Origin of the sequence: Pseudomonas sp. (genome assembly GCF_002796985.1) — a bacterium.
GTDB lineage: Bacteria > Pseudomonadota > Gammaproteobacteria > Pseudomonadales > Pseudomonadaceae > Pseudomonas.
This window is the reverse complement of record NZ_PEKX01000009.1, coordinates 223,717-279,602: the sequence shown is the minus strand read 5'-3', so window position 1 is coordinate 279,602 and position 55,886 is coordinate 223,717. Positions and strand designations below refer to the sequence as shown.

The following is a 55,886-nucleotide window of genomic DNA, read 5'->3' as shown; positions in this document are numbered from 1 at the left end:
CCCATGCCGATCAGCTGGTTGAACAGCTTGTGCAGGTCCTCGCAAAGCGCCACGTCGGCAGTCAGCAGGCTGTAGTCGGTGTACAGGCGGGCGTTACCGGCGTGGTAGTTGCCGGTGCCCAGGTGCGCGTAGCGGCGCAGCTCACCGTCCTCGCGCCGCAGGATCAGCATCATCTTGGCGTGGGTCTTGAAACCAACCACGCCGTAGATCACCACCGCACCGGCCTGCTGCAGACGGCTGGCCAGTTGCAGGTTGGATTCCTCGTCGAAGCGCGCGCGCAACTCGATCACAACGGTGACTTCCTTACCGTTGCGCGCGGCTTCCACCAGCGCGTCGACGATTTCGGAGTTGGCGCCCGAGCGATACAGCGTCTGCTTGATCGCCAGCACGCTGGGGTCCTTGGCGGCCTGGCGCAACAGGTCGACCACCGGGGTGAAGGATTCGAACGGGTGCATCAGCAGCACGTCGAGCTTGCCCAGCACGTTGAACAGGTTTTCCTTCTTCTGCAGCAGCTTCGGGATCACCGGCGTGAACGGCGGGTACTGCAGCTCCGGGTGGCTGGCCAGACCGGTGACGCTGAACAGGCGGGTCAGGTTCACCGGCCCGCTGACGCGATACAGCTCGGTCTCGGACAGGCCGAACTGCTTGAGCAGGTAGTTGGACAGCGGCACCGGGCAGGTGTCCACCACCTCCAGACGCACCGCATCGCCGTAGCGGCGCGAGAACAGTTCGCCGCGCAGCGCGCGTGCCAGGTCCTCGACATCCTCGGCGTCCACCGAAAGGTCGGCGTTACGGGTCAGGCGGAACTGATAGCAACCCTTCACCTTCATGCCGTGGAACAGGTCGTCGGCGTGGGCGTGGATCATCGACGACAGGAACACGTAGTTGTCACCGGGGCCGGCGACTTCTTCCGGCAGGCGGATGATCCGCGGCAGCGAGCGCGGCGCCGGGATGATCGCCAGGCCCGAGTCGCGACCGAAGGCGTCCAGGCCTTCGAGCTCGACCATGAAGTTCAGGCTCTTGTTCACCAGCAGCGGGAACGGGTGAGTCGGGTCGAGGCCGATGGGGGTGACGATCGGTGCGATCTCGTCGCGGAAGAAGCGACGGACCCAGGCCTTGATCTTCGGTGTCCAGTAGCGGCGGCGGATGAAGCGGATGTCGTGCTTGGCCAGCTCCGGCAACAGGATGTCGTTGAGGATGCTGTACTGGCGGCCGACCTGTTCGTGCACCTGCTCGCTGATGCGCGCCAGCGCCTGGTGCGGCAACAGGCCGTCGGCGCCGGCCTGTTCGCGGGCGAAGGTGATCTGCTTCTTCAGGCCGGCAACGCGGATCTCGAAGAACTCATCAAGGTTGCTGGAGAAGATCAGCAGGAACTTCAAGCGCTCCAGCAGCGGGTAGGACTCATCCAGCGCCTGCTCCAGCACGCGGATGTTGAACTGCAGCTGCGAGAGCTCGCGATGAATGTAGAGGGCACTGTCGTCCACGTTGATCGCCGGCGCCGCCGGCTCAACAGGCGCTGCCACCACCTCGGTGGCGTCCGCCACGACGACTTCGGTGATTTCAGCGGTGGTATCAGCTTCGATAACTTCGGTTTCGTTAATGCCTTCGGTATTCATCGCGAGTCTCTTCGGCGGGGTCAGCCCCCGCTTTTCATTCAATTATTGTGCCGCTTCAATTGTTGTGCCGCGCGCTTGGCGAAGTAGGTCAGGATGCCATCTGCGCCGGCGCGTTTGAAGGCCAGCAACGATTCGAGGATCACCGCCTCGCTGAGCCAGCCGTTGTTGATCGCGGCCATGTGCATCGCGTACTCGCCACTGACCTGATAGACAAAGGTCGGCGCGCGGAATTCGTCCTTGGCCCGGCGAACGATGTCGAGATACGGCATGCCCGGCTTGACCATGATCATGTCGGCACCTTCGGCGAGGTCCGCATAGATCTCGTGCAGCGCTTCATCGCTGTTGGCCGGGTCCATCTGGTAGGTGGCCTTGTTGCCCTTGCCCAGGTTGGCGGCGGAGCCGACGGCGTCGCGGAACGGGCCGTAGTAGGCGCTGGCGTACTTGGCCGAGTAGGCCATGATGCGCGTGTTGATGTGACCGGTGGACTCCAGGGCCTCGCGGATCGCGCCGATACGGCCGTCCATCATGTCCGAGGGAGCCACGACCTGGGCACCGGCTTCGGCGTGGGAAAGCGCCTGCTTGACCAGCACATCGACGGAAATGTCGTTCAGGACGTAGCCGTCCTCGTCGAGGATACCGTCCTGGCCGTGGCTGGTGAACGGGTCCAGCGCCACGTCGGTGATGATGCCCAGCTCCGGGAAGCGTTCGCGCAGGGCGCGGGTGGCGCGCTGGGCGATGCCGTCGGGATTGAAGGCTTCGGCGCCATCGAGGGACTTCTTCTCCAGTGGGGTCACCGGGAACAACGCCAGCGCGGGGATACCCAGCTCCACCAGCTCTTCGGCTTCCTTGAGCAGCAGGTCAATGGACATGCGTTCCACACCCGGCATCGAAGGCACCGCTTCACGCTGATTCTTGCCGTCGAGGACGAACACCGGAAGGATCAGGTCGTTGCTGGTCAGGACGTTTTCGCGTACCAGACGGCGGGAAAAATCGTCACGACGGTTGCGACGCAGTCGAGTGAAGGGGAAGGCACGATCGGCGGGAATGAAGCTCACGGCGTACTCCAGGGCCTGATGCAGCAGGCACAGTCTGACAGTTATAGCCCTGAATTATGACCGATTGGTAACAACCGGTAACAGTGACCCTTGGTCGCGGCATCCTGCCGCAGTGGCAAGCCGCCGCTCTGCGCCGAAACAGATTTGTTCCAGGTCAGTTGTGCGGACCGGGATACCTTCCCTGCGGGCGACAACCGAGTTAGGCTTCGCGTTCATTTCGCTGCGTTGCCTCGATAATGCTCCAACAATTCCTGCAGGATTTCGGCTACTTCGCGCTGTTTCTCGGCACGTTCTTCGAGGGTGAGACCATTTTGGTCCTGGCCGGCTTCCTGGCTTTCCGCGGTTATATGCAGCTGGAATACGTCATCGTGGTGGCCTTCTTCGGCAGCTACGCGGGTGACCAGCTCTGGTATTTCCTCGGCCGCCGCCATGGTCGCAAGCTGCTTGCGCGCAAACCGCGCTGGCAGAAAATGGGCGACAAGGCGCTGGAACATGTGCGCAAGCATCCCGACCTGTGGGTGCTCAGCTTCCGCTTCGTCTACGGCCTGCGCACCGTGATGCCGGTTGCCATCGGCCTGTCCGGCTACCCTCCGGTGCGTTACCTGCTGCTCAACGGCATTGGCGCCATCGTCTGGGCTTCGGCCCTGGGCAGCGCTGCCTATTACTTCGGCAGCGTGCTCGAAGGCGTGCTGGGCAACATCAAGAAGTACGAACTCATGGTCCTTGGCGGCCTCGTGGTGATCGGCCTGCTGTTCTGGCTGCACCGCCGCTTCAAGGCAACCAAGGCCGACTGATCAGGCCGCCTGCGGCAGGCGCTCGGCGCGCCGCAGGCCCAGCAAGCCAATCAGGCTGAGCAGCGAGTAGACCGCCAGCGCCCACGGCGCCCACGACGGCAATGTAATCCCGCCCCACAGCGCCAGAGCTGACACTGCCAGAACGTTCAGCGCCAATCGCAGCAGCTCCAGGCGCAGCGCCCAGGCGCGGCTCTCCAGCCAGCAGCCGATGGCGTAGAGCCCGAAGGCCATCCAGCTCCAACCGATCACCAGCGGCAGCACCCGCCAGCCCTCCCCGACGCCCAGCAACCAGGTACCGATCACCACGTAGGTGGCGAACTGCACGCCGGCATACCACTGGCGACCGCGAGTGAGCGGTACGTCAAACTTGCGGAAGGCCGCCAGGTCCGGCTTGGCCATCGGGTAGCGCTGGGCCACGTCCTCGGGGCGCCAGCCGGTGCGCATGAACCAGATGCGTAGCTTGTCCCAGGCACTGCCCGCGCGGCGCGCGTCGTTCCACAGGTGCGCGTAGACCTGCAGGTTGGCCCACAGCGGGTTCCAGCTGGCCAGCGGCACGGTCACGCCAAACACCACCGGCTCCTCGTCCAGCTCTTCCTGGAAGGTACCGAACAGACGGTCCCAGACGATGAACACGCCGCCGTAGTTGCGGTCCATGTAGACCGGGTTCTGCGCGTGATGCACGCGGTGGTTGGACGGGGTGATGAATACCCACTCGAACCAGCCCAGCTTGGGGATGTGCCGGGTATGCACCCAGAACTGGTAGAGCAGGTTCAGCGCGCCGACGGTGAGGAATACCAGCGGCGGCACCCCGACGATGGCCATCGGCAGGTAGAAGATCCAGCCGAAGATGAACCCGGTGCTGGTCTGTCGCAGCGCGGTGGAGAGGTTGTAGTCCTCACTCTGGTGATGCACCGAATGCGCGGCCCAGAGCACGTTGCGCTCATGACCCAGGCGGTGATTCCAGTAGTAGCAGAAGTCATAGAAGACAAAAGCGAACACCCAGACCCAGAGGCTCTGCGTGGACAACTCGAAAAGCGCCAGGTGCTGCCAGGCGATGGCATAGGTGAGCACCGCCAGGCCCTTGGTCAGCAGGCCGCTGGTGGTGGACAGCACACCGGCGCTGAGGCTGTTCAGCGCATCGCTCAGGCGATAGGTGCGCAGGCCGCGCCAGCGGTCGGCGAGCAGTTCGATGGCAATCAGCAGGAAAAAGAAGGGGACGGCGAAGAGGATGTAGTTCATGGCATGGCCGAGTCGTTATGCTTATGGGAAGGCCCAGATTCGTTGATCCTAGCCTCTACCTCCGCGCCGGCCCCGACCGCCGGCGACAAGCCGGGCGGCATATCGCGACACGCCCGACATCCTCGAACAGGAGCAGTCCATGCAGAAGAAAGTTGCCGTCATCCTCTCCGGCTGCGGCGTCTATGACGGCGCCGAGATCCACGAAAGCGTGATCACCTTGCTGCGCCTTTCCCAGCGCGGCGCCAAGGTGCAGTGCTTCGCCCCGAACATCGCCCAGCACCATGTGCTGAACCACCTCACCGGCGAGGAAATGGCCGAGAGCCGCAACGTGCTGGTGGAATCCGCGCGCATCGCCCGTGGCGACGTAAAGGATGTGCGTGAAGCCAAGGTGGAGGACTTCGACGCCCTGATCGTGCCCGGCGGCTTCGGCGCGGCGAAGAACCTCAGCGATTTCGCCTTCAAGGGCGACCAGTGCGAAGTGCAGCCGGACATGCTGGCCTTGGCCAAGGCCTTCGCCGCGGCGAAGAAGCCAGTCGGCCTGCTTTGCATCGCCCCGGCCATGGCCGCGCGCATCTATGGCGCCGGCGTGGAGTGCACCATCGGGACCGACGAGGGCACCGCCCAGGCGCTGACCAAGATGGGCGCCAAGCATGTCGATTGCACCGTCGAGGACATCGTCGAGGACAAGAATCACAAGCTGGTCACCACCCCGGCCTACATGCTCGCGCAGTCCATCGCCGAAGCCGCCAGTGGCATCAACAAGGCGGTGGACCGGGTGCTGGAGCTGGCCTGAGGATTCATCCCGCAGGAGCGGCCTCCGTCCGCGATGGTTTCCGGCGCGATGCGAACCTATCGCGGACGAAGTCCGCTCCTACGCTCAGCCCTCCTGAATGAAAACGCCCGGCAGTGCCGGGCGTTTTAGTTTCAGGGCTTGCGAGCTCCTGCCTCGCGCATGAGGCGCGTCAGCAGCCGGTCCAGGCTGTTGGCGAAGGCCTGGCGATCCTTGTCGCCGTAGGGCGCCTGCCCTCCTCCCACCTGGCCCTGCTCACGCAGGTCGGTGAACAGGTTGCGCACGGCCAGGCGCTCGCCCATGTTCTTCTCGTCGAACTCGCGACCACGCGGGTCCAGCGCATCGACACCCTTCTTCACCAGCCGGTCGGCCAGCGGCACGTCGCTGCAGATCACCAGGTCACCGGGCTCGGCCTGCTCGACCAGGTAATCGTCGGCAGCATCCATCCCGCTGGGCACCACCACCAGGCTGACACAGGCGAACGGCGGCTTGGCCACGGGCTGGCCGGCGACCATCACCACCTCCAGCTTGCGCTTCAAGGCGAACTTCGCCACCAGCTCCTTGGCCGCGCGCGGGCAGGCGTCGGCGTCGATCCAGATACGCATCGGGGGAAAACCTTCCTTCGAAAAGCACGACGGCCAGTATCGCACTGGCCGTCGTGTGTCGCTTGGCTATTGCCTCAAGACGAGGCGATCTCGGCGGCCTTGCGGCGCTCGGAGAAGTAGCTGCGTCCGTAGAGCACGGCCACCGCCACCAGCGCTACGACCTGGGCCGACAGCGAATAGGCGTCGGCCTTGATGCCAAGCCAGTCGAAGTCGAAGAACGGCACCGGACGGGTACCGATCACGCCAGCTTCCTGCAGGGCAACCACACCGTGGCCGGCGAAGACCACCGACAGGGCGCAGAGCAACGCGGCGTTGACGGTGAAGAACAGCTTCAGCGGCAGCTTTGCCGAGCCACGCAGGATCACGAAGGCGATGGCGATCAGGATCACCACGGCGGTGCCCGCACCGGCGATCACCGCGTTATGCCCGGCCGGGCCGGCCTGCAGCCAGAGGGTCTCGTAGAACAGGATGACCTCGAACAGCTCGCGGTAGACCGAGAAGAACGCCAGCACGGCGAAGCCGAAGCGGCCACCGCCGCCCACCAGGCTGCTGCGGATGTAGTCCTGCCAGGCGGCGGCGTGGCGACGGTCGTGCATCCACACGCCGAGCCAGAGCACCATGACGCAGGCGAACAGCGAGGTGAAGCCTTCCATCAGCTCGCGCTGGGCGCCGCCGATGTCGATGACGTAGGCCGCGACCGCCCAGGTGGCGAAGCCGGCGACGAAGGCCAGGCCCCAGCCGACGTGGACGCCGCGCACGGCCTTCTCCTGCCCGGTGTTGCGCAGGAAGGCGAGAATCGCGGCCAGCACCAGGATCGCTTCCACGCCTTCGCGCAGGAGGATCAGCAAGGCCGAGACGAAGCTGATGGAGAAGCTCAGCGAATCGCCGCTCAGGGCCTTGGCGGCGTCTGCCAGCTTGGCCTTCGCCAGCGCCAGCTGTTGCGCCACCTCGGCTTCCGGCAGGCCGTCACGCAGCGCCTGACGGTAGGCCATCAGCTGCTTCTCGGTGGCCTTGCGCAGGTCGGCGTCGACGTTGTCCAGCGAGCTTTCCACCAGCTCGAAGCCTTCCAGGTAGGCCGCAACGGACAGGTCGTAGGCCTGGTCGTGGTCGCCGGAGCGGTACACGGCGAAGCTCTTGTCCAGGGTCGCGCTGGTGTAGTCGATCTGCTGCGCCGGGCCACGGTGTTCCAGCGGCGGATGGGCGCGCAGGGCACGGAAGCTCTCGGCCGCTGCCTCGCCGTCACGCTCGGCGACATCGGCCGGGGTCTGGGTCGAGAGGGTCGCCAGCGGGTAGGCATGGGCCGTGTCGACCTTGGCCTGAGCGGCGCTGAGGCCGGCGATGTAGGACGCCAGATCCCAGCGCTGACGTTCGTCGAGCTGGTCGGCGAAGGCCGGCATGTCAGTGCCGGAAACGCCCAGGCCGATGACGTTGTGCAGGTCGTACAGGCTCAGGTGGTCGATGCGCGCACGGTTGGTCAGGTTGGCCGGCGGCGGCTCCAGGCCGATGCCCGCCGGACCGTCGCCCTTGCCGGCATCACCGTGGCAGATCGAGCACTGCTGGGCGTAGACCTCGGCGGCACGGGTCGGGTCGGGGGTAATCGCGGGGGTCTGCACCACCTGGTAGATATCGGCGACGCGCGCCTCCAGATGACGAGCCTGCTGGGCGACCTGCTGACCCGGATGGCGCTGCTCGATGGCCTGTTTGAGGCCGGCAGCTTCCGTCTCCAGGTCGGCGCGCTCGGAGCGGGCCGGCAAAGTGAGGATCAGCGCCTGCAGGTTACCGACGAACTCCAGCTGCTCGTTGTATTCGCTGTCATCCACGACCTTGCCGTCAGCGACGGTAGCGGGGTAGTCAGCCGCGAGATAGCTGAGCAGGTGAAGGGCTTGGGAGGGGTCGACAGCCGTGTCGGCTTGGGCTCCAAGGCTGAAAAGACCGACCAGCGGTAACAGCCAGACGCATAGTTTGGAGGGGCGCATACGGAAGGCAAATGAGAATGAAAGAGGTTAAATTGTCACCTCAGGTTTCCGTCTATGCAAGGAGAATGTCCCTCCGGGTTGCCTCCGAAGGGTCTGCAAGGACACTCCGGAGCCCTGGAAACCCGCTCAGGCCGGTGCGCGGCGCACGGTAGCGAGCAGCGCGGCGGCGCCCACGAACAGAGTCGCGAAGGTGCGATTCATCACCCGCTGCTGGCGCTGCGAACGCAGGGCACGCAGCACGCGCGCGGCCAGGCCGGTGTAGCCGGCCATGACGATCAGGTCCACGGTGATCATGGTCGCGCCCATGATCACGTACTGCATCGCCATGGGGCGGTGCGGATCGACGAACTGCGGCAGCACCGCGAGCATGAAGATCACCGCCTTGGGATTGCTGGCATTGACCAGGAAGCCGCGCAGTACCAGGGTCAGCGGCCGGCCGATGGGGCGCTCGCCGCTCGCCGCCATCACCTGCGGCGCAGCAGTCCACTGGCGGTACGCCAGGTAGACCAGATAGATCACACCGAACCACTTGATCGCGCTGAAGGCCACGGCGGAAGCCGAGAGCAGCGCGCCGACGCCGGCAGCGACGATGGCGATCTGCAGGGCCAGGCCGATCTGCAGGCCCAGGGCATTCCAGTAGCCGCGCCAGAAGCCGTATTGCAGCCCACAGGACATCGAGGCGATGGCCCCGGCGCCGGGCGACAGGCTGATCACCCAGCAGGCGATGAAGAAGGCAAACCAGGTGCTGGCGAGCATTGCGGACCTCACGGCGCCCGGACAGGCGCAATAATTTGTTACGGGCAGCCAGTGTGCCTCAGACGCACCGGCTCGCCCAGCCTGGCCGACGAAGGTCGAGTGAACCCTGTAGGAGCGAGCTTGCTCGCGAACAGAGACTCCCGGCGGCACTTGCGCTGGGCAGGACTAGGCGTCCCCCTCGGTCCTACGAAGAACCAACAAAAAGCCCGGCACATGGCCGGGCTTTTTCGTTTCACGACAGACCGATCAGCTCGGGATGTCCTTGCGCAGCTTCACCGGATCCTCGCCGCGCTTGCGCGCCAGGGCACCGCGCAGGCGAATGTTGATCGCCTCCACCGCCAGCGAGAAGGCCATGGCGAAGTAGACGTAGCCTTTGGGTACGTGGACTTCGAAAGCCTCGGCGATCAGCACGGTGCCGACCACGATGAGGAACGACAGTGCGAGCATCTTCAGCGAAGGGTGCTTCTCGATGAAGGCACTGATGGTGCCGGCCGACAGCATCATCACACCGACCGAGATAACGATGGCCGCGACCATCACGGGTACGTGCTGCACGAGGCCCACGGCGGTGATCACCGAGTCCAGGGAGAAGACGATGTCGATGATCGCGATCTGGATGATGATGCCCATGAAGCCGCGGGACTTGCCGCCCTGCTGCTCGCCCTCCTCCGCGCCTTCGAGGCTGTGGAAGATTTCCATGGTGCTCTTGAACAGCAGGAACAGGCCGCCGAAGAACAGGATCAGGTCGCGCCCGGAAATGCCGTGATCGAACACGGTGAACAGGTCGGCGGTCAGGCGCATCACCCAGGTGATCGACAGCAACAGCAGGATGCGCGTGCCCATCGCCAATGCCAGGCCGAAGAAGCGCGCCTTGGGCTGCTGGGCCACCGGCAGGCGGCTGACCAGAATCGAGATGAAGATGATGTTGTCGATGCCCAGTACGATTTCCAGGGCAGTCAGGGTCAGAAAGGCAACCCAGATTTCGGGGCTTGTGAGCCATTCCATAGTGAGGGACGTCCGTTAGGGGGTGGTGGGAAAATTCGGTCCGCGCCAGCGGCGGATGGCCTTCTGGAAGAACAGGTTGTTCGGCACCTGCAGCAGCGCGCCAGGGGTGCCGTCCTCGGCGACCTCTTCCAGGGTGGTGTAGAGCAGGTTGATCGCGATCACCCGGCCCTTTACGCCGGGCTTGTCGGCGGATTCGATGACTTCCACGCGATCGCCCAGGCGGAACGGTCCCATGGTGAAGATCATCAGCGCGCAGAACAGGTTGGAGAGCACGCTCCAGATGGCAAAGAAAGCCACCGCCGCAACGGCGGTGAAACCGGTCAGCGCGGCCCAGAGCACATCGGCGGAGACGCCCAGGCGCTCCAGCACCAGCATCACGGCCGAACCCATGATCAGCCAACGCAGACCGCCACGCAGCGGCAGCAGCAGTTCCGGCGGCATCGGGTAGCGCTCGCCGAGGCGGCTGATGGCGCGTGTCACGATGCGCTGCACCAGCCAGGCCAGCAGCAGGATGAGGATGATCTGCCCGCCACGCAGGAGCGGTTCGCTCCACGCCACCAGCAGGTTCACGTCACTCATCACTCACTGGCCTCGAGCTGACGCTGCAGCTCTTCGAGGGTTTCCAGCGCCATTAGCCAGGATTCTTCCAGCTCGCTTTCGCGGACCTTGAGGGTCGCCTGGCGGGCCAGCAGGTCGCGTAGTTCATCCTTGCGCGAGGCCTCGTAGAGCGCGCTGTCACCCAGGCGTTGCTCCAGCTCGGCGAGCTGTTCGTGGACCTTGTTCAGCTCCTTCTCCAGCTTGTCCGCCTCGCGCTTGTGCGGGGCGAGTTGCTGGCGCAGGGCGGCGGCGGCCTGGCGCTGGGCGCGCTTGTCGGTCTTGTCGCCGGCGGGTGTGGCGGTACTCGTCGGCGCCTGGCGCGAGCGGAAATCCACCAGCCAGCGGGCATAGTCGTCGAGGTCGCCGTCAAACTCCTGGATGCGCCCGTCAGCCACCAGCAGGAACTCGTCGGTGGTGCTCTTGAGCAGGTGACGATCGTGGGACACCACCACCACGGCGCCGGAGAATTCCTGCAGCGCCAGGGTCAGCGCCAGGCGCATTTCCAGGTCGAGGTGGTTGGTCGGTTCGTCGAGCAGCAGCAGGTTGGGCTTCTGCCAGGCAATCAGCGCCAGGGCCAGGCGCGCCTTCTCACCACCGGAGAAGTTCACCACCGGCTCATCGCAGCGCTCGCCGCGGAAGTCGAAGCCACCGAGGAAGTCGCGCAGGGTCTGCTCGCGCTCGGCCGGCGCGATGCGCGCCAGGTGCAACAGAGGGCTGGCCTTGGGGTCCAGAGAATCGAGCTGGTGCTGGGCGAAGTAGCCGATGGCAAGGTTCTCGCCCTGGGAAAGCTCGCCAGCCAGCAGCGACAGATCGCCGGACAGGGTCTTGATCAGGGTCGACTTGCCCGCACCGTTAGGGCCGAGCAGGCCGATGCGCGCGCCGGGCACCAGCTGCAACTTGACCTTCTCCAGCACGGTTTTCTCCCCATAGCCCAGGCGGGCTTCGGAGAGGTTGAGCAGCGGGCTGGAAATCTTGTCCGACTCGCGGAAGACGAAGTCGAACGGCGAATCGATGTGCGCCGGCGCCAGCTCTTCCAGGCGTTCCAGCGCCTTGATCCGGCTCTGCGCCTGGCGGGCCTTGGTGGCCTGGGCGCGGAAGCGGGCGATGTACTTTTCCATGTGCGCGCGCTGCGCCTGCTGCTTCTCGTACGCCTGCTGCTGCTGGGCGAGGCGTTCGGCGCGGGTACGCTCGAAGGCTGAGTAGCCACCGCGATACAGGGTCAGCTTGCGCTGATCGAGGTGAGCGATGTTGTCCACCACGGCATCGAGAAAATCGCGGTCGTGGGAGATCAGCAGCAGCGTGCCCGGGTAGCCCTTGAGCCACTCTTCCAACCAGAGGATGGCGTCGAGATCGAGGTGGTTGGTGGGTTCGTCGAGCAGCAGCAGTTCGGACGGGCACATCAGCGCCTGCGCGAGGTTCAGGCGCATCCGCCAGCCACCGGAGAAGTCGCCGACGCGACGGTCCATCTGCTCGGGCGTGAAGCCCAGGCCGGCCAGCAGCTTGCGCGCGCGGGCATCGGCGGTGTATCCGTCAGCACTGTCCAGCTCGCTGTGCAGGCGCGCCAGGGCAGTGCCGTCGTGGGCTTCTTCGGCCGCGACGAGGTCCGCCTGGATCTTGCGCAGGTGCACGTCGCCGTCGAGCACGTAGTCGACGGCGAGGCGGTCGAGAGTATCGACTTCCTGGCGCATGTGCGCGATGCGCCAGTCGGCGGGCAGGTAGCAGTCGCCGGCGTCCTGGCCGAGCTGGCCGCGCAGCAGGGCGAACAGGCTCGATTTGCCGGCGCCGTTGGCGCCGATCAGGCCGACTTTCTGTCCGGCGTGCAGGGTAAGTTCGGCACCTTCCAGCAAGCGCTGGGGGCCACGCTGTAGCGTAAGATTTTGTAGTCGAATCATGGCGGCGGAGTTTATCAGCTTCGCCTGGCAATCGCTGTGGGTGCTCTATGTCTGATGATGTCTGGTCGTATGCGCTGAAACTCTACGCCCGCCCTGGGGTTGAGGCGGCTTGCCTGTCGTTGCAGGACGGCGGTGCGGATGTCTGTCTGGTGCTGGCTTCGGCGTGGCTGGGCAGTGCTGGCGTGGCCTTCTCGCAGACACGGGTGAACCGGCTGGAAAGCACCGCGCGGGAATGGCGCGAAGAGGTGATAGCGCCGCTGCGCTCATTGCGTCAGCGCTGGCGGGAAGTGGCGAAGCGGGATACGGAGCTGGCGCCACTGCGCGAGCGGATCAAGCAGCTCGAACTGGAAGCGGAAAAGGTGCTGCTGGGGAGACTGGAGGCGGTGGCGCAGGATTGGCCACGGGGTGAAGCGGAGGACCTGGCACGCTGGCTGGAAGCCGCAGCAGGTGAAGCGGGCGGCTTGCGCCGCGATGCGCGGGAAACCCTGCGCACCGCGGCGAGCCTCTCCTGAGCCTTAAGAGGCGGAGGAGGTGCTGCTGGCCGGAGCGGCCGGTGCCGGAGTGGCGCTGGCAACCGGGGCAGCGGCCGGAGTGCTCGGCTGAGCAGCCGGTGCGCTCGGGGCAGCCGGAGCGGCCGGTTTGGCAGCGACGGCGGGCTTGGGCGCAGCCGGTTTGGCGGCCGGTTTTGCGGCAGGCTTGGCAGCGGCTTTCACAGCGGGTTTGGCAGCGGGNNGGCAGGTTTGGCAGCCGGCTTCGCAGCAGCTTTGGCAACCGGTTTGGCGGCGGCTTTCACGGCAGGCTTGGCAGCCGATTTGGCGGCAGCGACGGGCTTGGCGGCGGCAGGTTTGGCAGCGGGTTTGGCAACCGGTTTCGCAGCGGCTTTCGCAGCAGGCTTGGCGGCCGGTTTCGCAGCAGCTTTGGCAGCCGGTTTAGCGGCAGGCTTGGCTGCGGGTTTAGCTGCGGGTTTAGCTGCCGGCTTGGCGGCGGCGGTCTTCGCGGCGGGTTTGGCGGCAGGCTTCGCAGCAGCTTTCACAGCTGGTTTGGCAGCGGGTTTCGCGGCGGGCTTGGCAGCCGGTTTAGCGGCAGCGGCGGGCTTGGCGGCGGCAGGTTTGGCAGCCGGCTTCGCAGCAGCTTTGGCAACCGGTTTGGCGGCGGCTTTCACGGCGGGCTTGGCAGCGGGCTTAGCGGCTGGTTTTGCGGCAGCCCTGGCAACCGGTTTGGCAGCGGCAGCGACCGGCTTGCGGGTAGCGAGGGATTTGCCAGCGGCTTCCTTCACCTTGGTCACGCCCTGGGCGAGCTTCAGGCTCTCCTGCACATCGCGCTTGAGGTTGGCGATGTAGGCACGGGTTTCGGTCTGACGGGTCTTCAGCACATCCAGCACGCCATCGAGTTCAGCGATGCTCGACTTGGCCTTGGCCTGCGCCTTCGCCTTGCCGGCCTTGGTCGCGTCCTGCAGCTTGGTGCGCGCGTTATGCAGCTTCTCTTGCGCCTTGCCGCGTTGTTTCTCGAGCTTGGCGAGCAGCTTTTCGGAGTCGACGAGCGCCTGTTTGCAGGCACCTTCGAGGTGTTCGATCAGACTGTTGGACAACTGGTGCAGCAGGTGCAGAGGGGTAGTGACGGGTTTCTTGTTGGCCGACATGACGTGCCTCCTGGCGGACGTGGTTGCGCCCATACTAGCCCCGCTGATGGCCTCTCGCCAATGTCCCGATTGAGCTACAGGCCGCAGCAGGCATCGGCTTCAGAGGTTTTCAACAGTGCGCAAAGGCGTGCGTTTTCACTCACCCAGTGACGCTGCCGCGCGCACTTGGTTCCGTTGGCGCAAGCCGCATGACAGCGCAAACGCCCGTGGCGCGAGCGTTTGACGATGAAAAATAAATTTTCCCGGAAGATCGAAAACGCCCGTCGCAGAGCCTTTCGCGCGACACGCGGCAGTTCCGACGAAGGCAAACTGGCAGTCATTCGCGGCGCACCATCACGATGCGAGAATCGCGGTCACGACCCTGTAAAAATGCTCTTGCGAGCACGCCTTCGCAGTCACCATGGCGGTCCATTTTCAGCAGTGATTCATCACCCGAAAAAGACTCCGATAGCGCAGGTGCAAGCTGCCGAACGGCGCGAGTTTTTCCGCACTGGGCGCTCAATGTGCGCGGCTCGAAACACACGGACAGAGTCCGCTCCTACACGGAGTTGAAGCTTGGGTAGGAGCGGACTCTGTCCGCGATAGACATGAACGGCACGGACTCAATACAAAACAAAAACGGCGCGAGTGCTTGAGGCACTCGCGCCGTTTCCGGAGCTCCCTTCGCTCAGGCCGTGACGGCTTTCTGCTCGTGGGAGTTGTGCAGTACTTCGATCAGGCAGTCTTCCAGTTCGAAGCGCTCGTGCAGCTGCTGACGCAGGTTCTTCAGTTCGCTGGTCAGGCAAGTGCCTTCGCGGCAGTCGCCGTTGTCGCAGCGGTCGTTGAAGTTCAACGCGTTCGCCGTGATGGTCTCCAGGCGCGGGTAGATCTGCTTGGCAAGCTCCAGGCCGCGCGTATCGCCGAAGGCCTGCGCCTCGTTCATCAATTGTTCGTAAACTTCGAAGTGGCCCGCCGACACGTAGTCGAGCAGGAGCTGGCAGAAGTTCTGGAGGTTTTCGGCATTGGTCTTCGGCGCCTGGACACCCTCCAGAGAATCAAATGCTTGGACCAACTCATGACGATCCCGCAGCCAGCGGTCGACCAGTTGGTGTACGCCTCCCCAGCGCTCCTGGGCATTACGGCAGCTCTCGAGCATGTTGTCCTCACTTCCCTTTTCGCCGTCCCGGCCATGTCCGCCCCGGGACAATATTCTGTCGAATCTCGACTTCCGCGAGCTATGAAGCTGGTTCGGTGGCGGCTTTCCGACGGAGTGGAAAACCAGAGTATGCCCGCCCGTTATCGCCTTCAAGACACCGGCAACGGGAAAATTCATACGAGCGTTTAATCGACAGACCGCGACGCCTCTGGCCTGCGCCTCATCGGCGCAGACCATGGCGAATTGAGATGCGACCCTCAGCCGCGGCGGCGGAAGAACTGCACGATGGCGAACAGGGCGAAGCCGATGAAGGCCAGCAGGCTCCACTCCGGGATGCTCAGACCAAACAGAGTCCAGGACACCTCGGCGCAGTCGGCCGAACCGTGGAACATGGTCCAGATGATGTCGGCATAGGGCATGCTCTCCATCATGTATTCCAGCGGCGGCAGGCAGGACGGCAACTGGTCCGGCGGCAGGGTCTGCAGCCAGACCTGGCGGCCCGCGGTGCCGGCACCGGCCAGCGAGCAGAGCAGGATCAGGACCGAGTACACCCGTGGCGCACGGCCATGCAGCGCGGCGATCAGCGAGAACAGCCCCGCCCCGGCGAAGAAGATGCGCTGCAGGATGCACAGCGGGCAGGGTTCGAGCCCGACCATGTACTGCAGGTAGAAGCCGGTGCCGAGCATGGCGGCACAGGCAAGGAAGGCAAGGAAGAACAGGGAACGAGGGCTGGCCAGGTTCATGGCGGCTCCACTGAAAAGCGCTGTTGCACGAAAGGCCGCTACGGTAGAGGAAACACGACGATCAGTTCAAGGCGCGCGTCTAGACTGGCCATGGCACTCATCCGGGAATCCATGCCATGCGTCGTCATTTCCTGCTTTGCTCGCTGCTTTCCCTGACAACAGTACCAGCCATTGCCGCCACCGATCTCAGCCAGATCCATTTACCAGAAGGCTTCCACATCAGCTTGCTCACTGATCAGGTACCGGGCGCGCGAGCCATGGTCTGGGGTGACAAGGGCACACTATTCGTGGGCAGTCGCTCTACCGACAAGATCTACGCGGTGAAGCCCGACGGCCAGGTGAAGGTGCTCGCCGATGGCCTGCAGATGCCCGTCGGCGTGACCTTCCACAAAGGTGACCTGTATGTGTCGTCGATCAACCGCATCGTCGTGCTGCACGATATCGAGGCGCATCTGGACTCACCGCCCAAGGCCGAGGAGCTGCCGGCGCAGTTTCCGAAGGAGACAGCCCACGGCTGGAAATTCATTGCCTTCGGCCCGGACGACAAGCTCTATGTGCCAGTCGGGGCACCGTGCAATATCTGCCGCCCGGAGCGCGAGAAGTACGCCAACCTGCAACGTATGAACGCCGATGGCAGTGCGCGCGAAGTGGTCGCCTATGGCATCCGCAACACCGTCGGCTTCACCTGGCATCCGCAGACGAAGCAACTGTGGTTCACCGACAACGGGCGCGACATGCTCGGCGACGACAAGCCCGATGATGAGCTGAACAAGGTCAGCAAGGTGGGCGAGGACTTTGGCTTTCCCGACTGCCACCAGGGCGATATCGCCGACCCGGAAGAGGGCAATAAACCCTGCTCCGCGTTCACGCCTCCGGTCGCCAAGCTCGGCCCGCACGTGGCCGCGTTGGGGCTGCGTTTCTACACCGGCGAGCAGTTCCCCGCCGAGTACCGCGACAACTTGTTCATCGCCGAACATGGCTCGTGGAACCGCACGCAGAAGATCGGCTACCGCGTGGTGCGGGTCGAACTCAACGAAGACGGCACACTGAAACGCCAGAGCGTGTTTGCCGAAGGCTGGCTCGACAAGCATGGCGAGGTTCACGGGCGGCCGGCGGACGTGCTGGTGGCGCCGGACGGCTCGCTGCTGGTGAGCGACGACCAGAACGGTGCGATCTACCGAATCCGCTACGGCAAACCCTGAAAACCAGAACGGCGCCCTCAGGCGCCGTTTTCACAGACTGCGACGGGATCAGGCCCGCACTGCCACCGGCAACGAAGCCGGTGGAGCGAGCAGCCCCAGCCCTTCCTGGAATAGCTGGTTGCTGCGCTCCACTTCACCCAGTTGCGCCAGCAGGCGCGCCAGTTCGGCGCAGGTTTCCGCGCTGCGCTGGCGGGCCAGGCTGGCTTCCAGGTATTCGCGCGCCTTGCCCCACAGCTTGTTCTGCAGGCACAGGCGGCCCAGGGTCAGCAGCAGCTCGGCGTCGTCGCCATGCTGCTTCAGCCAGCCTTCGGCGGTCTTCAGCTGATGCGCGCCATCGCGACCACGGGCGCGGCCGTAGAGATTCACCAGACGGCTGTCGTAGCTCTCCTTGAGGGCCTTGCGCAGCACGTCCTCGGCCTCTTCCGGAGCCCCCAGGCGCAGCAGTTGCTCGGCGTAGGCGGCCACCAGCGGTGGCTGTGCGCGCAGGTTCGTGGGCACGTTCTGCCAGCGCTGGGTCAGCGGCTGCAGACTGCTTTCACCCTGGCCAATGCCCTGTTCGCCCGCCTCGCCCAGCGCAGCCATCCAGGTGCGGCGCTCCAGATCCGCCAGTTCGGCGTTCTGCAGCACGCGCTCCTTGCGCAGCTCGGGCAGCAGCACGCACAGCGCCTGCCATTCGTGGAGGCTGACGTAGAGCTGCTGGAGCAGACGCAGCACGGTCGGATGGCGCGGATGATCCTGGTGCAGCTTGTCCAACACCACGCGGGCGCGGGTGAAGTCGCCACGGTTGATCAGCAGTTGCGCGCGTGTCAGACCCACAGCCAGTTCAGCATTGGGCTCACGCTCCTGGGCGCGGTCCAGCAGTTCGTCGCTCTCCTCGATCTTGCCCAGTTCGTTAGCCGCGCGGGCGGCGCCCAGGTAATGCGGCAACGGACGTTCGCTCAGCTCGGCGGCGCGACGCAGGTGACGCAGCGCTTGCGCCCAGTGACCTTCAGCGAGATCGCGCTGGCCATGTTCCTCGGCCAGTTGCGAACGACGGTGACGGTTGAAGCGCGACCAGGGGTTCACCACGCGGCCGGAGACACCCAGCAGGCGCAGCACCAGGCGCACGACGAGGTAGATCACCCAGAACACCACCAGCAGCGCGAGGAAGGTCCACAGGCTGGATTCGTAGCGGAAGCTCTTGTAGGCGATCAGCACGTAGCCGGACTGTTCGGCGATGGCCAGCCCGATCAGAGTGGCCGCCAGGACCACGGCGAGGATCAGGACATAGACGCGGCTCATGGCTGGGCCCCCGCGTCCGGCGCCACCGCCTCCTGCTGCTGCACCGCGCTTTCGCGGCGCGACAGGTAGGCCTGCAGCGAGCTGAGGGCCGGGCCGAGGTCCGGCGTCTGCACGGTGACGGCCTGGCCGCTCAGTTCATCCAGACGCGCGACCAGCGCACGGCTGTCAGCCAGGTCGGCGTTGAAGAAGTCGGCGACGATCTGCCTGGCCTGCTTCAGCGCCTGCTCGTAGACGTCCTGTTTGCCGTTCAGCGCGGCCCACTGCGCCTGCTCCAGGGCGAGGCTCAGGGCGAGGCGCACGCGATCCAGTTGCTGGCCGGAGAGCAGCGGGCGGATGTCCTGCCCGGCGTTGAAATCGATGCGAACGTATTGCGAGACGCGATCCCACCACTCGCTCCAACGGTCGTTGCCGTCGCTCCAGGCGGTGTTCGGGCCGGTGCCGATTTCGGAGGGATTGAACGCCGGGCTCAGCGGTTGCAGCTGGGCAGCCTGGTCGCGCAGCGCGCCCAGTTGCAGGAACAGCCCGGTGCGGTCGGGGCGCGGCAGCGCGCGCAGCGCTTCGAGGCTCTTGGCCAACTGCGCGCGCGCTGCAAAGGCGCCCGGATCATTGTTCACGCGAAGAATGTCGTCCGCGCCCTGAACCAGCTCGGTGGCGCTGTCGATATCCTGTAGCGCCGAGAGCCGCAGCGCTGCCAGGCGCAACAGGTGTTCGGATTCGGCCAAGCGCCACTGCTGGCGCCCCTGCCCCAATACCTGCTTGACCTGCTTGGTCAGTTGCTGCTGGTCGCTCTGCAGCTCCACCACCAGGCGACGGCGCGCTTCAAGCTCATCGGCATTGGGCAGGGTATCCAGGCGCTTGTTCAGCTCGGCGTTGGCATTCTGCACGCCCTGCGCCTGGGCGCGGGCATCTTCCAGTTGCGCGGCGCGCTGCTGCTCGGCGCCCTTGAGCTGCTGGACCTGCCAGACGCCCCAGCCACCTGCGGCGAGGCCGGCGGCGCCGACCAGCAAGGCCAGCAGGGCGATGCCCGTACCGCTCTTGCGCGGGGCCGGCGCGGCGGCCGGGCTGGACGATGTCGGTGAAGTCTCTTGGGGAGTGACGGCTTCGCTCACAGATCCATCCTTCGCTCAGAAATTGTTCTAGTCGGCGCTTCTCAACGCTTCCATTAACGCCGCTGGGCTGGCGCCCCGGCAATCGATTACTTGCAGCGCACCCATCTCTCGCGCCTGCTCGGCCACTCGCGGGCTGGGCACGAATAACGGCATCGCTCGAACCTGCGGCCAATCCTCCGCCGCCAGCCGCCGCAGGTGCTCAAGCCCCTGCCCGCTACTGACCGCGATGGCGTTCAAACGCTCCCCCTGGATTCGCCGCAGCAATTCGCCCCGGGGGTAGCTCGGCATTTCGCGCCGGTAGAGTTCCAGATAGTCCACCGCCACGCCTTGGCCGCGCAGGCGCTCGGCGAGAAATTCTCGGCCACTCTCGCCGCGCATGATCAGCACCTTTGGATCATGTACCTGCAAAGCCTGCTCGAACTCCGGCAGGGCCAGCAGGGCTTCACTGTCGTCGCCTTCCTGCGGGCAGACCACATCCAGACCGTAGTCTTCGAGGATAGTCGCCGTGGCGGCGCCGACGGTGAACCAGCGCTGGGTCAGCGGCGGTTGCGGCCAGTAGCGGTCGAGCCGCTCCAGACCCAGGCGCGCCGCCGGCTTGCTGACCACGATAACCGCGCAGTAGCGGTCCAGGTCAAGAATCAGGCTGCGCTCGACGGGTGTCTCTTCGCGCGGCGTGATCGCCAGCAAGGGCAGGCAGTCGCCGTGGATGCCGTGCTCGGCGAGGGTGGCGGCGAGCGCCGCACAATCCTCTTCGGGACGGGTCAGCAGCAGCCGCCAGCGGCTCACGGGTGGCCGGCCTCGCCGTAGACCGCGCTGAGGATTTCCTCGGCGCCCTGGCTCAGCAGATCGTCGGCGACCTTCACGCCAAGGGTTTCGGCGTCGGCCAACGGGGCGCGCGCTTCGGCGCGCAGCAGCTGGGTGCCGTCAGGCTGACCAACCAGGCCACGCAGCCACAGTTGGTCGCCTTCGAGAATGGCGTAGCAGGCAATGGGCACCTGGCAGCCGCCATTCAGGCGCTTGTTCAGCGCGCGCTCGGCGGTGACGCGCAAAGCGGTCTCGCGGTGATGCAGCGGCTGCAGCAGTGTGTGGATTTCCGCATCGGCGGTACGGCATTCGATGCCCACCGCGCCCTGACCACCGGCCGGCAGGCTGGCTTCGACGCTGATGGAGGAGCGAATGCGGTCTTCGAAGCCGAGGCGGATGAGGCCGGCGGCGGCGAGGATGATGGCGTCGTACTCGCCGGCATCAAGCTTGGCCAGGCGGGTGTTGACGTTGCCGCGCAGGAAGCGGATCTGCAGGTCCGGGCGGCCGGCCAGCAGTTGGGCCTGGCGGCGCAGGCTGGAGGTGCCGACCACGCTGCCGGCAGGCAGGTCGTCGAGGCTGGCGTAGGTGTTGGAGACGAAGGCGTCGCGCGGGTCTTCACGCTCGCAGATGCAGTACAGGCCCAGGCCTTCGGGGAAGTCCATCGGCACGTCCTTCATGGAGTGCACGGCGATGTCCGCTTCGTTCTCCAGCAGGGCGGTTTCCAGCTCCTTGACGAACAGGCCCTTGCCGCCGATTTTCGCCAGCGGCGCGTCCAGCAGCTTGTCACCACGGCTGGTCATCGGCAGGAGGGTCACGATCAGGCCGGGATGAGCCTGTTCCAGGCGGGCCTTGACGTATTCGGCCTGCCAGAGTGCCAGGGCGCTCTGGCGCGTGGCGATACGGATTTCGCGAGACATGGGCATTTCCAGGCAAAGAAAGCGTGCAAGAAAGTGCCCGCATGATAACAGCTCACGCAAACGAAAAGCCCGGGGGCCGCCCCCCAGGCTTCGGGCGCTGCGGCACTGTGTCGCTACAGGTTATGCATGAGCCGCCTGACGCCGGCGACATGGCGGCGGCTGACGGTCAGCGCATCGCCGTTGAGTCCTTTCAGGTACAGCTGGAAGTGCCCCAGCGGGGTGCGCTGCAGGCGCTCGATGCGCTCGCGCGAAACCAGCGCGTTGCGGTGGATACGCACGAAGCGGTCGCCGAATTCGTCTTCCAGCGCCTTCAGCGGTTCGTCCAGCAGCACTTCACCGCCCGCGTGGCGCAGGGTCACGTACTTGTGGTCGGCAATGAAGAAGATCACGTCTTCCAGCGGAATCAGCTCGATACCTTTGCGGGTTCGCGCGCTGATATGGCTGCGCGGGCCGGGGCCGCCGGCCGCCGGGGGCTTGGTCAGCGCCGCCAGTTGCACGCGGTTGGGCCGCGAGGCTTTCTTCAGGGCGTCGGCCAGGTCCTCGCTGCGGACCGGCTTGACCAGGTAGCCGACCGCACTGACCTGGAACGCCTCCAGGGCGAATTCATCATGAGCGGTGCAGAAGATCACCGCCGGCGGGGCTTCGCGCTCGCACAGCTTGGCGGCCACCTGAAGCCCGTCCAGGCCGGGCATGCGGATATCCAGCAGGACGATATCCGGCTTCAGGCTGTCGATCAGCGTTAGCGCTTCTTCGCCGTTGCTGGCGGAGGGCTCGAGGACGCGATAGCCGTCCAGTTGCCCCACCAGCCGGGCCAGGCGCTCTCGCGCCAGGGGTTCGTCATCGACGATCAGGACATTCATAAGCTCAGGCTTCCTGCATGAGACGCGCACATGGATAGCGTAGACAGGTGAAGTGCCGTCCGTCACGGCGCTCGACGCTGAGACTAGCTTTTGGCCCGAAAAGTGCCGCAAGTCGCGCTGCAATATTTTGCAGGGCTTGCTTGGTCCCCTTCGTGGGCAGGGTCTCGGTCGATTCGTCGTACGGGCTGCTCACACAGAGCTGGAACACACCGTCACGGTAGTCCGCCTCAACTTTCACCAGACCGCCTTCAATGCGCGGCTGGATGCCATAAATCAATGCGTTCTCCAGCAACGGTTGCAGCGTCAGCTGGGGAATCGGCACGCCATCGGGCACGCCGCTCACCTGCCAGTCCATCTGCAACCGGTCGCCAAGACGGAACTGCTCAATGGAAAGATAGCGTCTGGCCAGCTCAAGTTCCTCTCCCCAGGAAATTAATGTTCCAGGTTTGGCCAGGCTGGCGCGGAAAAGATCCGAAAGATTCAACACCGCCAGCTCGGCCTTCGCCGGATCGATCTCGATCAGGCTGGCGATGCTGTTCAGGCTGTTGAACAGGAAATGCGGACGGATACGCGCCTGCAACGATTCGATCCGCGCCCGCAGTTCGGCCTGTTCCTGACGCCGCCATTGGCTCTGCAGATAAAAGTAGCGTAGCAACAGCGTGGACATGATGAGCGCAATCAATGCATGCCGCAGGTAGAGATTGACCTCGCCAGTGCGCGATATCGGCCCGCCCAGGGAAAAGTAATCGGCCACCACCGTGCAACCCAGTGTCAGCAAGACCACCAGCGCGCAGCTGAGCAGCCCGGAGAACCACGCCGGCCAGCGCGCCATCAGCGGGCGCAGCTGGCACAGCAGGCCGGCCGAGAGCAGCACGATCCACTGTACGAACAGCGAGGACAGGGCCAGGCGCACCCAGTTGAAGCTGGGCGTCATCGGCTCGGCGAGCACCAGCACGAGCACCAGCAGCTCGGCGAGCAGCACCAGGCTGAACAGCGCTTCGGGCTGGCAGAGTTCCGGGATGAAGAAGTCTTCGTTGGGCGCCGGCCTGGCGCCGGTCTTTGTCTGTGTGGGCATCGACGCAGTTTCCGTAAGCGCCTGCACGGCGGCAAGCGCCGCGTGCGACCAATAACCTGGAATTGTCGGGCAGCGCAAAGATCGGCCACGGGCCCCGCGACGATTCACCGCCACTCCCCCGCCCCAACCCGCCAAAGCGCCGCCGGTTTTGTGCTCCGGCCTGCTATTATCGTCGCACTTTGACCTTCCTGCAGGCCGCGCGCCGCGCCTGCCCGTTTCAGCGAGAGAGATCCATGAGCGTAGAGAAGACCAACCAGTCCTGGGGCGGCCGCTTCAGCGAGCCCGTCGATGCCTTTGTCGCCCGCTTCACCGCTTCCGTCGACTTCGACAAACGCCTCTATCGCCACGACATCATGGGCTCCATGGCCCACGCGACCATGCTGGCCAAGGTCGGCGTGCTGACCGACGCCGAGCGCGACACCATCATCGATGGCCTGAAGCAGATCCAGAGCGAAATCGAGGCCGGCAGCTTCGACTGGCGCGTCGACCTGGAAGACGTGCACATGAACATCGAGGCACGCCTGACCGACCGCATCGGCATCACCGGCAAGAAGCTGCACACCGGCCGTTCGCGCAACGACCAGGTGGCCACCGACATCCGCCTGTGGCTGCGCGACGAGATCGACCTGATCCTCGCCGAGATCACCCGCCTGCAACAGGGCCTGCTGGGCCTGGCGGAAGCCGAAGCGGATACCATCATGCCCGGCTTCACCCACCTGCAGACCGCACAGCCGGTGACCTTCGGCCACCACCTGCTGGCCTGGTTCGAAATGCTCAGCCGCGACTACGAGCGCCTGGTGGACTGCCGCAAGCGCGCCAACCGCATGCCCCTGGGCAGCGCCGCGCTGGCGGGCACCACCTACCCAATCGACCGGTCCATCACCTGCGAACTGCTGGGATTCGAAGCGATCTCCGGCAACTCGCTGGACGGAGTGTCCGACCGCGACTTCGCCATCGAATTCTGCGCCGCCGCCTCGATCGCGATGATGCACCTGTCGCGCTACTCCGAAGAGCTGGTGCTCTGGACCAGCGCCCAGTTCCAGTTCATCGACCTGCCCGACCGCTTCTGCACCGGCTCCTCGATCATGCCGCAGAAGAAGAACCCGGACGTACCGGAGCTGGTGCGTGGCAAGTCCGGCCGCGTGTTCGGCCACCTCGCCGGTCTGCTGACCCTGATGAAGGGCCAACCACTGGCGTACAACAAGGACAACCAGGAAGACAAGGAACCGCTGTTCGACGCCGCCGACACCCTGCGCGACAGCCTGCGCGCCTTCGCCGACATGGTTCCGGCGATCAAGCCCAAGCGCGAGATCATGCGCGAAGCGGCCCGCCGCGGCTTCTCCACCGCCACCGACCTGGCCGACTACCTGGTGCGCCGTGGCCTGCCGTTCCGTGATTGCCACGAGATCGTCGGCCACGCCGTGAAGTACGGCGTGGACAGCGGCAAGGACCTGGCTGAGATGAGCCTCACCGAACTGCGCCAGTTCAGCGACCAGATCGACGACGACGTGTTCGCCGTGCTGACCCTGGAAGGCTCGGTGAACGCCCGCGACCACATCGGCGGCACCGCGCCGAACCAGGTCCGCGCCGCCGTAGTACGCGGCAAGGAACTGCTGGCTTCTCGTTAAGCGGAGAGCCCCGAAACGTAAAAACGCCGCTCCCCCAGGGACGCGGCGTTTTTTATTTCCAGTCCGCTCAGCACCGCCCCAAAAGAAAGGCCCGCTTGCGCGGGCCTTGTCTTGAACGGTTAGAGCGGTAAGGCTCAGGCCAGTTCGTCGAAGCACTCGGCCAGGATGGCCAGGCCTTTCTCCAGCTGCGCGTCAGGGATGGTGACGGGCATCAGGAAGCGGATCACGTTGTAGTAGGTACCGCAGGAGAGCAGGATCAGACCTTTCTCACGGGCACGAACCACGATCTTGCTGACCAGTTCAGCGGCCGGCTTGTTGTGATCGCCGCCTTCGAACAGCTCGATGGCAATCATCGAACCCAGGCCACGAACGTCGCCGATGACCTTGTGCTTGGCCTGGATGTCGCGCAGACCCGCTTTCAGGCTCTCGCCAACGGCTTGCGAACGCTCCAGCAGCTTCTCTTCGTCGAACACTTTCAGCACGGCCAGAGCCGCAGCGCAAGCGATCGGGCTACCGGCGTAGGTGCCGCCCAGGCCGCCGGGAGCGATGGCGTCCATGATTTCGGCTTTGCCGGAAACACCGGAGATCGGGAAACCACCGCCAACGGATTTGGCGAAGGTGGTCAGGTCCGGAACGATGCCCAGTTGTTCGGTGGCAAAGAAGGTGCCGGTACGGCCAGCGCCGGTCTGTACTTCGTCAGCGATCAGCAGGATGCCGTGCTCGTCGCACAGGGCGCGCAGGCGCTGCATGAAGGCCTTGGAGTTGACGTAGAAGCCACCCTCGCCCTGAACCGGCTCGATGATGATGGCAGCGATGTCACGCGGCTGAGCGTCGTTCTTGAAGATGCGCTCGATGCTGGCGATCGACTCGTCTTCGCTCACGCCGTGCAGTTCGCACGGAGCCAGGGCGCGGAAGATGCCGCCCGGCATCAGGCCCATGCCAGCGGAGTACGGAACGACCTTGCCGGTCAGGCCCAGGGTCATCATGGTACGGCCGTGGTAGGCGCCGGTGAAGGCGATCACGCCAGCGCGGCCGGTGGCGGCACGGGCGATCTTGACGGCGTTCTCAACAGCTTCGGAGCCGGAGGTGACCAGCAGAGTCTTCTTCGGGAAGTTGCCCGGAACGCGCTTGGCGATTTCTTCGGCCAGCTCGATGTAGGGCTCGTACGCCAGCACCTGGAAGCAGGTGTGGGTCAGCTTGGTCAGTTGCTCCTGAACGGCGGCAACCACTTTCGGGTGCAGGTGGCCGGTGTTCAGTACGGCGATGCCGCCAGCGAAGTCGATGTACTCACGACCTTCGACGTCCCACACGGTGGAGTTCTCGGCGCGCTCGGCGACGACCGGGTGGATCTGGCCTACGCCGCGCGGTACGGCGGCCTGACGACGTTGCAGCAGGGATTCGTTGGTTTTGCTCATAACTTCCTCAGTGGCCGCTCATCGGGCGACCGGATCAAAGGATGAAAGCGGGGAGAAGCCACTCACGACAGCATACGATGATCGACTGTCGTGGCACTTGCGGCCCGCCGGACGGGTTGTCCGGTGCTACCACCGGAAAACGCCGACGCGAAGGTGGCTGTCAGCTCTTGCCTGCCACCCTCGCGCCCACGGAAAAATCAGCTCAGATACCGCCGAGGCAGAGGTACTTGATCTCGAGGTAGTCCTCGATACCGTACTTCGAGCCTTCGCGGCCCAGGCCCGAAGCCTTGATGCCGCCGAACGGCGCCACTTCGTTGGAGATCAGGCCGGTGTTGATGCCCACCATGCCGTATTCCAGCTGCTCGGCGACGCGGAACACACGGGCCAGGTCGCGAGCGTAGAAGTAGGAAGCCAGGCCGAACTCGGTGTCGTTGGACATGGCGATGACTTCGGCCTCGTCCTTGAAGCGGAACACCGGCGCCAGCGGGCCGAAGGTCTCGTCCTTGGACACCAGGGCGCTCTTCGGTACGTCGACCAGGATGGTCGGCTCGAAGAAGGTGCCACCCAGGGCGTGCGGCTTGCCGCCGGTGAGCACCTTGGCGCCTTTGGAAACGGCGTCGGCAATGTGCTCTTCGACCTTGGCCACGGCCTTGGAATCGATCAGCGGGCCGGTGGTGATGCCCTGCTCCAGGCCGTTGCCGATGTTCAGCTTGGCCACGGCGGCCTTCAGCTTCTCGACGAAGGCGTCGTACACACCGTCCTGCACGTACAGGCGGTTGGCGCAGACGCAGGTCTGGCCGTTGTTGCGGTACTTGGAGATCAGCGCACCTTCGACGGCGGCATCCAGGTCGGCATCGTCGAACACGATGAACGGGGCGTTGCCACCCAGTTCCAGGGACACTTTCTTGATGTCCTTGGCGCACTCGGCCATCAGCTGGCGACCGATCTCGGTGGAGCCAGTGAAGGTCAGCTTGCGCACGATCGGGTTGCTGGTCAGCTCACCGCCGACTTCGCCGGCACTACCGGTGACGACGCTGAACACGCCCTTCGGAATACCGGCGCGCTCGGCCAGCTCGGCCAGGGCCAGGGCGGAGTACGGGGTCTGCGAGGCGGGCTTGAGCACCATGGTGCAGCCAGCGGCCAGGGCCGGGCCGGCTTTACGGGTGATCATCGCGGACGGGAAGTTCCACGGGGTAATGGCCGCGGTCACGCCGATCGGCTGCTTGATCACGATGATGCGCTTGTCGGGCTGGTGACCCGGAATGGTGTCGCCGTAGATGCGCTTGGCTTCTTCGCCGAACCACTCGAGGAAGGAGGCAGCGTAGGCGATTTCGCCCTTGGCTTCGGCCAGCGGCTTGCCCTGCTCGATGGTCATCAGGCGGGCCAGGTCGTCCTGGTTCGCGATCATCAGGTCGAACCACTTGCGCAGCTTGTTGGCGCGCTCTTTCGCGGTCAGCGCACGCCAGGCCGGCAGGGCCTTGTCGGCGGCTTCGATGGCACGACGAGTCTCGTCGGCGCCCATCTTCGGCACGGTGCCGATGATCTCGTTGGTAGCCGGGTTGTTCACGTTGATGGTCTTGCCGTTGTCGGCGTCGACCCAGGAACCGTCAATGTAAGCCTGTTGGCGGAACAGCTTGGCATCATTGAGTTGCATGACCTGTCTCCTTTCGAGGAAAGCCTGTGGACGGCGGGTCCACCTCGAGTCCCCGCCGGCCTTGTTGTCTGGATGGGAGAGACCGTAGTCTCTGCCGTTCATTCGCCCCGGCCGACCAGTATCGACGCAGGAGGCGAATGCCGCCTCAGCTTGGAGGCGACGCCCGGCGAACGGCTCTTAGTTCGCTCGGCATGCGGACACGAAAAAACGCAGGCCGGGGTCATTGCCCGGTCTGGTTGAACTCGTTCACGCACAGATTCCCAGGCTGGGCCCAGGAGTACGACTGCCCTACAACCTTCCGGTACGCTGATCGACGGAAGCCGCACGGAGACCTGTCACAAGGGACATGCGGTGGGTGCAACGGAAGACTGTCATCCCGCAGGCTGATGGCCGGCTGGTGTGATGCCAATGCTCCGGTCTCCTGTTGTTGTGGTGGGGAGGCGTTTGAAATCTCAAACGAATCCTAGGGCCCCCGACTGCAAAGGGCAATAGCTTGTTCGACAAAACCCACGAGGGCATCCGCTTGCAGGGCGTTTTCGGCCATTTTCTACCGACAAGTGGCCGTTTTCGTTCGATATCATGAACGAGCGTACCTGCATTGGACGCCTGCACGGGAGATGCGTATGATTGCCGCCTGCCGCGCCAGCCGCGGCATACGCACCAGTAGCTCAGCTGGATAGAGTACTGCCCTCCGAAGGCAGGGGTCGTGGGTTCGAATCCCGCCTGGTGCGCCATCTACACTGTTTCGAGACTGCCCCAGGCACTCTGCGAAACCGCCTGAAAAGCCCGCCCTGAGCGGGCTTTCCTGTTTCTGGCGGCAACGTCTGCGGCGCCTGCCCGGTATGCCGGCCGGCCCCAGGGCCAGATTTACCCTCGAAGCCCTGTGATTCATCTTCGCCACCAGAGGCTGTATAAGCCTCCGGCTATCGCGCGAGAAAAGGACAAACCGCCCATGCTTCGGCTCCTGCTGCCCGCCCTGCTGCTGACCCTTGCCGGGTGCGCCACCAAGCCTCCGGCGCACCCCGAAAACCTTTGCGAGATCTTTCGCGAAAAGCCGCAATGGCATGAAGCGGCGCTGAAAGTGCAGAAGCGCTGGGGCGGGACTGTCCAGGTGCCGATGGCAATGATGTACCAGGAGTCCTCCTTCAAGCACGATGCCTTGCCACCGCGTTATTACTTCCTCGGTTTCATCCCCTGGGGCCGGGTCAGTTCCGCCTACGGCTACGCCCAGGCCAAGGACGAGACGTGGGCGGACTACAAGAAGGAAGCGGGAGGCTGGGGCGCCGACCGAGACGACTTCGCCGATGCGCTGGATTTCATGGGTTGGTACATGAACAAGAGCTACAGCGTGAACCGCGTCTCCAAGTGGGACGCCTATGGCCAGTACCTGAACTACCACGAGGGCTGGGGCGGCTACCGCCAGCGCAGCTATGACGCCAAGCCGTGGCTGAAGACGGTGTCGCAGAAGGTTCAGACCCGCGCCTCGGTGTACGGCGCCCAGTACAAGAGCTGCGAACAGGAGCTATCGAGCGGCGGCTGGTTCTAGCCGGCCCGGATGCTTGCCCGCCAGCGAATTTCTCGCCGCAAAAATATGCGTGACGTCACACATGCCAGCGGAGACTCGCCCCCCGGCGAGCGCGCGCCCCCATTTCTCATCGCATCCAATCAATGACTTAGCGGGGAATCCCGGCACCTTGAGATCAATTTCATGGCCACTTAGAACGCATTGCGTTCTATTTTTCTCGGGCGTAGGTTTTCCAGCCGTTGTACTGGAGAACTCACGAAGAGGTAGCCATGAACATTCTTCTGAAGAACGCCCAGATATTCGACGGCCAGCATCCGACGCTGCGCAAGGGTGACGTGCTCGTCTGCGGCCCGCACATCCTTTCCATCGATCACACCCAGCCCCTCTCCCCCACCGGCACACTCACCATCGACCTCAAGGGCAAATACCTGATGCCCGGCCTGATCGATGCCCATGTTCACATCACCGCCAGCCAGGTGGACCTGAACCAGGAAACCGAGCTCCCCGGTTACGTGTATGCCCGCAGCTTCAGCTTCCTCGGCAGCATGCTCAATCGCGGCTTTACCTCGGTGCGGGATGCCGGTGGCGCCGACGCGGGCATCAAGCGCGCGATCGAGGACCAGGTGGTACCCGGCCCCCGGCTGTTCATGAGCTGTCGCGCCCTGAGCCAGACCGGAGGCCATGGCGATTTCCGCCACCCGTCCAGCCCGATGATTACCTGCGCCTGCAGCCTGCATACCGGCTCGACGATCTCGGTCATCGCCGATGGCCTGAGCGCCGTGCGCAAAGCCGTGCGAGAGCAGTTCCGCATGGGCGCATCACAGATCAAGGTCATGGCGAGCGGCGGTATCGCCTCGCCCAACGACCGGATCGAGAACCTGCAGTACTCGGAAGCGGAGTTGGCGGTCATCGTCGACGAGGCGCAGCGCTACAACAGCTACGTCATGGCCCATGCGTACTCGCCGGCGGCGATTATCCGCTGCGTCAGAAGTGGCGTCAGATCCATCGAGCACGGCAACCTGCTGAATGCGGAGGCCGCCCAGGTCATGCACGAGCACGATGCCTTCCTGGTCCCGACGCTGTCGATCTACAACGCCTTCATCCAGAACGCCGGCAACCCGACCGCGGGCATTCCGGATTCGGTGCTGTTGAAGCTCAAGGATGTGCAGTCCCAGGCGCTGGAGGCCGTACGGCTGGCACGCCGCTATGGCGTGAAGATCGGCCTGGGCACGGACCTGCTCGGCGAGTTCCACAACTGCCAGACCGATGAGCTGAAGCTGCGGGCACAGGTCGACACCCCCTTCGACGTCCTGCATTCGGCCACTGGAGTGAATGCCGAACTGCTCAACATGAAGGGCCAGCTCGGTGTGGTGGCGCCCGGTGCCCTGGCCGACCTGATCGTGGTGGATGGTGACCCGCTGCAGGAGCTCGCGCTGTTCGACGCGGAAGGAAGCCATGTGCCTTTGGTCATGAAGAACGGCGAGATCATGAAGAACCAGTTGCCCTGACCGGCAACCGTCCCCGAGTCGAAAGCGAGCCCCCGCCATGTTTCATGCCTATCTGCTGAGCCTGAGTGGAATAGCCATCATCATCAATCCGCTGACGATGTTTTCCATCTTCACCTCATATACCCAGGGCTTGCCGAGCGACGATATAACCCGCATCGGCAAGAAGACCACGCTGGCCGTGGCCATCACCTTGCTGATTTGCATCTGGTTCGGCATGGAGCTGTTCCGCTTGCTGGGTATTACCCTGGCCTCCCTGCAGGTCGCGGGTGGGTTATCGCTACTGATCTCCTGCCTGCAGGGGCTCAATGATCATTCGAAGAGCGCGCCCAGCCCGGGCAGCAATATCGCGGTCGTCCCACTGTGTATTCCGGTGATCGCCGGGCCGGCGGCGATCTCGGTGGTGATCAAACTCACCAGCGAAACCGCCAGCCCGATCTCGGTCAGCCTGGCTGCCTTGACCGTCACAGCAGTGCTGGGTAGCTTGTTTCACTTCAGCGTCCCGGTGTCGAAGTTGCTGGGCGAACAGGCGATGAGTGCAATCAAGCAGATCTCCTACCTGGTCCTGGCCTGCATCGGCGCGACACTCTTCATTACCGGCGTTGAAACCATGATCAGCCAATAGTGCACAACGAGAGCCTGCATGACGGAAAGAGAACTCAAGCAACTCACCGAGTTATTGAGAACCAACCATGCACTTTGGCAGAAATACCTCGAGCCTATTATCAATGAAGCCGGCGTTACCTTTGTTGACCGCGTCATTCTCGACAACTTGCGGGAAGACAGCTTTTCAACGAAGAACGACCTGGCGAACAAGCTCGGAATGCCGCACCAGAACCTGACGCGTTCCCTGGCGCGCCTGGAAGGCAGCGGGCTGATCGTCATCCAGAAGAAGACCGGCCTGGATCTGCGGCAGATCTACCTGTCGCTGACGCCGCAGGGCAAGCTGATCAACGACAAGATCAACGGCGACATCAATTCCGCCTGGCAGCAGGTATCCCGCAACATCCCCGAGCAGGAGCTGCTGAGCTTCATGTCGGTCCTCTACCGGATGAACAGCAACCTGCTCGATCTCTGAACTGACGGGCCGTCGCCAGAAACAATCAGCGCCCCATGATCCGCCGGAATTCGTCCCGATATTCCTCATACGGCAAGTTGCGCCGCTGCAATTCCATCAACCGCTGCTCCTGACTCAAAGGCTGGGAGACATGGGCGACGGTTTCCACTGCGGTGGGTGCGACCGGCGGCGGAACGGCTTCCGGTGGCTGTGCCGGTGTGGTGGCCGGCAGCGGCGTCGGCAGGCTGCGGGACGGCCGGGCGACCAGCAGGGCGCCGGTGATCTCGTCGACGATCTGTTCAGACACGGCACCCACCTCGGACGAGCCCAGGGAGGTGAACAGATCGCCATCGGCCTCGCTTTCGTAGCGACGCGAGGCGAGCAGTTGGCCGGTCAGGCCGTCGTGGTAGCGCACGGTAGAGGTGATCCACTCCCCGTCGCCGCTGCCCGGCCGGTCGTTGGCGTTATGCCCGGCGCCGACTTCGATCACCACCAGGGTCGACAGGGTATCGGTAGCGCGCGGTTCGCCGTCCTGCTCGGTGAGCTGGTAGTCCGCCGAGCCTGCTTCGTCGCGCAGCGCCTGGCGCCAGCTGGCTTTCAGCGCACCCCAGCGCGGGTTGGCTGCCACTGTGGCGTCGGGCTGGAAGTTCACCACCATCACATGGCGAGTGTCTCGGTAGAGGGAGATGGGCGCGGTGCGGTCATCCCGGCGGACGTCCGAAGAACATCCACAGAGCAGGGAAACGGCCAGGGCGAGCGTGACGTTGCGCATGGTGCTTTCTCTTTATTGTCTGCCCAGCATTCTGCCAGCCAATCATGACGCCCGGATATCGTCCGAAGGTCAGTCGAACTCATCATCCAGGCCCGGCTGGTATTCCTCCGCGTCCTCGTCGTCCTCTTCGTGATCGCCGGGCGGGTCCTCGAAGAACGCCGCATCCTCCTCCAGCAGGCCGTAGAGATCGTCATCGAGGTCCAGCAGGTGGTCGTGTTCGGGCTCGTGGAGGTCTTCGTCAGTCATGGCCGGTCTTTCGTGGGGGGAAACGGGGAAGGGACTCACAGTATAAGTCGCACTGGGGCAGGATGACGCTCCGGTAACGGCGGACGGCGCTTTCCGGCCTTGCCGGATCGCGTTTCGTCCACGATTCTCTATGAACCACGGGCATCGCGCCGTGAACGACGAACAGGGGGTAGGAATGAAGACTGTGGCTCAGCTGTTGAACGCCAAGGCGGACCAGCAGGTTTACACCATCGCCCCGGATGCGCTGGTGATCGACGCGTTGCGCCTGATGGCGGAGAAGAACCTCGGCGGCCTGCCGGTGGTGGAGGCCAACCAGTTGGTCGGCTTCTTCAGCGAGCGCGATTACGCCCGGCGCCTGGCGCTCAAGGGACGCAACTCGGAAGACACGCCGATCAGCGCAGTGATGACCGCGCCGGTGATCACCGTGGACACCCACCTGAACGTCGACAAGTGCATGGGCATCATGACCGAGCGCCACCTGCGCCACTTGCCGGTGGTGGAGAACGGCGAGCTGATCGGGCTGCTGTCCATCGGTGACCTGGTGAAGGCCGCCATTGCCGAACAGGCCGCGCTGATCCAGCAACTGGAGCAGTACATTCGCGGCGAGTGACAGTCGCTGTGGCGACCGCTCAGCGCGCGGTCGCCGTGTCGACCTTGCCACTGTGCAGGTCGACGATGCTCAGGCAGCCGTCGGCATAGCCGCTGCCCGTATCGATGTAGTGGGTATTGCCCAGCGGGCGCACGGCACTCTGCGCGGTATGGCCGACGTACAGGCGCTCCAGCCCGCTGATCGGCGTGGCGTCTTCCTTCTCGATCCGCGTACGCGCCCACATCGCCAGGCCGACGGCGTTGCGCCGGGCGGTTTCGCCCAGCTCGCCGGCTAGCGCGGCGACGCCGCTGTCCCAGTCGGGGAAGGCCGGTGAGACCGGTGCCTCGGCATGCACGATGCCGACGCGACGGCCCTCCCCCAGTTCGACTTCGATCACCAGCGGCAACTGCTGCAACCGCCGGGCGATGCGCTCGCGGGTCACCGGCGTGAGCTTGTAGAGCCAAGCGCCGCCATTGCGAAAATGCAGGTCGCGGTCATCGCCGGCCAGCACCACGTCGATCACCAACTGCTCGTGGTTGCCCCGTACCGAGGCGAACCAGGGCTTGGCCAGCCAGTCGAGCACCTGCGGGGAATAGGGTCCGCGATCCACCAGGTCGCCGGCGGCGAACAGGCGATCGGCGGCCGGATCGAAGCCGACCTGATCGAGCAGACGCTGCAGCAGTTCGAAATGGCCGTGCACATCCCCCACCACGAAATCGCGGCCGCGCAGGTTGTGCGGGAAGCGTTGCAGGGGCTGCTCCGGCAAGAGCGTATTCATTGCCAACTCCAGGGCTTTCAAGCGACCAGCTTATCAGTTGCACATTGCGTTCCAGCGGCCCTGCGACGAAAGCCTCGGCAGCCTGCTGACCTGCTGCTGCCCAGGCAGCGACAACCCAGCATGGACTGCTGCCCCAGCAGCACCTCCCGTGCAGCTTCAAATAAAAACCCTTTAGGATCAGTCACTTAGACTTTCTTCAGAAAGCGGTACGGATGTTGCGATGTTCCCGGCAAGCCTTCCGGCCTTTCCAACGCGTGAGCCAGCACAAGAGCAACGCAATAACCGCTTCATGCCTTGCGGCGACGACCGAGCACCACAGAGCCAGCCGTCCTTTCGCCGCCCACTGGGGACACCATGTTCAAACGCAACACCCTCTCCCTCGCCGTCCTGGCGAGCCTCGCCAGCTTCGCCGCCCAAGCGGCAGATGGCGATACGCAGACCAACGCAGAAACCAGCGCCGCACCCACCCTCGGCAAGGTGGTGGTCACCGCGCAGAAGCGCGAGGAGTCGGTACAGGAAGTACCGGCGCCGATCACCGTGCTGAGTGGCGAGAAGATCCGCGACGCCTCCCTGCAATCGGCCAGCGAAGTCACCCGCTACACCCCCAACGCCTCCGCCGGCACCACCGACGGGCACGGCCGCCCGCGCTGGTGGATTCGCGGCCTGGGCACCGGCGACCAGGGCGCCAACACCGTCAGCCCGATCGGCATCTATGTCGATGACGTGTACATCGCCAACATCAGCGCCACCGGCTTCCCGCTGTTCGACCAGGAGCGCGTGGAAGTGCTGCGTGGCCCACAGGGCACGCTATGGGGCAAGAACACCACGGGCGGCGCGATCAACTTCATTTCGCGCAAGCCGACCTTCAGCCCCGAGGGCTACTTCAAGGTCGACATGGGCAACTACGCCAACCGCATCGTCGAAGGCGCAGTGAGCGACGCGCTGGTCGACGACAAACTGGCCGGGCGCCTGTCCTTCCACCACCAGGGCCGCGACGGCTACACCGAGAACATCAACGACGGCAACGACCAGGGCGCGCTGGAAGATGACGCGGTGCGCCTGCAACTGGCCGCGCGGGTGAACGACAACCTCGACGCCAACCTCAACGTCCACGCCCGCCACTACCACGACACCGCCAGCTACAACACGGTGAGCTACGGCACCCGCCCGAACGGCACCAACCAGTTCGGCTATTCCATTGACCCGAAACTGGGCAAGGCCAACTTCAACGCCAAGTACCAGGCCGAGATCGACCAGGCCGGCAGCAACCTCAACCTGGTCTGGCAACTGGGCGAGCTGGAGCTGACCTCCATCACCGCCTTCGAGCACTTCACCCGCGACGGCTGGACCGACAGCGACAACACCCCGCTGGAACTGCAGCGCAGCTACAGCTACGCCGACAGCCAGCAGTGGTCGCAGGAACTGCGCCTGGCCTCGCCGCGCAGCGACCGGCTGAACTGGGTGCTGGGCTTCCACTACTTCAACGAAGACCTGCAGTCGAAGAACGCCAACGCCGCGCTGCCCAACGTCTACGTCCCCAGCTACTACAACAACGTCAGCTACGACCAGCAGACCGAGAGCTACGCCGTCTTCGGCAGCACCACCTACAACTTCACCGACGACTTCAGCGTCACCGCCGGCCTGCGCTGGACCCGCGAAACCAAGGACATCGACCTGGCGCGCCTGGTCAACCGGGGCGCGGCCAGCTTTGGCGAAGGGCACTGGTGGCAGCCGGGCAACGTCGACTCGCCGCTGATCGTCAACGCCACCCAGGACGAGAGCAACACCTGGAGCGACTACAGCTGGGACCTGACGCCCGAGTACCGGATCTCCGACAACGCCCGCGCCTACTTCCGCTACGCCCGTGGCTTCCGCTCCGGCGGCTACAACGCCGGGGTCACCAGCCAGGCCACGGTGGCCAAGGTCGACCCGGAATACCTCACCTCCTACGAGTTGGGCCTGAAGTCGGAATGGTTCGACGGCCGCCTGAACGCCAACGCCAGCGTCTTCTACTACGACTACGAGGACATCCAGCTCAACATCGTGACGGCGGTGAACAACCAGACCGTCTCGCGCCTGGCCAATGGCGCCCAGGGCGAGGCCTACGGCGCCGAGTTCGAGCTGGAAGCCATTCCGGTGCAGAACCTGCACCTCAACCTCGGCCTGGGCCTGCTGCACACCGAGTTCACCGACTACACCTCGGGCAACGACGACTACTCCGGCAACCACTTCGTCCGCGCGCCCAGCGTCTCGGCGGTGATCGGCGCCGACTACCGCATCCCGCTGAACGTCGGCGGCGCGGTGGTGCTGGGCACCGACTGGAACACCCGCAGCCGCCAGTACTTCTTCACCAACGACCAGGGCGCCAACATGCGCACCGGCGGCTACACCCTGGGCAACGCGCGGGTGACCTACGAACTGCCGGGCGACACCACGCGCATCACCGCCTACGTGAACAACCTCACCGACAAGGAATACCGCAACCACACCCTGCCCACCGGCTACCAGACCGCCGCCGTCATGTACGGCGACCCGCGCACCTTCGGCGTTTCGGTCACCACCGACTTCTGAGCGAGGCAAAAACCCATGAACCTTCTGCATCGTGCGCTGCGCCGGCTGCTGCCGGCCGCCGCCGCGCTGCTCGCCGGCCACGCCCTGGCCGCCGAGCAGCCGACCACCCTGCGTATCGCCACGGTGGCCTACGCCAACGCCGGGCAAATCACCTTCAACGGCCCGTCCTACGTCATCGACCGTGACAAGTGGCTGGAGCAGCAACTGGCCCAGCGCGGCGTCAAGCTGGAATGGGTGCCCGCTGCTACCGGCTCGGTGGGCACCTTCGTCAACGAGGAGTTCGCCAACAAACGCATCGACTTCGCCTTCTACGGCGACCTGCCGTCGATCATCGCCAACGCCTCCGGCGTGCAGACCCAACTGATCGTTCCCGGCGGCATCGGCAACAACGTCTACCTGGTGGTGCCGCCGGGCTCCACGGCCAAATCCATCGCCGACCTCAAGGGCAAGCGCATCGCCCTGCACCGTGGTCGGCCGTGGGAGCTGTCATTCGCCAAGCTGCTGGAAGCCAACCACCTGCAGTTCAGCGACTTCCGTATTTTCAACCTCAACCCGCAGGCCGGCGCTGCCGCGCTGAGTGCTGATCGCGTGGATGCCTTCTTCACCCTCAGTGACGCCTTCCTGCTGGAAGACAAGCAGGTCGGCCGCATTATCTGGTCGAGCAAGGAAGCGCCGGCGGACTGGAAGATGCGTGCCGAAGTCTGGGGCGCGCGGGACTTCGTCAAGGACCATCCCGACCTCGCCCAACTGGTGGTGGACGCCTACCTGAAAGCCGCGTGGTGGGTTTCCCAGGACGCCAACCAGGCGGAGTACCAGCAAGCCCAGACTCGCTCCGGCGTGCCGCTGAGCGTGCTGCAGCGCGAGGTCTCCGGCGAACCGTGGCCGGCGCACTTCTCCCCGCTCTACGACGACGCCCTGCGCCAGCACTACACCGACGGCATCGCCTACAGCCTGAAGGCGAAACTGATCCGCAACGAGGTGAAAGTCGATGACCTGCTGGAACCGAAGTTCGTCGAGCAGGGATTGAAGAACTTGCAGCTGGAGAGCTTCTGGCAGCGTAGCGCCGGGACTTCCGTCGCCGCCAAGCCTTGATCTGATGTAGGAGCGAACTCTGTCCGCGATAGATAGCCGGCCGCTCGGAGCTGGCCTGTTGCACATCGCGGACGGAGTCCACTCCTACGGAGTGACCCGACGTTTCGATCTCAATCTACGCAGGAGGCGGACAGTAAATGCTATCATTCAGCGATAGCATTCAATGATGCAGAACCGCCACCGAAAGACCCTTGCCATGATCTACCGCACGCCCACCAGTGCGGGGATCGTGTTTGCCGACATCGAGGCCCTGATCCTGTATCTGGGCGGAGTCGTGGAGGAGCGAGAGGGCTCGCGAGTAAGGATGGTTCTGCAAGGACAGACCTGGCGCTGCCATCGCCCGCATCCGGGCAAGGAAGCCAAGCGCTACCAGGTCGAAGAAGCCCGCGAACTCCTGCGCCGGGCTGGAGTGGAAACATGAGTCGCATGACCTACAAGGGTTACACCGCCCGCATCGAGTTCGACGACCGCGACGATCTTTTCGTGGGTCGCCTGCTGGGCGTGCACGACATCATCAGCTTCCATGCCGACAGCGTCGGTGGTTTGCATGCTGCCTTGCAGGAGGCGGTCGAGGACTATCTCGCTGACTGCGCCGAGCGCGGCGTGGAGCCGGAGAAGCCCGCGTCCGGGAAGATCATGCTGCGCATCCGGCCGGAGGTGCATGCGGCCGCCGTCATCGCAGCGAAGGCCTCCGGCAAGAGCCTGAATCAATGGGCGGAGAATGTGTTCGAGCGCGCGGCGCGGAAGAACACACGGAGCCTGTAGGAGCCTGATCCTCGCCCACAAAAAAAGCCCTCGCAAGAGGGCTTCTTCATGCCGGGAAGAAACTCAGGCCGCCGCTTCCAGCAGCTTCTGGCCCTGCTCCCAGAGGCCGGTCATCTTCCATTGCTGTTCCAGCACGCCAGGACCGAATTCCTGGGAGCCGCCGAGGCCTTCGGCAAGGCCCTGGAAGTACGCGCCTTCCTCGATCAGCAGGATCAGCTTGGATGCCTTGATCAGGTCGTCGCCCCAGAAGGTCGCGCCGCCGTTGGCTTCGAGAATCGCCGGGGTGTTGGCGTTCTCGGCGAGCCGGTCGAGGATGAACAGCGGCTCGGGCTGGCGGCGGTCGATGTAGATCGGCAGCTCGCGGGCCAGGGTCACGCGCTGGGAGGCGGCATAGCGGATCGGCAGCACGCGGTGGGCACTGGCCCAGCCGCCGAGGTAAGGGGTGTGCACGTGGATCACCACGTTCACCTCCGGGCGCACCTGGAAGATCGCCGCGTAGCGCTTGCCGTTGCCGCCTGCGCCACGGCCACTCAGCGGGGTTGCGCCGGGAATGCTTTCGTCGAGGATCACCTCGCCTTCATAGGTGGCGACCACCGCGCGGATTTCCTGGTCGTCCGCCCACGGGTTGGGCGCGTGCACGGCGATCACCTTGTCGCTGTCCGGCACCCGCACGTAGGCCTGGTAGGTGTTGGTGGCGGTGAGGGTGCGGCTGTCCTTGAGCACGCGGAAGGCCTTGGCGAAATCGCGGCGGACCTGTTCGAGCTGGCGGGCGAGTTGCGGGTCGAGGGTGGACATGGAATGCCTCCTGGCAGTCGGGGATGGATGAACCGCATGGCGGTGTTCCACTGACTGAGCAGGACTTGTGCCACTATAAAATATCGCTACAAATCAACAGGTTAGAAAATATCAAAGCCAACAGCCAGGTGCCAACCCTGGCAGAGCGGGAAAAATTGCTGCCCGCCCAGCATCCCCTGCTGACCCACTGCTGCTGTACAGACAAACGCCCTGCTGCCAGAGCAGCACACCAGCCTGCAAACCGCGCCCCGCCTGGCTTGCGGGCTTTGGGCACAGCCCTTGCTCAAGACCTTGCACGAGCAGCACGACGCTGCCCCCGCCAAGTAAAGGAGCAAGGCCATGAGTACTGAATTCTTCTGGCGACTGCCGCTGGGCAGCGACGGTCCCTATCTCGCCTCTGACAAGAACAACCGTGGCAGCCATATCGAGCGCCCCGGCAACATTGCGCCGGGCCGCCTGCCCAACGGCGAGCCGGACGGCTTCACCTACATCGACTACATCGCCCAGGTGGCCAAGGCCGCCGAGATCGCCGGCTTCGAGGGCGCGCTGCTGCCCACCGGGCCGGAGCCGTGGATCGCCGCCGCCGCGCTGGCCCGCGAGACCCGCCGGATCAAGTTCCTGATCGCCTTCCAGGCCGCCTGGACTCTGCCGGCCTATGCCGCGCAGCAGGCAGCGATCCTCCAGCACCTGTCCCGCGACCGCCTGGAATGGAACATCATCACTGGCGGCAACCCCGCCAGCCAGCGCGCCAACGGCGACTTCCTCGAACACGACAAGCGCTACCAGCGCACAGGCGAGTTCCTCGACATCATCGACGGCCTGTGGAAGAACGAGCAGTTCTCCTACCAGGGCGACATCTACCAGCTGGAGAACGGCTCGCTGCCGATCGCGCTGCGCAACGTGCGCAAACCCGGCGTGTACTTCTCCGGTTTCTCCGACCCGGCGCTGGACGTCGCAGCCAAGCACGCCGACGTCTACCTCAACTGGGCCGAACCCATCGACAAGCTCAAGCCGCACCTGGAACGGGTGCGCGAGCTGGCCGACAAGCAGGGCCGCGAGATCCGCTTCGGCATCCGCATCGATCTGTTCGCCCGCGAAACCGAAGAGGCCGCCTGGAGCGAACTGCGCCGCCAGTACGAGCGCATCGACGCGCGCACCAGCGCCTTCATCAAGAACTTCGCCACTGGCTCGGATTCCGTCGGCGCCGCGCGGCAGACCGCTTACCACCAGAACGTCGAGCGCTTCGACGACCTGATCCTCGGTCCCAACCTCTGGGCCGGCTTCGGCAAGGCCAAGCCGGGGCCGACCATCGGCCTGGTGGGCAGCCACGAGAACGTCGCCGAGCGCCTCGCCGAATACCGCGATGCCGGTTTCTCCACCTTCATCCTCGCCGGCAACCCGCACCTGGAAGAAGCCCTGCGCATCGGCCAGGAAGTCCTGCCGCTGGTGCAGGGCAAACGCGCCGACGTCCACGAACTCAAGGCCCGCGCCTGAGCCACAAGGAGCTGCACATGTCCCGTCCCCTCGATACCCTCTGGTACACCCGCTGCCCGGTACCCACCGGCCTCGGCATCGCCGTGCAGAAAGGCTGGCTGGAAGAATCCCTTGCCGAGCAGGGCACGCAGATCAAGTCGCTGCGCGAGTCCGCCGACCAGGCGGTGCGCGAGTCGCACTTCGACCACACCCTGCAGAACTCGGTGCGCCACGGCGGCAACATCCCGGCCATCTGGGCCCGCGCCAGCGGCCGCGAAACCCGCGTGATCGGCCTGTCCTGGGCCGATGAGGCGCAACTGATCCTGACCACCGCCGAGAGCGGCATCCGCAGCGTGCGCGACCTCAAGGGCCGGCGCTTCGGCCTGCCGGACTGGAGCGGCGCGCAGATCGACTTCACCCGCGCCCAGGCCATCCGCGGCCTGGAGAACGCCCTGCGCCTGGAAGGCCTGGAAGTACGCGACCTGGAGCTGGTGGACTTCGGCCTGAAGGGCACCTTCAGCGACGAGGCGCCGGGCAACATCGTCGGCATCACCGGTCACGGCGGCAGCCGTCGGCGCAGCCAGAACCCGGAACTGGTCGGCCTGCTGCGTGGCGAAGTGGACGCGATCTTCCTCAAGGGCGCCCACGCCGTGCAGCTGGCGCAGCAGTTCGGCCTGCACACGGTGATCGACACCGGCGCCCATCCGGAGCCGCTTATCCGCGCCAACAACGGCACGCCTCGCACCTTGAGCGTCGACCTCAACCTGCTGGAGCAACACCCCGACGCCGCCACCGCGATCCTCGCCTCGGTATTGCGCGCGGAAGACTGGGCGCACCAGCACCCGGACGACACCCGCCGCTACCTGGCGCGGGAAACCAACAGCAGCGAATTCTGGGTCGCCACCGCCTATGGCGAAGACGCCCACCTGCGCCTGCGCACCAACCTGGACGAAGGCTCGATCCTCGCCCTGCAGGACTTCACCGACTTCCTGCAGCGCTGGAACTTCATCCCGGCGCGCTTCGACGTGCGCGAATGGATCGACCCGCGCCCGCTGGAAGCTCTGCGCAGCCGTCTCGCGCAGAAGACCGGCTGATCAACGTCACGAGGGCGACTCCCTCTGTTTCCCGACCTGGCCCCCGCGCGACGGCGCGGGGGCTTTCATCCCCCGACGGACACCCATGAGCACACCGCTGGAAACCCTCTGGTACACCCACAGCCCCGTTCCCACGGGGCTCGGCATAGCCGTCGAATCCGGGCGCCTGGCGCAGGCCTTCCGCCCGTTCGGCACGCGCATCCAGTCGTTGCGCGAGTCTTCCGAACGCGAGGTGCGCGAGGCGCATTTCGACCATCACCTGCCCTACTCCGTGCGCCACGGTGGCAACATCCCGGCCATCTGGGCCCGCGCCAACGGCGCGCGCACGCGGGTGCTCGGGCTGTCGTGGAGCGACGAAGTGCAGCTCATCGTCAGCGCGCCGGACAGCGGCGTGCGCAGCATCCGCGACCTGCGCCACCGGCGCTTCGGCCTGCCGAAGTGGGCCAACGTGCAGATCGACTTCACCCGCGCCCAGTCCCTGCGCGGCCTGGAAAACGCCCTGCGGCTGGAAGGCCTGGAAGTGCGCGACGTCGAGCTGGTGGACTACCCCTACGGCGGCACCTTCAGCGACGACCCGGTGCGCCACGTGTTCGGCGCCCAGGTGGCCCTCAAGGGCAACCGCGTGGTGCAGCGCAACAACGAGCTGATCGGCCTGCTGCGCGGCGACATCGACGCCATCTTCCTCAAGGGCGCCCACGGCCTGCAGCTGGCCCACGAGTTCGGCCTGCATGTGGTGCTGGACGTCGGCTCGCACCCCGAGCCGCTGGTGCGTTCGAACATCGGCACACCGCGCACCCTGACCGTCGACCAGCAACTGCTGGACGAGCATTTCGATGCCGCCGTGCGGGTGCTCGATAGCGTGCTGCACGCCGAGCAATGGGCCTGGGCGCACCCCGAAGAAACCCGCCGCTTCCTTGCCCGCGAGCTGAACACCAGCGAGTTCTGGGTGGCCAGCGCCTATGGCGATGACGCGCACCTGCGCCTGCAGACCAACCTGGCGGAACGCTCGGTCAACGCGCTGCGCGACCTCACTGCGTTTCTGCAGCGCTGGGAGTTCATCGGCAAGAACTTCAGCGTCGACGACTGGATCGACCCACGCCCGCTGGAAACCCTGCTGGGGGGGATCGATGTCGCCATCTAACACCGAGCGGCCCGCCGCCTTCCTGCTCAACTTCATGCTGCTGGCAGCCTTCAGCGGCGCCACCATCGGCATGGCGAAGATCGTCACCACCCTCTACGCCATCAGCATCGGCGCCAACGCCATGCAGATCGGCATCATCTCGGCCATGGAGGCCCTGGGCATGGTGATCCTCACCCTGCCCGCCGGCTTCGTCATCGCTCGCTTCGGCGCGCGCCGGGTGTACTTCCTCGCCAGCCTCGGGCCGATGCTGCTGAACCTGGCTATCCCGCTGTTCGGCGGCTGGCTGTGGCTGGCCTTCGCCCGGTTGCTGATCGGCCTGTGCATCCCGTTCCGCATCGTCGCCATGAACAGCGCCTTCCTGCGCCAGCTCAAGCGCATCGGCAACGACAAGGCCGGCTGGTACCGCGGCTCGCTGACCCTGGGGATGGGCCTGCTCGGCCCGCTGCTGGGCAACTGGCTGAGCGGCGCGGCGAGCTTCACCTGGGGGTTTGCCGCCATCGGCCTGTGCTTCGGCCTGATGGCCTTCTACAGTCTCGGTTTCTGGGAGGGAGAAGTACCCAGTGATGACGTGCCCGTGGCCGCTGCCACGGGTGGATTGCTGCAACAGGTCGGCGCCATGCTGGCCAACGTCGAGATCGCCGAGAGCTGCCTGATCGAGCTGCTCAGCGCTGCCACCAGTGCGCTGTTCGGCACCTTCATCCTGCTGCTGGCGATGGAAGTCGTCGGCCTCACGCAAGGCCAGGCGGTGAGCCTGGTGATGATTCAGGGCCTGGCCTCGGTGCTCGGGCTGTTCGGCTTCGGCTACCTGATCGAACGCAGCGGCCGGCGCCTGGCCTACGTTGGCAGCCTTGCGGCAGCACTGGCCGCTCTGCTGCTGCTCGGCGTCGCCCGCGACTACTGGCTGCTGGCCCTGGGCGGCGTGCTGCTCAGTGCGGCGGCAGCGCTCATCCATCTGGTGAACATGGCCCAACTGGGCGAGCACGCCATGGACAAGAGCAAGATTTCCGGGCTGTTCAACCTTGCCTCGATGTCCGGCAGTTTTTCCGGCGCACTGCTGGGTGGGGCGATCAGCCACTTCGTCGGGCTGGGCAACCTGTTCCTCTGCTGGATACCCCTGGTGCTGCTGGCCGCGCTGTTCTGCTGGCAACGCAAGCTGCGCCGGCAGAGCGCCGGGCCGCTGCTCGGCCAGGAGGGCTGACCCATGAACCGAACACTCGATCGCCTGAGCTGGTTCGCCTCGCCGCTGCTCCTGCTGCTGGCCTGGTTCGGCGCCGCCCGCGCCGGCTGGTTCCCGCCGCAACTGCTGGTGCCGCCAGCAGAGGTATGGGCCAGCTTCCGCGACCTGCTGGCCAGCGGTGAGCTGCGCGAGCACGTGGTGAACAGCCTGTCGCGCCTGGCCATCGGCTTCTCCATCGGCGCCATCGGCGGACTGTTGTTCGGCACCGCCATGGCCCTGTCGAAGAGCGTGGAAGCCTACTGCGCGCCACTGTTCCACACCCTGCGCCAGGTGCCGTCGATTGCGCTGATCCCGATGTTCATCCTGTTCTTCGGCGTGGAAGAGACCTTCAAGATCCTGATCGTCACCAAGGCCGCCTTCTTCCCCGTAGCGCTGGCCGCCAGCGAAGGCGTGAAGGGCATTCCGCGCGGCTACTTCGAGGTCGCCAGCGTGTACCGCCTGCCACTCTGGAGCCTGCTGCGCGACGTCGCCTTCCCCGCCGCCGCGCCGCCCATCGTCACCGGCCTGCGCATCAGTCTGAGCCGCGCCTGGATGGTGCTGGTGGCCGCCGAGCTACTCGCTGCCGACAGCGGCCTGGGGCAGATGATCGAGTTGAGCCGGCAGATGCTGCGCATCGACATCGTGATGGTCGGGGTGATCGTCACTGGGGCCATCGGCTTTGTCCTCGACCTCGCCTTCCGCCTGCTGGAGAAGCGCCTGCTGCGCTGGAGACCGACGCCATGATCCGAGTCCTCAAGAGATTTCGCGGACTGCTGTTGCCGACGCTGCTGATCGCCGCCTGGCACTGGCAGTCGCAGCAGGGCGCCAGCGCCGCCTACGCCTTCGTGCCGCTGGAACGCATCGGCACCGGCTTCGTCGAGCTGATCAAGACCGGCGAGCTGTGGCTGAGCGTTTCCGCCAGCCTGCAACGCACCTGTCTCGGCCTGTTGATCGGCGTGCTCGCCGGCTTCGCGCTCGGCGCCGGCATGGCGCTGTCGCGACCGCTGGAGCGGCTGTTCGCGCCGCTCTACCACACCCTCCGCCAGGTGCCGATCCTCGGCCTGATCCCGCTGATCGCCCTGTGGTTCGGCAGCGGCGAGGCGTCCAAGGTGCTGATCGTCAGCCTCGCCGCTTTCTACCCGATGACGCTGAACGCCTTCGAGGGCTTCCGCGATGTGGAGAAGCGCTACCGCGAAGTCGGCCGCCTGTATGCCTTCGGCCCCTGGCAGCAGTTCCGCAAAGTGCTGCTGCCCGGCGCGCTGCCCAGCCTGAGCAACGGCGTATTGCACGCGCTGGCCTTCGCCTGGGTCAGCTCGGTGGGCTGCGAGCTGTTCCTCTCCACCGGCATGGGCCTGGGCAACCTGATGATGAACGCCGAGACCGGTTCGCGCATGGAGATCGTGGTGATCGGCGTGCTCAGCATCGGCCTGCTCGGCTACGCCATGAACCAGCTGTTCGCCCGCGCCGCGCGCCACCTGCTGCGCTGGCGCAACCTGCGCTAACTCTTTCCAGATTCGGCCTATTTGCCATGAGTGCCCAGACCATGAACGCGATCCTCGATCCCGCCCTCCTTCCGGCCCAGCAGGCGCAACACGGCGCGCTGGCCATCCAGGGCCTGAGCAAGGCCTATTCCATCGACGGCCGTCGCCTGCCGGTGCTGGAGAACATCGACCTGGCGGTGCGCCCCGGCGAGTTCGTCAGCATCGTCGGCGCCAGCGGCTGCGGCAAATCCTCGTTGCTGCGGCTGATCGTCGGCCTGGAGAACGACTACAGCGGGCGCATTCTGCTCGACGGGCAAGCCGTGACCGGCACCAGCCTGGAGCGCGGCATCGTGTTCCAGGACCACCGCCTCTTCCCCTGGAAGACGGTGGAGGAGAACGTCGCCCTGGCGCTGAAACAGCAGAAACTCAGCCGCGCCGAGAAGCGCGAGCGGGTCGCCGACCACCTGGAACTGGTGGGCCTCACCGGCTTCGAGCAGGCCTACCCGCACCAGCTCTCCGGCGGCATGGCACAGCGCGCCGCCATCGCCCGCGCGCTGATCACCCGGCCCAAGGTACTGCTGCTCGACGAACCCTTCGGCGCCCTCGACGCCCTCACCCGCGTGCGCCTGCAGCATGAGCTGCAGCGCATCTGGGTGCAGCAGCGCAGCACCATGATCATGGTTACCCATGACGTGGAAGAAGCGCTGTACCTGGGTGACCGGGTGATCGTCATGGACGCGCGGCCGGGGCGGATTCGCCATGAGGTGCGCGTCGATCTTCCCCATCCGCGCGAGCGAGGAACGCCATTGCTGACGAAGCTGAAGGACGAACTGCTGGCGGAGCTGATGCAGGGTTGACCCTGGTGCAGGGCATCAGGAGAGCATCAACGTAGGATGGCGTGGAGCGCAGCGATACCCATCAATCCTGCGCAGCAACAGCATGGGTATCGCAGGCTCCACCCATCCTACGCACGTGCTTCGCCGGCAACCTCGGCGCTCGCAGGCGGATAACGCCTGGGGCGTTTGCGGCCTCCTGAATCACCGGGCGCCAAGGGAGCGTCAACGTAGGATGGCGTGGAGCGCAGCGATACCCATCAACCCTGCGCAGCAACAGCATAGGTATCGCAGGCTCCACCCATCCTACGCACGTGCTTCGCCGGCAACCTCCGAGGTGGCAGCGGACAACGCCGCCGGGAAGTCCGGGTGATACCCCGCGCCAATCTCCTCCAGCACCCCCGCCTTGCGCAGCTTGCCGAGCACCCGCGCATTGGCTTCGCACAGCCGCACCTCGATGCCCCGCCGCTGCAACTGCTCGATCACTTCCTGCAGCGTCTGCAGGCCGGTGATGTCCATGAACGGCACATGGCGCAGGCGGATGATCAGCACCTTCGGGTCGGTGTGGGTCTTGGCCAGGGCGCGCTCGAAGGTTTCCGCCGCGCCGAAGAACAGTGGCCCCTCGATGCTGTACACCAGCACGCCGGGTGGCAGCTCGCCGAGGCCGCGGCCGCGCAGTTCCACTTCCAGCTCCGGGCCGTCGTCGGCGTGCACTTCCACCGAGGACGCCATGCGCCGCAGGAAGTGCAGCATGGCGAGGATCACGCCGATGTTCACCGCGATCACCAGGTCGCTGAACACGGTCAGCAGGAAGGTCACCAGCAGGATGGTCACGTCGGCGCGCGGCGCGCGCTTGAGCATGAACAGGAAGTGCCGCGCCTCGCTCATGTTCCAGGCCACCACGAAGAGGATCGCCGCCAGCGCGCAGAGCGGAATGTTCGAGGCCAGCGGCGCGAGGAACAGCAGGATCAGCACCAGCGTCGCTGCATGGGTGACGCCGGCCAGCGGGCTGTTGCCGCCGTTGCGGATGTTGGTCGCGGTGCGGGCGATCGCACCGGTGGCGGCGATGCCGCCGAACAGCGGGGTGACCAGGTTGGCGATGCCCTGGCCGATCAGCTCCTGGTTGGAGTCGTGTCGGGTGCCAGCCATACCGTCGGCGACCACCGCCGAGAGCAGCGATTCGATGGCACCCAGCATGGCGATGGCGAAGGCCGGGCCGATCAGTTCCAGCACGCGCGGCAGGGTCACTTCCGGCAGGCTGAAGCTGGGCAGGCCCTGGGGGATACCGCCGAAGGCACTGCCAATGGTGGCCACGCCGTCGAAGTGGAACAGCGACTGGATGGCGGTCACCACCACCATCGCCACCAGCGGGCCGGGTACCCGGCGCAGCGCGGCGATACGTGGGGTGAACAGCACCAGCGCAAGGCTCAGCAGCGCCAGCAGGGTCGTCGCCAGATGCAATTGCGGCAGCGCCTGGATCAGGTGCCAGAACTTCTGGTGGAAGTGCTCGCCGGTCACCGCCGGCAGGCCGAAAAAGTCCTTCCACTGGCCGACCCAGATGATTACGCCAATACCGGCGGTGAAGCCGACGATCACCGGCGCGGGGATGAAGCGAATGATGCTGCCCAGGCGGCTGATGCCCAGCAGCACGAGAATCGCGCCGGCCATCAGCGTGGCGATCTGCAGGCCGTCCACACCGTACTTGGCGGTGATGCCCGCGAGGATGACGATGAAGGCGCCAGTGGGCCCGGCGATCTGCACGCGGCTGCCGCCCAGCAGCGAGACCAGCACGCCGGCGAAGATCGCCGTGTAGATGCCCTGCTCCGGCTTCACTCCGCTGGCGATGGCGAAGGCCATCGCCAGCGGCAGCGCGACCACCCCGACTATGACCCCGGCCACCAGGTTGCGCGTCCAGTGCTCACGGCCGAAGAGTCCGGCCTTCCAGGCTTCTCGCAGGGCGATCATCGCAGTCTCCGACAGGATTTCGAGCAAGGATGCTAGCAGGAGTGGCCCTTCCGCAACCCGGCGCAGATCATTCCTGTGGCGCGCTGTCGCAGGCCGAATCAAATGAACAGAATATTGCACAACCCTGATGGCGCGCAGGATTCAGCGAACGCCTAAGCCGCCTATTCATGGGCATTCATAGCTGAAATCGAGGCAGCTGATTTGCCAGCGAAGCGGAAAATGGGCATAATGTGTTCATTATGTTGAACATCAAGACTCTACCTCTCCCCACTTCCCGCCTGGTTTCGCGCGAGCGTCACTGGACCGGCGACCTCTAGCTCCTCCCTTCGGCAACCACCTGTTGGTGGCGCCAAGCGCGGCAAACACTCGAAGGAGATTGCCGCCCGAGTCGGCGCCGCCGAACCCGAACCGAAACCGCCGCAAGGATGCTCTTAGCGAGACTGCGCGCGGCTGCCCGTGGGAGGGCTTTACCATGCGTTCCTGGATCTATCTGTTTGCCGCCATCGGCTTCGAAGTCGTTGGCACCACCTCGATGAAATTCACCCACACGCTGTTCCCGATTGCCGGGCTGCTGCTGATGTACGTGATGATCGGCCTGTCGTACTACTTCCTGTCGCTGGCCATCAAGCGCGTGCCGGTCGGCGTCGCCTACGCCCTCTGGGAAGGCATCGGCATCGTGCTGATCACCCTGGTCAGCGCCTTCTTCCTCGGCGAGCACCTGAGCCTGGACAAGGCCCTGGGCCTGGCAGTGATGATCGCCGGCATCCTGCTGGTGAAATCCGGTACCCGTACCGCCAAGCGCGAAGAGAGCCGTGAGAGCGACATGGAGGCTGTCACATGCTGAACCATGACCTGATTCCGATGGCCTGGCTGGGCCTGGCCATCGTCCTGGAAGTGATCGCCAACCTGCTGCTGAAGTACTCCGACGGCTTCCGCAAGCGCCTGATCGGCGCGGTTTCGATCCTCTGCGTGCTGGGCGCGTTCACCGCGCTGGCACAGGCGGTGCGCGGCATCGAACTGTCGGTGGCCTACGCCATCTGGGGTGGCTTCGGCATCCTCGCCACCGTCGCCATGGGCTGGGCCCTGTTCGGCCAGCGCCTGGTCTGGCGCGGCTGGTTGGGCCTGGCGATGCTGGTGCTGGGCATGGGCTTGCTGAAGCTGGCCTGATCACCGAATGAAACGAAAAAGGCGGAGCTGGGCTCCGCCTTTTTTATTGCTTTCAAGAACACCACCCTGGGAGTCCCGTGCGAAGCTCCCCCCTCACCCCAGCCCTCTCCCTCCAGGAGAGGGGGCTGTCCGTGCCGGATGACACCATGACCGCCCCCTGCGCCGATCAGTCCCCTCTCCCTCTGGGAGGGGGGTAGCCCCAGCGCCGAAGTACCTGCCACCCACACGGCGGATAGCGCTGGCGCGTTATGCGCCCTACACGGGACCACTCAAGGCTCAGGCCAGCAGGCTCACCACCGCAAACCGACTCAGGTTGGCCACCACCGTCTGCGCCGCCGCGCTGTAATGCGTGGCACTGCGCCCCATGCGGTCGAGCATGGACGCGGCAAAGGTGTGCGCCCACTCGCGCTCGTCCTCGCTGGCGTGGCGATCGAGTTCGGCGCGGATGCCGGCCTGCCCGAGCGTGACGTTGAAGCGCCGCAGCACCTGTTAGGTGCTCATGCCGTCGCCCAGCACCGCCGCCGCCGGCTCGCCGAGCTGGCGCCAGGCGCTGAACAGCAGGGTTTCCTTACCCGAGCGCTGGATGTCCTGCACCGACTCCAGGCCTTCGAGGCTGCCGGCGGAGCGCTGCTCCAGCAGCTCGTTGACCTGCCGAGTGGCCAACGGCAAGCAGGACGAGGTGATCCGCGTGAAGAACCTGCGTAGCCAGAAGATCATCGAGGCAAAGGTGATGGCGTCAGGCGAGGTCAGCAGCATCTTCTGATGCTGCTCCCTTACAGGTCTATACCGATGTTCCTGGGAACGTAGGAGCGGACTCCGTCCGCGATCGCCCACGCGGCGGACGCCGAACCAACATTGGGCAAGCGCCCGCTCCCGCAGGGGAAATCCCTTCAACGCTGCAGCGGTGTCAGCACATCGCGGACAGAGTCCGCTCCAACGCGTGCCGGCAGCCCGGAGCAGGTCGTCACTTCCACCAGCCGCCGCGCATGAATGCTCGGCGCTGGCAGCACCGGCGCATCCAGCGGCGCCTCGCGGAAGCAGCGCAGGTGGTTGGCCGCCATGTCGTAGCCGGACAGATGGCTGAAGGCAATCCCCCCAGAGAAGCGCGGGTTGACGTCCATCAGCAGCGCCTCGCCGTTCTGCACCAGGAACTCCATGTTGATGCAGCCGTTCACCCCCAGCACGCGGGCGACCTGTCCTGCCATCTCCACCAGTTGAGGATCGGCGAGCATGCGCACGGTCAGCCCCGCGCCGGTGGGCGTGCGCACCAACTCCTGGCGAGCCATGGCCGCCCATTCCCCGCTGCGGTGCTGACGCACCACGTCGACCACGCAGACATCACCCGGCAGCAGCGGCTGCACGATGTAGTCGCGATCCGAGAAACGCTTGCGCACGTAGTGCAGGAAATCCGCATCGCGCACCTGCATCAGCCCTTCGCAATTGCGCCCGTCGCGCGGCTTGGCGATCAGCGGCAGGTCCAGCCCCGACACGGGCAGGTCCTCCAGGCGCCAGGTCGGAATGGTGCGAATCAGCGGATCATCCCGGAAGGCCTGGTGCACCAGCCACTTGTCCCGGGCGACGCGGATGGTCTCCAGCGGCTGCATGCACAGCGTGATGCCGCGTGCGGTGAAGGCTTCGTGGTGCTGCGCGAAGGCATCGACCTCGGGATCGATCAGCGGCAGCACATGGGTCACCTGCTCGGCTTCGCAGATGTCCAGGATGCGACCGACGTACTCGGTGGCGTTTCGCGCCGGGGGAACCTGATGAAAGGTATCCAGCAAAGCCGATGTCGTGCACCAATCGCGGTGCTGGGTATTGGTCCCCACTACCCGCGCCCCCCAATGCTCACGTATCGAAGCGATCACCGCCTCGGCGGAATACGAGCCGATGGCCGTGACCAGGCAGGTGAAGGGAAAACCGTTCGCCGGGCTGCTCAAGATGCAGCTCCGCCGATGATTCGTGGAAGGAAAGTGCTCATTGCTCGATGGCCCCGCGAAGATTCGACTGCCTATGCCCCAACTACCCCATTGCCAGACGACATTTCGTCAGCAAATTTTCGTCGGCAAACAAAGCAAGCGTAGCCACGAACCAACGCTCCGGGGCCGCTACCCCGGAGCGCCTGGGGGATTTCCGACGGAAGTCAGGTCCACCAGTAGCGGACGAAATGGAAGAACACCGGTGCCGCGAAGCAAACCGAATCCAGGCGGTCGAGCATGCCGCCGTGGCCTTCGATCATGTGGCCCCAGTCCTTCACCCCGCGGTCGCGCTTGATCGCCGACATCACCAGCCCGCCGAAGAAGCCGAGGATGTTGATCATCAGGGCGATCAGCAGCGCCTGCCAGAAGGTGAAGGGCGTGATCCACCACAGCGCACCGCCGATCAGCGTGGCCAGCGTCACGCCGCCGACGAAGCCTTCCAGAGTCTTGGACGGCGACAGGTTCGGCGCGATCTTGCGCTTGCCCATGAGCTTGCCGCAGACGTACTGCAGCACGTCGGACAACTGCACGACGATCACCAGGAAGGCGATCAGCAGCAGGTTGCGGCCCTCGTAGCCGGCGATGTCCAGGGTCAGTAGCGCCGGCACGTAGGAGATGCAGAACACCGCCAGCATCAGCGCCCACTGCACCTTCGAGGCGCGCTCGAGGAAGTGCTTGGAGTCACCGCCCAACGAGGCGAGGATCGGCAGCAGCAGGAACACGTAGACCGGGATGAAGATGCTGAACAGCCCGTACCAGCCGATGCCGATCAGCAGGTACTGCATCGGCAGCACGAAGTAGAACGCCGCCACCAGCGCCGGGTAGTCGCTGCGCCGGGTCGGCATCAGAGTGAGGAATTCGCGCAAGGCGTAGAAGGACACCCCGTAGAACAGCAGGATCACCGCCCAGTAGCCGAGGGCGAAGGCGCAGCCGATCACCGCGACCATCACCCACCAGGCGTTGATCCGCGCGTTGAGGTTGTCGATCACCGCATGCGGTCCGGCCGGTGCGCGCCAGCGCAGTACGGCGCCGACCAGCGAGGCGAGGACGAGGATGGCGCCGATACCACCGAAGAGCAGCCAGGTCTGATTCATCTCAGCGACCCTCCGGCGCGGCGAGTTGCAACAGCGCCTCGCGGGCGCGTTCGAGGAAAGCTTCCTTGGCTTCGCCCTCCTCTACCGCCAGCGGCGCACCGAAGCTCAGGGTGCACAGCAGCGGCAAGGGCAGCGCGCGACCCTTGGGCATCACGCGGTTGAGGTTGTCCAGCCACACCGGCACCAACTCCACCTGCGGGTGGGCCCTGGACAGGTGGAAGATGCCGCTCTTGAACGGCAGCAGGCGCACTTCCTCGTCGAGGTTGCGGGTGCCTTCGGGAAAGAGGATCAGCGAGTCGCCGTCGGCCAGGGCACGCTCCACCGGCTCCAGCGGATTGCCGCCCTCGGCGCTGCGCGCACGATCGATCAGCACGCCATGGAATACACGGTTGATGATGAAGCCTCGCAGGCCGCCCTTTCCCCAGTAGTCCATGCCGGCTACCGGCCGCGTACGGGAACGCAGCTCGGGCGGCAGCGAGGCCCAGAGCAGAACGAAATCCCCATGGCTGCTGTGGTTGGCGTAGTAGATGCGCTGCACCGGGATCGGCGTGGTGCCGATCCACAGGCTGCGCAGGCCGGTCACCGCGCGGGCACCGGCGATGATGGCGTAGGCGAAGAGTCGTTCCAGCATCCGGGCAGGTTCCTCAGGATTGGAAGGTCAGGGTAATCAGGCACAGCAGCGCAACCAGCCACTGCACCGCACAAAGCAACACTTGCCGGCGCAACAGCGCGAGCGCGCCACGGCTGCGCTCGCTCCAGGTGCGGCCGGACATTTCTGCGGGTACGCCGACATAGGTGGCCAGTGCGTCGTCCAGTTGCCGGGTTTTCTCCGGCAGCGCGTCACCGGCATTGGCCATGGCCTCGAACAGATCGGCGTCCAGCGCCACGCGCATGGCATAGAACTTCTGCACCAGGCCAAGCAGCACCAGCAGCGCCATGCTCAGGCTGAACGCCAGCGTGGCGCTGGCCATCAGCACGCCGTAGAAGCCGAGTGCCAGGGCCAGCACGGTGAGCGCAGAAGACAGGCCATTCAGGCTGCTGCCACGCCGCAGCAGGCTGGCCACCAGGATCAGGCCCGGATCAACCGACATGGCTCACCTCCTGCGACAAGTGCGGCTGGCCGGCGATCTGCGCCAGCACCGCCAGTTGTTCAGACTTCAGCACCACCTGCGGACGCGCCCGGCGAATCTGCGCCAGCGCGTCCTCGACCGTGGCCGCATGCCCTGCGATCAGCAGCCAGGCCGCCACCAGCGTGGCACTACGCGAGCAACCCAGCGCACAGCACACCAGCAACGGGCCTTCGGCGCGCAACTGGTCGATCAGCTCGGCGCCCTGCCGGCACTGCTCGGCGCTGGGTGCGACCAGATCGAGCAGCGGCAGGCACTCATAACGGCGGGTCAGCGCAGTGCAGGGCAGTTCGGCACACAGGTCGAGGATCGCCAGGCTCGGCAGATGATGGGGCTGGTACCAATCCGGCAAGCGCCCGAGCCAGAGCCCTGGCAGCACCTCGTCCGGCTGCGGATGGCGGCGCGTCCACCAGCGCGCGTTGAGCCACGCCCCCAGCCAGTACGGCGCCAGCAGCCAGGAAACGGCCACCGAGTGGCGCCCATCCAGGCGCTTCTGGAACCCCACCGTGCCAATGGCCAGATAGCAGAGGGCAACCAGCGCCAGCGAGAGTGCCGGCCAGCACAGCCAGAGCCACAGGCCACCGCCGGCCAGCGCCAGCAGCAAGCACAGCAGCGCCCCGCCACCATAGATTCCGGCCAACCGCCGACGTTGCGGATCGCGGCTGAGGCTCCATGCCTGCACGGGCGAACGAACCTCGCGCGGCCACAGCCAGACACAGAGGAAGCCCAGCAGTGCACCGGTCGGCACGTCGATGAAATGGTGCTGCCAGGTGGTCAGCACCGACACACCGATCAGCGCGAACCAGCCGTGCAGCAGCCAGCGCCAGCCGCCTCGCGCGTAGCGGCCATAGGCGACCCAGAGGATCACCAGCAGGGCGATATGCAGCGAGGGCGCCTGGTTGAATGGCTTGTCGAAGCCCATCAGCAGGTCGAACAGCCAGCCGAAGGAGCCGCCCAGCACCGGCCGCTCGAAGCTGAAGCGCAGCGGAAACAGCAGGAAGCAGGTCACCGCGACGACCTGCGCGGTGAGCAGGCGCAGGGCGTGGCAGTCCAGCCCGCGCCGGGTGCGCGGCAGCAGGAAGGACAGGCCGTAGAGCAGATCGATGGACCAGTACGGGATGATCGTCCAGGGCCACAGCGGCGTGCCGCGCTCCCAGTCGAACACCAGCACGCCAACCGACTCGCGCTGCGCCGCCACCCAGTTGGCGAAGCCGTAGCTGAGGAAGAAGAACGGCCCGAGGAACAGCAGCCAGATCACCGCGCGACGCAGCACGCCGGGGTCGCGCGCCGGCATCGACGCCATCAGCTGCGCTCCCGGCGGGCCAGGGAAACGGTGAAGATGCCGTCCTCGTCGATCCGCTGGGCCAGCTTGCGGAAGCCGGCGGCGGCCACCAGTTGGTCCATCTCCAGTTGCGTGCGACGGCGCATCACCCAGGCCTGGCCGGCGCGGTGGCTGGTGAGGGCACGGGCGATCAGCTCCAGCTGCGGGTGCCAGGGCTGGCCGGTGTAGATCAGGTAGCCGCCCTCTTCCACCGCCTCGCCCAGGCCGGCCAACGAGCCGCTGACCATCGCGTTGTCGGCGAACAGCTCATAAAGGCCGGAGACCACCGCCAGACTTGGCTTCGGTTCCACCGCAGCGAGGTCCGCGCCATCGAAGGCATCGCCCTGGACGAAGCGGGCGCGCTCCTTGAGGCCGAGGCGTTCGATCAGCGCCGAGCCCTCGCGCACGTTCAGCTCGCTGTAGTCACGCAGCAGCACGCTTTCCGGCAGTGCATCGAGGCCCTGCAGCGCTTCGAGGATGTAGCGCCCGTGGCCGGCGGCGATGTCGAGGATGCGC

General features: G+C 65.3%; 55 protein-coding genes, 1 tRNA gene and 1 pseudogene (2 of these 57 only partly in view). 25 read left to right on the top strand and 32 right to left on the bottom strand.

Translation table 11 applies throughout. From position 1 onward, the window contains the following. On the bottom strand, positions 1–1,616 hold the 5' portion of the coding sequence (ppk1, locus tag CTR55_RS15665) for a polyphosphate kinase 1 (RefSeq protein ID WP_296287518.1). It extends 589 nt beyond the left edge of the window; only the first 1,616 of its 2,205 coding nucleotides appear in the window; it begins with the start codon at positions 1,614–1,616; its stop codon lies beyond the left edge, outside the window. Between the two features lie 38 nt (positions 1,617–1,654). Next, positions 1,655–2,671: a porphobilinogen synthase gene (gene hemB / locus CTR55_RS15660; RefSeq protein WP_296287516.1), complete on the bottom strand. Its 1,017-nt coding sequence runs from the start codon at positions 2,669–2,671 to the stop codon at positions 1,655–1,657. A 233-nt stretch (positions 2,672–2,904) separates the two neighbouring features. Between hemB and CTR55_RS15655 the strand changes: the two genes are divergently transcribed. After that, positions 2,905–3,465 (top strand): DedA family protein, encoded by a 561-nt coding sequence (locus CTR55_RS15655; protein ID WP_296287994.1) that lies wholly within the window; start codon positions 2,905–2,907, stop codon positions 3,463–3,465. Here the strand turns inward: CTR55_RS15655 and CTR55_RS15650 are convergent, their stop codons facing one another. Continuing rightward, positions 3,466–4,704, bottom strand: a complete 1,239-nt coding sequence (locus CTR55_RS15650; RefSeq protein ID WP_296287515.1) for a sterol desaturase family protein — start codon at positions 4,702–4,704, stop codon at positions 3,466–3,468. It abuts the gene before it with no gap. A gap of 139 nt (positions 4,705–4,843) precedes the next feature. Here CTR55_RS15650 and elbB point away from each other — a divergent pair, with 139 nt between their 5' ends. Then, on the top strand, positions 4,844–5,497 hold the full coding sequence (gene elbB, locus CTR55_RS15645; protein WP_296287513.1) for an isoprenoid biosynthesis glyoxalase ElbB: 654 nt from the start codon (positions 4,844–4,846) through the stop codon (positions 5,495–5,497). Between the two features lie 131 nt (positions 5,498–5,628). Here the strand turns inward: elbB and CTR55_RS15640 are convergent, their stop codons facing one another. The 6 genes from CTR55_RS15640 to CTR55_RS15615 form a co-directional block, all read right to left on the bottom strand. Further along, a complete protein-coding gene (locus tag CTR55_RS15640; RefSeq protein ID WP_296287511.1) occupies positions 5,629–6,099 on the bottom strand; it encodes a YaiI/YqxD family protein in 471 nt (156 codons plus the stop codon). A 74-nt stretch (positions 6,100–6,173) separates the two neighbouring features. Further along, positions 6,174–8,075 (bottom strand): cytochrome c/FTR1 family iron permease, encoded by a 1,902-nt coding sequence (locus CTR55_RS15635; RefSeq protein ID WP_296287509.1) that lies wholly within the window; start codon positions 8,073–8,075, stop codon positions 6,174–6,176. Between the two features lie 126 nt (positions 8,076–8,201). Beyond that, positions 8,202–8,831, bottom strand: coding sequence for a LysE family transporter (locus CTR55_RS15630; RefSeq protein WP_296287507.1), 630 nt, complete (start codon positions 8,829–8,831; stop codon positions 8,202–8,204). A gap of 246 nt (positions 8,832–9,077) precedes the next feature. Further along, positions 9,078–9,836, bottom strand: a complete 759-nt coding sequence (locus CTR55_RS15625; protein WP_296287505.1) for a TerC family protein — start codon at positions 9,834–9,836, stop codon at positions 9,078–9,080. Between the two features lie 15 nt (positions 9,837–9,851). Then, a complete protein-coding gene (locus tag CTR55_RS15620) occupies positions 9,852–10,415 on the bottom strand; it encodes a mechanosensitive ion channel family protein (RefSeq protein ID WP_296287504.1) in 564 nt (187 codons plus the stop codon). Next, positions 10,415–12,325, bottom strand: coding sequence for an ATP-binding cassette domain-containing protein (locus CTR55_RS15615; protein WP_296287502.1), 1,911 nt, complete (start codon positions 12,323–12,325; stop codon positions 10,415–10,417). Before CTR55_RS15615 ends, CTR55_RS15620 begins: the two co-directional genes overlap by 1 nt. A gap of 47 nt (positions 12,326–12,372) precedes the next feature. On the opposite strand from CTR55_RS15615, the gene CTR55_RS15610 reads away from it, so the two are divergent. Then, positions 12,373–12,837 carry a TIGR02444 family protein gene (locus CTR55_RS15610; protein ID WP_296287500.1) on the top strand — a complete coding sequence of 155 codons (465 nt, stop codon included), beginning with the start codon at positions 12,373–12,375 and terminating at the stop codon, positions 12,835–12,837. Between the two features lie 3 nt (positions 12,838–12,840). Here CTR55_RS15610 and CTR55_RS15605 read toward each other — a convergent pair. The 3 genes and pseudogenes from CTR55_RS15605 to CTR55_RS15595 form a co-directional block, all read right to left on the bottom strand. After that, positions 12,841–13,964: pseudogene (locus CTR55_RS15605) on the bottom strand (AlgP family protein). Positions 13,965–14,631: 667 nt separating this feature from the next. Next, positions 14,632–15,099, bottom strand: coding sequence for a sigma D regulator (rsd, locus tag CTR55_RS15600; protein ID WP_296287498.1), 468 nt, complete (start codon positions 15,097–15,099; stop codon positions 14,632–14,634). Between the two features lie 257 nt (positions 15,100–15,356). Beyond that, on the bottom strand, positions 15,357–15,842 hold the full coding sequence (locus tag CTR55_RS15595; RefSeq protein ID WP_296287496.1) for a disulfide bond formation protein B: 486 nt from the start codon (positions 15,840–15,842) through the stop codon (positions 15,357–15,359). 116 nt (positions 15,843–15,958) lie between these two features. Here CTR55_RS15595 and CTR55_RS15590 point away from each other — a divergent pair, with 116 nt between their 5' ends. Next, positions 15,959–17,044, top strand: a complete 1,086-nt coding sequence (locus tag CTR55_RS15590) for a PQQ-dependent sugar dehydrogenase (protein WP_296287494.1) — start codon at positions 15,959–15,961, stop codon at positions 17,042–17,044. A gap of 48 nt (positions 17,045–17,092) precedes the next feature. Here the strand turns inward: CTR55_RS15590 and CTR55_RS15585 are convergent, their stop codons facing one another. The 6 genes from CTR55_RS15585 to CTR55_RS15560 form a co-directional block, all read right to left on the bottom strand. Continuing rightward, entirely contained in the window at positions 17,093–18,325 is a 1,233-nt protein-coding gene (locus CTR55_RS15585) for a heme biosynthesis HemY N-terminal domain-containing protein (protein ID WP_296287492.1), read from the bottom strand. Further along, positions 18,322–19,434 carry a uroporphyrinogen-III C-methyltransferase gene (locus tag CTR55_RS15580; RefSeq protein WP_296287491.1) on the bottom strand — a complete coding sequence of 371 codons (1,113 nt, stop codon included), beginning with the start codon at positions 19,432–19,434 and terminating at the stop codon, positions 18,322–18,324. The genes CTR55_RS15585 and CTR55_RS15580 overlap by 4 nt, the downstream gene beginning before the upstream one ends. A 27-nt stretch (positions 19,435–19,461) precedes the next feature. Continuing rightward, positions 19,462–20,220 (bottom strand): uroporphyrinogen-III synthase, encoded by a 759-nt coding sequence (locus CTR55_RS15575; RefSeq protein WP_296287489.1) that lies wholly within the window; start codon positions 20,218–20,220, stop codon positions 19,462–19,464. Further along, positions 20,217–21,155, bottom strand: coding sequence for a hydroxymethylbilane synthase (gene hemC, locus CTR55_RS15570; protein WP_296287487.1), 939 nt, complete (start codon positions 21,153–21,155; stop codon positions 20,217–20,219). The genes CTR55_RS15575 and hemC overlap by 4 nt, the downstream gene beginning before the upstream one ends. A gap of 113 nt (positions 21,156–21,268) precedes the next feature. After that, positions 21,269–22,015, bottom strand: coding sequence for an alginate biosynthesis regulator AlgR (algR, locus tag CTR55_RS15565; protein ID WP_017521347.1), 747 nt, complete (start codon positions 22,013–22,015; stop codon positions 21,269–21,271). 4 nt (positions 22,016–22,019) lie between these two features. After that, positions 22,020–23,090 carry a sensor histidine kinase gene (locus CTR55_RS15560; protein WP_296287485.1) on the bottom strand — a complete coding sequence of 357 codons (1,071 nt, stop codon included), beginning with the start codon at positions 23,088–23,090 and terminating at the stop codon, positions 22,020–22,022. 233 nt (positions 23,091–23,323) lie between these two features. Between CTR55_RS15560 and argH the strand changes: the two genes are divergently transcribed. Continuing rightward, on the top strand, positions 23,324–24,718 hold the full coding sequence (gene argH, locus CTR55_RS15555) for an argininosuccinate lyase (RefSeq protein ID WP_296287484.1): 1,395 nt from the start codon (positions 23,324–23,326) through the stop codon (positions 24,716–24,718). Positions 24,719–24,852: 134 nt separating this feature from the next. On the opposite strand, the gene gabT is transcribed toward argH, so the two are convergent. Both gabT and gabD read right to left on the bottom strand, forming a co-directional pair. Further along, positions 24,853–26,133 carry a 4-aminobutyrate--2-oxoglutarate transaminase gene (gabT, locus tag CTR55_RS15550; RefSeq protein ID WP_045213232.1) on the bottom strand — a complete coding sequence of 427 codons (1,281 nt, stop codon included), beginning with the start codon at positions 26,131–26,133 and terminating at the stop codon, positions 24,853–24,855. 202 nt (positions 26,134–26,335) lie between these two features. Beyond that, a complete protein-coding gene (gabD, locus tag CTR55_RS15545) occupies positions 26,336–27,787 on the bottom strand; it encodes an NADP-dependent succinate-semialdehyde dehydrogenase (protein ID WP_296287483.1) in 1,452 nt (483 codons plus the stop codon). A gap of 657 nt (positions 27,788–28,444) precedes the next feature. On the opposite strand from gabD, the gene CTR55_RS15540 reads away from it, so the two are divergent. The 5 genes from CTR55_RS15540 (at position 28,445) to CTR55_RS15520 (ending at position 31,895) form a co-directional block, all read left to right on the top strand. After that, positions 28,445–28,521, top strand: a tRNA-Arg gene (locus CTR55_RS15540). A gap of 218 nt (positions 28,522–28,739) precedes the next feature. Next, on the top strand, positions 28,740–29,333 hold the full coding sequence (locus CTR55_RS15535) for a hypothetical protein (protein WP_296287482.1): 594 nt from the start codon (positions 28,740–28,742) through the stop codon (positions 29,331–29,333). A gap of 248 nt (positions 29,334–29,581) precedes the next feature. Further along, entirely contained in the window at positions 29,582–30,820 is a 1,239-nt protein-coding gene (locus CTR55_RS15530) for an amidohydrolase family protein (RefSeq protein ID WP_296287481.1), read from the top strand. 37 nt (positions 30,821–30,857) lie between these two features. Then, positions 30,858–31,442 (top strand): MarC family protein, encoded by a 585-nt coding sequence (locus CTR55_RS15525; protein WP_296287480.1) that lies wholly within the window; start codon positions 30,858–30,860, stop codon positions 31,440–31,442. 18 nt (positions 31,443–31,460) lie between these two features. Beyond that, on the top strand, positions 31,461–31,895 hold the full coding sequence (locus tag CTR55_RS15520) for a winged helix-turn-helix transcriptional regulator (protein WP_296287479.1): 435 nt from the start codon (positions 31,461–31,463) through the stop codon (positions 31,893–31,895). Between the two features lie 25 nt (positions 31,896–31,920). On the opposite strand, the gene CTR55_RS15515 is transcribed toward CTR55_RS15520, so the two are convergent. After that, positions 31,921–32,646: a hypothetical protein gene (locus tag CTR55_RS15515; protein ID WP_296287478.1), complete on the bottom strand. Its 726-nt coding sequence runs from the start codon at positions 32,644–32,646 to the stop codon at positions 31,921–31,923. Positions 32,647–32,715: 69 nt separating this feature from the next. Beyond that, the gene (locus CTR55_RS15510) at positions 32,716–32,892 is read right to left on the bottom strand and encodes a hypothetical protein (RefSeq protein ID WP_296287476.1); all 177 of its coding nucleotides are present in this window, start codon (positions 32,890–32,892) and stop codon (positions 32,716–32,718) included. A 175-nt stretch (positions 32,893–33,067) separates the two neighbouring features. Between CTR55_RS15510 and CTR55_RS15505 the strand changes: the two genes are divergently transcribed. Continuing rightward, positions 33,068–33,502, top strand: a complete 435-nt coding sequence (locus tag CTR55_RS15505) for a CBS domain-containing protein (protein WP_296287475.1) — start codon at positions 33,068–33,070, stop codon at positions 33,500–33,502. A gap of 19 nt (positions 33,503–33,521) precedes the next feature. On the opposite strand, the gene CTR55_RS15500 is transcribed toward CTR55_RS15505, so the two are convergent. Continuing rightward, on the bottom strand, positions 33,522–34,259 hold the full coding sequence (locus CTR55_RS15500; RefSeq protein ID WP_296287474.1) for a metallophosphoesterase: 738 nt from the start codon (positions 34,257–34,259) through the stop codon (positions 33,522–33,524). Positions 34,260–34,613: 354 nt separating this feature from the next. Between CTR55_RS15500 and CTR55_RS15495 the strand changes: the two genes are divergently transcribed. From CTR55_RS15495 to CTR55_RS15480, 4 genes are all read left to right on the top strand, one after another. Beyond that, on the top strand, positions 34,614–36,830 hold the full coding sequence (locus CTR55_RS15495) for a TonB-dependent receptor (protein ID WP_296287473.1): 2,217 nt from the start codon (positions 34,614–34,616) through the stop codon (positions 36,828–36,830). 15 nt (positions 36,831–36,845) lie between these two features. Continuing rightward, positions 36,846–37,922, top strand: a complete 1,077-nt coding sequence (locus CTR55_RS15490; protein ID WP_296287471.1) for an ABC transporter substrate-binding protein — start codon at positions 36,846–36,848, stop codon at positions 37,920–37,922. 196 nt (positions 37,923–38,118) lie between these two features. Continuing rightward, positions 38,119–38,343: a type II toxin-antitoxin system HicA family toxin gene (locus tag CTR55_RS15485; RefSeq protein WP_296287469.1), complete on the top strand. Its 225-nt coding sequence runs from the start codon at positions 38,119–38,121 to the stop codon at positions 38,341–38,343. After that, the gene (locus tag CTR55_RS15480; protein WP_296287468.1) at positions 38,340–38,687 is read left to right on the top strand and encodes a type II toxin-antitoxin system HicB family antitoxin; all 348 of its coding nucleotides are present in this window, start codon (positions 38,340–38,342) and stop codon (positions 38,685–38,687) included. The genes CTR55_RS15485 and CTR55_RS15480 overlap by 4 nt, the downstream gene beginning before the upstream one ends. A 63-nt stretch (positions 38,688–38,750) precedes the next feature. Here CTR55_RS15480 and CTR55_RS15475 read toward each other — a convergent pair whose 3' ends face one another. After that, on the bottom strand, positions 38,751–39,482 hold the full coding sequence (locus tag CTR55_RS15475) for a class II aldolase/adducin family protein (protein ID WP_296287466.1): 732 nt from the start codon (positions 39,480–39,482) through the stop codon (positions 38,751–38,753). A 339-nt stretch (positions 39,483–39,821) separates the two neighbouring features. Here CTR55_RS15475 and CTR55_RS15470 point away from each other — a divergent pair, with 339 nt between their 5' ends. From CTR55_RS15470 to CTR55_RS15440, 7 genes are all read left to right on the top strand, one after another. Beyond that, positions 39,822–40,976: an LLM class flavin-dependent oxidoreductase gene (locus CTR55_RS15470; protein WP_045213251.1), complete on the top strand. Its 1,155-nt coding sequence runs from the start codon at positions 39,822–39,824 to the stop codon at positions 40,974–40,976. 17 nt (positions 40,977–40,993) lie between these two features. Then, the gene (locus CTR55_RS15465; protein WP_151188988.1) at positions 40,994–42,049 is read left to right on the top strand and encodes an ABC transporter substrate-binding protein; all 1,056 of its coding nucleotides are present in this window, start codon (positions 40,994–40,996) and stop codon (positions 42,047–42,049) included. Between the two features lie 85 nt (positions 42,050–42,134). Next, positions 42,135–43,190: an ABC transporter substrate-binding protein gene (locus CTR55_RS15460; RefSeq protein ID WP_296287460.1), complete on the top strand. Its 1,056-nt coding sequence runs from the start codon at positions 42,135–42,137 to the stop codon at positions 43,188–43,190. After that, positions 43,177–44,388 carry an MFS transporter gene (locus CTR55_RS15455; RefSeq protein WP_296287458.1) on the top strand — a complete coding sequence of 404 codons (1,212 nt, stop codon included), beginning with the start codon at positions 43,177–43,179 and terminating at the stop codon, positions 44,386–44,388. Before CTR55_RS15460 ends, CTR55_RS15455 begins: the two co-directional genes overlap by 14 nt. A 3-nt stretch (positions 44,389–44,391) precedes the next feature. Further along, positions 44,392–45,150, top strand: a complete 759-nt coding sequence (locus CTR55_RS15450; protein ID WP_296287456.1) for an ABC transporter permease — start codon at positions 44,392–44,394, stop codon at positions 45,148–45,150. Further along, a complete protein-coding gene (locus CTR55_RS15445; protein ID WP_296287454.1) occupies positions 45,147–45,908 on the top strand; it encodes an ABC transporter permease in 762 nt (253 codons plus the stop codon). Before CTR55_RS15450 ends, CTR55_RS15445 begins: the two co-directional genes overlap by 4 nt. Positions 45,909–45,949: 41 nt before the next feature. Next, complete coding sequence (locus CTR55_RS15440; protein ID WP_296287993.1) at positions 45,950–46,744, top strand: ABC transporter ATP-binding protein; 795 nt, start codon at positions 45,950–45,952, stop codon at positions 46,742–46,744. 282 nt (positions 46,745–47,026) lie between these two features. On the opposite strand, the gene sulP is transcribed toward CTR55_RS15440, so the two are convergent. Then, complete coding sequence (gene sulP / locus CTR55_RS15435) at positions 47,027–48,685, bottom strand: sulfate permease (protein ID WP_296287452.1); 1,659 nt, start codon at positions 48,683–48,685, stop codon at positions 47,027–47,029. A gap of 472 nt (positions 48,686–49,157) precedes the next feature. Here sulP and CTR55_RS15430 point away from each other — a divergent pair, with 472 nt between their 5' ends. Continuing rightward, positions 49,158–49,529: a multidrug efflux SMR transporter gene (locus tag CTR55_RS15430; protein ID WP_296287451.1), complete on the top strand. Its 372-nt coding sequence runs from the start codon at positions 49,158–49,160 to the stop codon at positions 49,527–49,529. Beyond that, entirely contained in the window at positions 49,523–49,852 is a 330-nt protein-coding gene (mdtI, locus tag CTR55_RS15425) for a multidrug/spermidine efflux SMR transporter subunit MdtI (protein ID WP_296287449.1), read from the top strand. Before CTR55_RS15430 ends, mdtI begins: the two co-directional genes overlap by 7 nt. Before the next feature lie 276 nt (positions 49,853–50,128). On the opposite strand, the gene CTR55_RS15420 is transcribed toward mdtI, so the two are convergent. Beyond that, positions 50,129–50,338, bottom strand: a complete 210-nt coding sequence (locus CTR55_RS15420; protein WP_296287447.1) for a hypothetical protein — start codon at positions 50,336–50,338, stop codon at positions 50,129–50,131. Positions 50,339–50,351: 13 nt separating this feature from the next. Between CTR55_RS15420 and CTR55_RS27385 the strand changes: the two genes are divergently transcribed. Beyond that, positions 50,352–50,615 carry a flagella basal body P-ring formation protein FlgA gene (locus CTR55_RS27385; RefSeq protein ID WP_363711049.1) on the top strand — a complete coding sequence of 88 codons (264 nt, stop codon included), beginning with the start codon at positions 50,352–50,354 and terminating at the stop codon, positions 50,613–50,615. Between the two features lie 127 nt (positions 50,616–50,742). On the opposite strand, the gene CTR55_RS15410 is transcribed toward CTR55_RS27385, so the two are convergent. The 6 genes from CTR55_RS15410 to CTR55_RS15385 all read right to left on the bottom strand — a co-directional run. Then, positions 50,743–51,789: an ATP-grasp domain-containing protein gene (locus CTR55_RS15410; RefSeq protein ID WP_296287444.1), complete on the bottom strand. Its 1,047-nt coding sequence runs from the start codon at positions 51,787–51,789 to the stop codon at positions 50,743–50,745. Between the two features lie 203 nt (positions 51,790–51,992). Further along, on the bottom strand, positions 51,993–52,922 hold the full coding sequence (locus CTR55_RS15405; protein WP_296287442.1) for a phosphatidate cytidylyltransferase: 930 nt from the start codon (positions 52,920–52,922) through the stop codon (positions 51,993–51,995). Position 52,923: 1 nt separating this feature from the next. Beyond that, positions 52,924–53,553 carry a lysophospholipid acyltransferase family protein gene (locus CTR55_RS15400; RefSeq protein WP_296287440.1) on the bottom strand — a complete coding sequence of 210 codons (630 nt, stop codon included), beginning with the start codon at positions 53,551–53,553 and terminating at the stop codon, positions 52,924–52,926. A gap of 13 nt (positions 53,554–53,566) precedes the next feature. Further along, complete coding sequence (locus tag CTR55_RS15395) at positions 53,567–54,013, bottom strand: hypothetical protein (RefSeq protein ID WP_296287438.1); 447 nt, start codon at positions 54,011–54,013, stop codon at positions 53,567–53,569. Continuing rightward, a complete protein-coding gene (locus CTR55_RS15390) occupies positions 54,003–55,343 on the bottom strand; it encodes a phosphatase PAP2/dual specificity phosphatase family protein (protein WP_296287992.1) in 1,341 nt (446 codons plus the stop codon). The genes CTR55_RS15395 and CTR55_RS15390 overlap by 11 nt, the downstream gene beginning before the upstream one ends. 8 nt (positions 55,344–55,351) lie before the next feature. After that, positions 55,352–55,886, bottom strand: the end of a protein-coding gene (locus tag CTR55_RS15385) for a bifunctional alpha/beta hydrolase/class I SAM-dependent methyltransferase (protein WP_296287436.1). 1,223 nt of this gene lie beyond the right edge of the window; only the last 535 of its 1,758 coding nucleotides appear in the window; its start codon lies off the right edge, out of view — the gene reads right to left on this strand; the stop codon is at positions 55,352–55,354.

Coding starts and splice junctions, on each gene's coding strand:
- CTR55_RS15455 (WP_296287458.1), top strand. CDS start 43,177: ATGTCGCCATCTAACACCGAGCGGCCCGCCGCCTTCCTGCTCAACTTC.
- rsd (WP_296287498.1), bottom strand. CDS start 15,099: ATGCTCGAGAGCTGCCGTAATGCCCAGGAGCGCTGGGGAGGCGTACAC.
- CTR55_RS15595 (WP_296287496.1), bottom strand. CDS start 15,842: ATGAACCTGGCCAGCCCTCGTTCCCTGTTCTTCCTTGCCTTCCTTGCC.
- CTR55_RS15475 (WP_296287466.1), bottom strand. CDS start 39,482: ATGTCCACCCTCGACCCGCAACTCGCCCGCCAGCTCGAACAGGTCCGC.
- mdtI (WP_296287449.1), top strand. CDS start 49,523: ATGCTGAACCATGACCTGATTCCGATGGCCTGGCTGGGCCTGGCCATC.
- CTR55_RS15445 (WP_296287454.1), top strand. CDS start 45,147: ATGATCCGAGTCCTCAAGAGATTTCGCGGACTGCTGTTGCCGACGCTG.
- CTR55_RS15625 (WP_296287505.1), bottom strand. CDS start 9,836: ATGGAATGGCTCACAAGCCCCGAAATCTGGGTTGCCTTTCTGACCCTG.
- CTR55_RS15485 (WP_296287469.1), top strand. CDS start 38,119: ATGATCTACCGCACGCCCACCAGTGCGGGGATCGTGTTTGCCGACATC.
- CTR55_RS15465 (WP_151188988.1), top strand. CDS start 40,994: ATGTCCCGTCCCCTCGATACCCTCTGGTACACCCGCTGCCCGGTACCC.
- CTR55_RS15515 (WP_296287478.1), bottom strand. CDS start 32,646: ATGCGCAACGTCACGCTCGCCCTGGCCGTTTCCCTGCTCTGTGGATGT.
- CTR55_RS15480 (WP_296287468.1), top strand. CDS start 38,340: ATGAGTCGCATGACCTACAAGGGTTACACCGCCCGCATCGAGTTCGAC.
- CTR55_RS15635 (WP_296287509.1), bottom strand. CDS start 8,075: ATGCGCCCCTCCAAACTATGCGTCTGGCTGTTACCGCTGGTCGGTCTT.
- CTR55_RS15525 (WP_296287480.1), top strand. CDS start 30,858: ATGTTTCATGCCTATCTGCTGAGCCTGAGTGGAATAGCCATCATCATC.
- CTR55_RS15405 (WP_296287442.1), bottom strand. CDS start 52,922: ATGAATCAGACCTGGCTGCTCTTCGGTGGTATCGGCGCCATCCTCGTC.
- gabD (WP_296287483.1), bottom strand. CDS start 27,787: ATGCAACTCAATGATGCCAAGCTGTTCCGCCAACAGGCTTACATTGAC.
- CTR55_RS15470 (WP_045213251.1), top strand. CDS start 39,822: ATGAGTACTGAATTCTTCTGGCGACTGCCGCTGGGCAGCGACGGTCCC.
- CTR55_RS15535 (WP_296287482.1), top strand. CDS start 28,740: ATGCTTCGGCTCCTGCTGCCCGCCCTGCTGCTGACCCTTGCCGGGTGC.
- CTR55_RS15390 (WP_296287992.1), bottom strand. CDS start 55,343: ATGCCGGCGCGCGACCCCGGCGTGCTGCGTCGCGCGGTGATCTGGCTG.
- sulP (WP_296287452.1), bottom strand. CDS start 48,685: ATGATCGCCCTGCGAGAAGCCTGGAAGGCCGGACTCTTCGGCCGTGAG.
- CTR55_RS15620 (WP_296287504.1), bottom strand. CDS start 10,415: ATGAGTGACGTGAACCTGCTGGTGGCGTGGAGCGAACCGCTCCTGCGT.
- CTR55_RS15640 (WP_296287511.1), bottom strand. CDS start 6,099: ATGCGTATCTGGATCGACGCCGACGCCTGCCCGCGCGCGGCCAAGGAG.
- elbB (WP_296287513.1), top strand. CDS start 4,844: ATGCAGAAGAAAGTTGCCGTCATCCTCTCCGGCTGCGGCGTCTATGAC.
- CTR55_RS15510 (WP_296287476.1), bottom strand. CDS start 32,892: ATGACTGACGAAGACCTCCACGAGCCCGAACACGACCACCTGCTGGAC.
- CTR55_RS15630 (WP_296287507.1), bottom strand. CDS start 8,831: ATGCTCGCCAGCACCTGGTTTGCCTTCTTCATCGCCTGCTGGGTGATC.
- CTR55_RS15400 (WP_296287440.1), bottom strand. CDS start 53,553: ATGCTGGAACGACTCTTCGCCTACGCCATCATCGCCGGTGCCCGCGCG.
- CTR55_RS15440 (WP_296287993.1), top strand. CDS start 45,950: ATGAACGCGATCCTCGATCCCGCCCTCCTTCCGGCCCAGCAGGCGCAA.
- CTR55_RS15495 (WP_296287473.1), top strand. CDS start 34,614: ATGTTCAAACGCAACACCCTCTCCCTCGCCGTCCTGGCGAGCCTCGCC.
- CTR55_RS15610 (WP_296287500.1), top strand. CDS start 12,373: ATGTCTGATGATGTCTGGTCGTATGCGCTGAAACTCTACGCCCGCCCT.
- CTR55_RS15560 (WP_296287485.1), bottom strand. CDS start 23,090: ATGCCCACACAGACAAAGACCGGCGCCAGGCCGGCGCCCAACGAAGAC.
- gabT (WP_045213232.1), bottom strand. CDS start 26,133: ATGAGCAAAACCAACGAATCCCTGCTGCAACGTCGTCAGGCCGCCGTA.
- CTR55_RS15505 (WP_296287475.1), top strand. CDS start 33,068: ATGAAGACTGTGGCTCAGCTGTTGAACGCCAAGGCGGACCAGCAGGTT.
- CTR55_RS15500 (WP_296287474.1), bottom strand. CDS start 34,259: ATGAATACGCTCTTGCCGGAGCAGCCCCTGCAACGCTTCCCGCACAAC.
- CTR55_RS15520 (WP_296287479.1), top strand. CDS start 31,461: ATGACGGAAAGAGAACTCAAGCAACTCACCGAGTTATTGAGAACCAAC.
- hemC (WP_296287487.1), bottom strand. CDS start 21,155: ATGTCTCGCGAAATCCGTATCGCCACGCGCCAGAGCGCCCTGGCACTC.
- algR (WP_017521347.1), bottom strand. CDS start 22,015: ATGAATGTCCTGATCGTCGATGACGAACCCCTGGCGCGAGAGCGCCTG.
- CTR55_RS15615 (WP_296287502.1), bottom strand. CDS start 12,325: ATGATTCGACTACAAAATCTTACGCTACAGCGTGGCCCCCAGCGCTTG.
- CTR55_RS15430 (WP_296287451.1), top strand. CDS start 49,158: ATGCGTTCCTGGATCTATCTGTTTGCCGCCATCGGCTTCGAAGTCGTT.
- CTR55_RS15585 (WP_296287492.1), bottom strand. CDS start 18,325: ATGAGCCGCGTCTATGTCCTGATCCTCGCCGTGGTCCTGGCGGCCACT.
- CTR55_RS15450 (WP_296287456.1), top strand. CDS start 44,392: ATGAACCGAACACTCGATCGCCTGAGCTGGTTCGCCTCGCCGCTGCTC.
- CTR55_RS15590 (WP_296287494.1), top strand. CDS start 15,959: ATGCGTCGTCATTTCCTGCTTTGCTCGCTGCTTTCCCTGACAACAGTA.
- argH (WP_296287484.1), top strand. CDS start 23,324: ATGAGCGTAGAGAAGACCAACCAGTCCTGGGGCGGCCGCTTCAGCGAG.
- CTR55_RS15650 (WP_296287515.1), bottom strand. CDS start 4,704: ATGAACTACATCCTCTTCGCCGTCCCCTTCTTTTTCCTGCTGATTGCC.
- CTR55_RS15490 (WP_296287471.1), top strand. CDS start 36,846: ATGAACCTTCTGCATCGTGCGCTGCGCCGGCTGCTGCCGGCCGCCGCC.
- CTR55_RS15460 (WP_296287460.1), top strand. CDS start 42,135: ATGAGCACACCGCTGGAAACCCTCTGGTACACCCACAGCCCCGTTCCC.
- CTR55_RS15530 (WP_296287481.1), top strand. CDS start 29,582: ATGAACATTCTTCTGAAGAACGCCCAGATATTCGACGGCCAGCATCCG.
- CTR55_RS27385 (WP_363711049.1), top strand. CDS start 50,352: ATGCCGTCGCCCAGCACCGCCGCCGCCGGCTCGCCGAGCTGGCGCCAG.
- CTR55_RS15395 (WP_296287438.1), bottom strand. CDS start 54,013: ATGTCGGTTGATCCGGGCCTGATCCTGGTGGCCAGCCTGCTGCGGCGT.